Below are 57,219 nucleotides of genomic sequence, written 5' to 3' on the forward strand. Positions count from 1 at the left end.
CGGGGGCTGAGATCTTACCAGATTATTTGGCCGTTACTCCTGGTGGCGGTTTTGTCAATTGCTGTCAATGTGGCTGTCAGCTTCATTAGGAGCCCGGAAGTCCAATCGTTCATTTCATCAACTGTCATGCATGCTGTTTCGGCCAACGCTCTTTCCTATGTTGTCGGGATGGGTCTTTTGACTGATCTGCTGTCGTGGATGGCGGTTGGTGGGCCGTTTTCCGCAAACCCGACCTTTACCGATCCGGCTGAGCTGGCTAATTTAAATCATGCGCTCAAAACCGGGTCGGCTTTCAACGTTCCGTTCCAGTATACCGACGTTACCCTGTTTCATAGCTTTGCCAATTTCGGTGGTAATGGTGCGGTTCTGGCAATGATTATAGCGATTTTGATTTTTTCCAAACGGCGGCGTTTCTTGACTGTGTCTAGGTGGTCCATTTTTCCAGCCCTGTTTAATAATAATTACGCGATGATGCTGGGGATTCCGATTGTCTATAATCCAGTATTTCTAATCCCATTTTTGTTGGCACCGCTGGTTAATATGATTGTTGCCGCCGTTTTTTTAGCGCTTAAATGGATTCCAGCCGCCGTGTATCCTGTGCCGGCTGGTGCGCCGGGGCCTTTGATTGGCTTTTTAGGGACCAACGGCAATTGGCTGGCATTAATCCTTGGTGCGTTTTTGATCTTAATTGATGTGTTGATTTATATGCCATTTGTCAAACTGTATGATCGACTTGATCAAAATAGGGGTGAGCAATGATGAAACGAACCGTTAAAATCTGGCTGTGGGCCATCTTTGGAGGATTGCTGTCGATCGTCTTGATAGTTGCCTCACTCCAATGGTCTAACCAAAACGTCAGTGAGTTAACGCGACATCATAATTCGCAATTGTCCCCGGTTATTATGATCCCAGGGAGTTCAGCCACTGAGAATCGTTTTGATGGGCTGGTCAGCGAAATTAACCGCCATCGAGAAAATCCGCATAGTTTGTTGAAGGTCAAGATTATGAACAATGACAAACTTCACTTTACTGGTCGAATCAGACCTGGTGACAATGAGCCAGTCATTGTGGTTGGCTTTCAAAACAACAAGGATGGCTATAGCAATATTAAGCAGCAGGCACGCCAGTTTAACGTGATTTTTCATACCTTGGTCAGCAGACTCGATTTTAATAATTTTAAAGCGGTCGGGCATTCTAATGGTGGTTTAATTTACACCGTCTTTTTGGAAAACTATTTTTCACAATATTCAAATGACGTTCGGATGACCAAACTGATGACGATTGGGTCGCCATTTAACTTCAATGAACGATCGATTGATAATAAAACGCAAATGTTATCTGATTTCATCAAGAATAGACGCAAGCTTCCCAATAATTTGACGGTTTATTCAGTCGCCGGAACCGAGAACTACACTTCTGATGGGTTGGTGCCACTGGTGAGCGTTGCCGCCGGCAGGTACGTCTTTCAGGGGGAGGTTGCCCACTTTACGACCATCACGGTTTCTGGGTCGAATGCCGAACACTCTGATTTACCAGAGAATAAACAGATTGTTGACTTGATTAATCGATATATTCTCCACTCCAAAAAGGTTCCAAGGGTGCGACAAAATGAACCGCGGTTAAACTGAGCGTCTCCGAAAGCGTCTGTTAAGCCAGGCCCAGCTCTTATGAATGACAATTGCGGATGCCAAGGACAGTAACCATGTGCCGACATATACGACTAAAATGCCAAGGACGGGGCGCCGGTTCGTCAGTGCGTTGCCAAATCCCCACCAAAGCAGCTGATTCCAAAAGACGTTCGACAGGAAAGCCGGATAGGCATAATTCGCTAAGCGGTGGATTAAGTGAGTGATTGGGAGTTGGCGGGTGAGCTGGTAGCTGCCTAAAGCAGCAATCAGCCCAATCATACTCATATCATAGAGGGTCATTGACGGCTTGTAGTAGGGGGCGTTGGTCAGGTGAATGGGGAACCGAAAGGCAAATAATTCGGCGTTAGTCCAAATGAAGGCGGAAACGGCAATAACCGCCATCAACCACCATTTTTGAGAGAAGCGATGGATTTTTTGGTGGTACTGCCATGACAGCGTACCAATGACTGCGTACAACAAGAAGCTGACAAATATTCTGTCCAAAAGGTACCACTTGTTGGCATGTGGTCCGTGAAAGACTTGTTGGTCGTAGAAGATCAGCCAGATGAATTGGATCACCAAGGTTGCCAGCAGAACCAACTGTCCCCGGTGTTTGCTTTGCCCACACCAGCTGGCCAGCCACCAGAAAAACGGCATTAAAACGATGAATTGCAGCATCATCGAATTGTACCAGAGGTGTGGAGCTGCATTGCCATTGACGAATTGCCAAACAAAGCTGCCGATCGATTGGTAGTGACTCACTTGTTGGACATTCGGCATGATCAACAAATAAATGAACGTCCAAGCAATTGTGGGGATGAACAACGAATGCCACATTTGCAGGAGATAGCCCCGGTAGCTCAAATCAGTGTCGTGGGTGACCCGCATGGTTGTATACAAGATCCCGGTGATGAACGCCGGTGCCGTGAATTTGATTAGATTATAGCTGATACCAATGCCAATCTGGACATTGATGGTTGGATGGGTTTGAAGCCCTTGGGCCAAAATTGTTTGCAGCATGACAGCGGTACAGGCAAAGACTTTCAGATAGTCGCCGATGTCAGGCGTGCTGGGGGACTTGATTCCGTAATTCATGTTCTTAACTCCTTGAAGGATTGTTTACTACCAATATACCAAGTAAAAGTAAATTTAGAATAACAAAAAGAGGCTGGAAACAAATGAATGTTTCCAGTCTCTTTAAGTGATAGTTGATTGAATTGTTGTTATGTGTCTATGTGGTAGAAAGATTAATCGTCGGTATCGTCGTCTTCGTTAAAGTTAACAACGTGAGCAGAACCAACATAATTCCACCATGGTGCTTTGACAGTTTCAGTAATCACACCGCGGTTTTGAGCATCGATCATCTTGCCGTTACCAATGTATAAACCAACGTGAGAAATTGATGCTGCGCTCCAGCCGAAGAATACTAAATCACCTTTTTGCAGGTTCTTATATGAAACTTTCTGGCCGGCGTTATATTGTGCTTGAGCAGTGCGAGGAAGCGTAACACTGGCAGCCTTCTTGTAAACGTAACTGGTAAAACCGGAGCAGTCAAAGGCTGAAGGACCAGTTGCACCATAAACATATGGCTTGCCTAGATTTTGCTTAGCAACTTTATAAACTGCTGAATATGAGGCATCAGTGTCGGGAGCTTTTGATGCCTGAGCATCTTGGAAACCGGCGAATGACAATGTGAACAATGCGACTAAAGTTAGTAATATTTTTGTATGTAATTTCATTTTTTATCAACAACTCCCTATCAAATCTACAGTGATAATAATACCAATGAATTGTTGCAGAAGTGTAACAAACAATTTGCAATGCAGTTAAATGTCGTATGGCAGTTGAAACATTGGTAACTTAGATTGTGAATGAGCGCTTTCATAGACTGTTGCGAAAGCATTTGTAATTGAGCAAATAAAAACGGCGCCCAAGTTGAATTGGACGCCGTTTTTAAGAATCAGCGAAAATAAGTTGCTTAAATTTGTTTGAAGATGACGGTTTAGAATTGAAAATCTTAATCAATTTTTTATTTATTTTTCAAAAGATTATCTTTATTTGGTAAGGTGACGGCTAACTTGCCCATTGAAGTGACGATCATTGGCAGGATTAAATAATAGACACAAACGGTGTAGATCACAATTAGTGCCGTCTCAATCATTGCAAAGGAAGCGCCAAACGTGAGGCCGATCGCTAATGCAATGACGACCAGCAGGATATAGCGGACAATCTTGCCATAACTGGCCATGGTTGGTCGAAGCCATTCCAGAAGCGACAGTTCAGTGTATCTAAACGATAATCCCAAGGCAATAATCTGCCAGGCAGCAATTGCGGTGAGAATACTGATTGAAAGGATTGGCACCTGCCAGTCAAATTGATTGGTGCCAGTGACGTAATGCATCGTCAAATAGGTTAATTGAAAACCAGTGATTGAAGACATGATGAACGCAACAGTCCAATAAAGCGGCTGCAGGATGGCACGACTGACAGCAAAGACAGTTAAGAGAATGCCAATTATCACAATTGCCAAAAGCGTCATTAAATGATGATTGAGTTTGGATTGGTTGATTGATTGAGTAATCGGTTCGCCTGTAAAGGCAACCTGATCTGAAGAAAGCGGGGTTCCTCTCAACTGTAGATTAACTTGGTTTTCCAGCATCTTAACCTGATTCAGATTGGTTTTACTGGATGGGGCGCTTTTCATGACAACTTGGATGGTCGTTATCAACTTGTCTTGACTGGTGTAATTAAGCATTGTCTGCAGGAAGTCGGTATCAGCCAACTGGGCCTTGGTGATGTAATAGACATTGGCAGCACCGGATTTTTGTAACCCGTTTAAGTAGTCATAAATGTTGTTCAGCTGGTCAGTTGAGGAATTCACCTGAGAACTAACCTGCTTCAATTGCCTTTGAACTTGACTAATTTGTTGACTGTAACTTTGAAGATTGTTAGCACTGTTTTGGCCGTAGTTTTGAATGACGGATCCCTCAGCATTCAACTGGTTGATACCAGCCGAGACGCTTTGCAGTGACTGGTTCAATTCGTTGATTTTCTGCTGATACATGCGAACTCTGCGAGAGGCGCCTTGCTGGACAGTTACACTGGCATTTCCAGCGACGCTGTTGACTTGCGAGGCCAAACTCGAACTATCTTCAACAATTTGATTGCTCTTTTTGACCAAGTTCTGCATGGCCTTGACCTGCTGCTTGAGACCTGACAAATTCAGGTTGCTGCCGCTGGTTTGGATGCCGTTTGAAGCCTGAGAGAGCTGTCCCGTTGCCTGCTTAGCGTTCAAACCGATGGACTCAAGTTGATTGGAAACGTAATATTTCTCAATTGGCATGCCACTCGGCTGTGTCAAAGAATAAGCGGCACTGACACCTTTTGTATGCTGAAGCTTGGTGGTTAACTGGTCTAAATGCTGGAGATATTTTTCGTTATCTAACGGTCGATCATTCTTCAGGTAAATCGTGATTGGAGTTGCTTTTCCCTGCGTGAAATGAGCCTGGAGAACGTGGGCACCCTTAACCGCTTGATTTGTCTGGGTTAAGTTAGTCATTGGTGAAAAGTTCAAGCTGGTATGGTAAAAGTAAATAAATGGTAGGGTCAGATAAAGGACGACGAGAAAAGCGGCAATTGGCTGCCAAAGTGAAAAGTCGGTTGCCCGGTTCCAAAAGTGGGACTTCATGGCGCTTAAGGGTGCACTGGACGGCCAGAAGATACTTTCACCTAAAGCCGCCAGGAAAACGGCGTTGAGGGTTAGGACGGCTAACATTAAGACAACATACGTAATGCCAAGAACCCACAGTGACCTCAGTTGATCGTAGTTGATAAACCCACAGCAGGCGAAGATCATCGCCAAGGCACTCCCGACAATTGTGATTGGGAATCGCAGGTCAGAGATCGTCTGTTGCGTAGCGTAGCGTGCTTCTCGTTGGAGGGCCAGGACGCTTCTGAGCTTACGGTAAATGTAAATGTTCCAAATCGTGCCAATCACAACCGTGGCGATGCCAATTTCAAGTGGCGTGTATTGGGTGAAAGCAAAGTGAAAATGCTTTGCCAATGTGGTTGAGAGACTGAATGAAGTGGTGAATGCCGCAAAGAGGGTGATGAAAGAAATAATCGGAGCGAATAACGATCTGAAGTAGATCCCAACGATCAGCATTGACACGGCAAATAAAGTGATCAAGACAATGTTGGTGACTTGGGCGGTCTTTTGGTTATTGACGTCGCGAACAATTTCGGGGCTGGTAACGTAGGACTTCAAGCCATTGACCTGGACTTCTCCGACCAATTCGTTGGTGAGAACCCGCAGCGTACTGCTTTTAGCATCAATGTCCAACATCGCATTCTGAGTTGAGCCATCTTTTGACAGTAACTGCTGTCTGCCTGCGACATTGGTATTGACAGTCACGATCTTCTTAATACTATAAAATGATTGGTGCGCCTTCAGCTTATTTAACGTATTGTCAATCTTAGTCTGCTGTTGATGAGTAATCTTGCCGTGTGGATTCGTATAGACCACGTTAATGGTTGATGTCTTCGCAAGATTATAGCCCCAATCTTTTCGAAGCTGTTGGGCTTGTGCCGGCTGAGAGCCTTTAGAAAAGGTTGGCTGACTGTACGTCTGAAGCGTGTCGGTGACGTTTGGAGCGGTTATAATTGCAATAAATGTGATAATCAGCCATACTAACAGCGTGAATAGGCGATTTTTGTGTAATTTTGCGATAGTTTCCTTCATTGATTCGTCCCCTAAATATGTATGTGTGAAAAAGGCTCATATATTAAGAGTTTACCATTTTATAAGGCCTAGTGCGATACGTTTTAGGCGTTTTGTGTTATATTGAGAAAATTGTTGTGTAAATGAATCGGTGATTGATGGGAGGTTCGAAACGTGTGTACGAGTATTTTTCAAATTGGCCAAGAAGACGGCGCCCATGTATTGGCCAACGCTGGGGGCTTCCCCCGTTTTTGTCCCCCGTCACTATGGGTGGCATTCAGTATATGATGACAAACGTTACGTCACTAAGTATGCCACGCTGGGCTCTGGCCACCAGCACGCCAGGCGAATTGACATGTCAGATGGCGTTAATGAATTTGGCTTGGCTGTTCAAAAGCTAACGTTTACGAATGGCAGTCAGCTTGTTGAGACACCGGGTGAAGATAAAATTCATTTGGCACCGTTCGAGCTATCATTCTTTTTGCTGTCCAATTACCGATCGGTTGAAGATATTGAGGCACATGTTGAAGAAATTGAACTGATGGCTGACAAGTATAGCTTGATGAAGTATGGTCACAGTGAACTGCATTTTGCTGCCAGCGATCCGACTGGCCGCATCGTCGTGATTGAACCGGTGACGACGCCGATTGAAATGATTGAAAATCCACTGGGGGTCTTGACCAACAGCAATCACTTCGGCAGACAGATTGAGAAGTTGAACAAGTATCTGGACTTCACACCGGACTTTATGAATGGAACGGTTCCGCTCAATACACCACGGGTGACCACCGGTAACGTATCTGGCAAATCAATTCCCCCGGGTTCATACTCCCCGGGATCAAGATTCATTCGGGCAGCCTACTTAAAGGAAAGAATTGACGTCCCCGGAAACGAAAATGAAGCCGTTGATAACTGCTGGCATTTGTTGGATGCAGTTAATGTGCCAAAGAGTAAGGAACACCAGCCGACTTATTCCGTCTACCGGGCGGCCGTTTGTTGTGAAAGCCGCAACTACTACTATCAGCCATATCATGCCAAGTCGGTCGCCAAAGTTCAGCTGACCGATGAGCTGATCGAATTTAATGAAGTAAAATTTTTCAAAGTAGCTGACCAAATCAGCTTTAATGAGTTAAACTAATGTATTGAGGATATTAGCGGGGAGAAATGACGTTGCGAAAACAAGGCTGGCGGTTTACTGTCATATTATTACTGACGTTTGCGGTGTTGGCAGCCGGCGTTTCATTGCGCGGCCAGCTGAGTCACCGTCCGCAGCGAAGGTCTGTGCCGACATTGGTTCAAAAAAAGACCGATCATTTTTCGACCGAGCAAAAGCGAACCTTTATCAGCCGAGTAGGGGCGCCGGCTGTTAAGCTGTATTTGAAGAATCGCCAAGTACTGCCAAGCGTTGTCATTGCCCAGGCAATTCTGGAGTCTCAGTTTGGAACATCCGAACTGTCAACGCAAGCCAACAATTTATTTGGTATCAAAGGTCGGTACCACGGCCAATCGGTCCAGTTCTACACCCGAGAAGTTGAAAATGGCAAGTCAATCAAGGTCCTGGCCGAGTTTAGAAAGTATCCGAACTTGGCGGCTTCGATCGCTGACCACAACCAACTGGTGAGCGATAAGTTCATCAAAGCCAAAAACATCTTGAGTTACCGCAAATCAACCCACTTACTGCAGGAAAATGGGTACGCAACCGATCCTCACTACGCTGCCAAATTGAACCGCCTGATTGTCAAATATCAGCTAAGCCGTTATGATTTAAAAGCAATTAATGAACGTGTCTAAGAGGGTCAGGATTCTTTGAAGGCCGTTTAAATGAAAAATTTGTTGAGGTGAACGCCACATTGTTGAATTGGGTTTCTGATCTATACGGGCCATTTTTTGATCCCCATAATTGGGAAACGGTCATCACCAGCGGCAGTGACTGGTTAATCATTCTGTCGCTGGTAACGATTGAATGTTTGCTGTCAGTGGATAACGCGGTGGTTCTAGCCGCTCAGACCCAGGCACTGCCAACCAAAGTCCAGCGGGAAAAATCCCTGTTCTATGGCTTATGGGGTGCTTATTTATTCCGTTTCCTAATCATTGGAGCCGGGACTTACCTGATTCATTTTTGGGAAATTAAAGTTGTCGGCTCGCTGTACTTATTCTATCTGGTTTACCAGTTTTTCCGGAAAACCAAGATTGTTCGGACCAAGAAGCTGGCTGGCAGTAAACGGCACGGAGTTTCACTGTTTTGGTCGGTGGTTGCCCAAATTGAGTTCATGGATGTGGTCTTTTCAATCGATTCCGTCCTGGCATCCCTGGCAATTTCATCCAACCCGGTGATTGTCCTTCTGGGTGGGATGATCGGTATCCTCGCCATGCGGGGAGTTGCCGAAGTCATTATGAAGCTGATGGGGATTATCCCCGAGCTTCAGCCAATGGCGTACGTTTTAATTGGAATCATTGCCTTAAAACTGTTTCTGTCGATTCCGGCGATTGATATTGAAATTCCGGCCGCAATCTTTGGCGGCATCGTGATTGCGGCGGTCATCATTACTTTGATTATTCACTATGTCAGAAAAAAGCGGAGGACTAACGATGAGCACGGAGATAACGCCTGAAAATTTAGCGGCTGAAACCCATAATCCACTGACTGTAATTGATTTCTGGGCACCATGGTGTGGTCCCTGCAAGATTTTGGACCCGGTTTTGGCCGATTTAGAAATTAATTATGGCGACCAAATTCACTTTGGCAAGATGAACGTCGACGGTAACCAGGAAGTTGCTGAAAAGTATCACGTCCTGAGTGTGCCTAGCCTGGTCATTTTCAAGAATGGCAAAGCAGTCGAAAAGGTGAGCGGTGTCTATCCAAAAGAGAAATTACAAAAATATTTTGATCAAAAATTAGCAGAGGTTCAATCAGTTTGATGGGTATTCTACCGAAACGGCGGGATGCCTTTTTGTTTTGCCATTGGGGTTAGCTTGGCATTCAGGATGTCTAGTCCCTGAAGCGGGAAGTTGAATATTGGTGCGATGATTGCTGGCTTGCCGGGATCTGGGACCACTTGGCTTTCTTTAAGATTGGGTAGCATTTTTGCCAAGTCGACCTGGGTTAGATTGAGGGCTTTGCTGTAATACATGACTCGCTGAAAGACCAGGTTCTTAAACCATAGGTAGTAAACAATTCCAGCAGCGGCAACATACCAAAAGATCGTCCAAGTGATGCCAATTTTTTCTGGCGATAAAATATTAGTGAATAAAGCCAAGATAACAAAGGCACAGTATGTTAAAATGCTAATTATGGTTAGTTTAGATTTGGTTGACATAATTGACCAACTTTCATAACGAAATTTGTGATACCATTTAGATATAATTATAGACAAGTTGGAAAAATATAGATAGTGAGATGAAATTGTGAAATTTTCAGTAGAGACAATTGATCGCAAAGATTATGCGGCTGTACGAGGTATTATCGCAGATAGTTATCAAAATGACGGGCCAAACACAGACGGTGATGAGGTCGATATGGTCGATCGTCTGCGGGACAGCGAATCCTATAACGATCAATTTGAGGTCGTCGCAAAAGACCACAACCATCGAGTGATTGGCCACGCCATGATGGTGCCGGCGGAGGTTCGTTCTGCGACTGTCAAATTCCCAATCGTGTCCATCGTTGAAATTGGTGTTTTGCATGGTTATCGAAACGACGGCATTGGCCAAGAGATGGTAATTGAATTAGAAACCCGGGCTCGATTGGCGGGCTATCATGCCGTTAGTGCAATTGACCACTCTGATTTCTTCTTTAAAAACAACTATGTCCCTGCTGATAACTTCAACATTTTGCCAACCGTTGCGGTTGATTTCAATGACAATTTGATCAAACCATTATTTGACGGTGCTTTGTACCATAAGGGCGGCAAGATTTACTATCCTGAAGAATTCTTTGGGATTCGCAGCACGAATTATTAATTTAATCATGTAAGCCACATGAAGTAGTCAATTCCTCTGGGTGTCAGAAAGCCGGTGGGAGATGCGAACCGGTCAGGACGGATTGACAAAATACCGTGGCGATTTTAACGGATAATAACTAGAGCCGATATCATCTAGTGAGTGAGCTGTGTAATGACAGCTAAACTGGGTGGTACCACGCTGAAGCGTCCCTTAGTCTATTTTTGACTAGGGGACGCTTTTTATATGGAGGAGTAAATGAAATGGAAAATGATGTCAAAGAACCAACAATTAGTTTAACCGAAGGTATTATCGTATTGTTGATGATGCTTATGATCATGGGTTTCAGCGTGATTAAACTGCAAATTTCGCCGCAAATTCCAATCTTGTTTGTGATTCTGCTATTAATTGCCTGGGCCAAAGTTCGTCGCTTTTCCTGGAACGCTGTCAATCAAGGAATCATTAACGGAATCTCGACCGGCATTATCCCAATGTTTATTTTTATTTTAATTGGTGCATTGATTAGTTCATGGATCGCTGCAGGCGTGATTCCGTCACTGATGGTCTATGGTTTTCATTTAATTAGTGCCGAATGGTTCCTGCCGTCTGTTTTTGTGGTTTGTACAATTGTCGGAACCGCAATTGGCAGCGCCTTTACGGTCGTTTCAACGATTGGAATTGCCTTTTTGGGTATGGGTTTGACGATGGGAATTAATCCGGCCATGATTGCCGGAGCTGTTATCTCTGGCGCAATTTTTGGTGATAAAACCTCTCCGTTATCAGATTCAACAAATTTGGCCTCAGCCGTGGTTGGGGCGGACTTGTTCGACCATATTCGAAACTTGATGTGGTCGACAATCCCCGCCTTTTTCACGTCATTAATTGTGTTCTTTTTGATCGGTCGTACCCACGCCCAACTCAATCCGGCCTCAATTGACCGAACTATTAACGTGTTGACTAATCATTTCAGTATCTCACTGTGGACATTTATTCCAATTGTCTTGATGTTTATCTGTGCCTGGCAAAAAATTCCGGCCATTCCAACCCTATTCATCAATATTTTGGTGGCCGTTTTTATGCAATACATTGAAGAGCCGAAAACAAAAGTTCAAACAGTGGTGAACACGTTGACCAACGGCTACGTGTCGCACACGGGTAATAAAAGCGTCGATCAATTACTAACTCGAGGCGGAATTGCCAGCATGATGACGACCATTGCCTTGATTATTTCAGCGCTTGCTTTGGGTGGTTTTCTCATGAAATTTGGTGTAATTGACGCTGTGATGGGGCCACTGTCGCGTAAGCTGCAGTCAAATGGCTCACTCATTTTAGCTGTTATTTTAAGTGGCGTCGGTGTCAATATCTTTGTGGGTGAACAATACTTGTCAGTCATCTTGCCTGGAAATGCCTTCAAATCAACCTTTGACAAAGCAAAATTAGCGCCGGTTGCTTTGAGTCGGGCCCTTGAGGATGGCGGAACAGTGATTAATTACTTGATTCCGTGGGGGGTCGCAGGTGTTTTTGCGGCTAATACGCTTCAAGTGTCGACGATTTCTTATCTGCCATTTGCTGTTTTTAGTCTTTCTTCACCAATTTTTTCAATCATTAGTGGCTTTACCGGCATCGGACTGAAACATTTGAAAGCACGTGAAAACGATTAGTATTGCTACTTTAACAACGTTTTACCTAGAAGATCATATTTTTTAATTTGACAAACATTACCCGCTCGTTACATTAGTTACGTCAATCCCATTTTTCTTAATACGCGTGATATTGGATGGTAACTTCGTAACTATACACTATGTATTGTTGATCGATGAGGTCGACAAAAATTCTAGACACAGATATAGGAGTGTGTAATTTTGAAAAAAGTATTATCTATGATCTTCGCTACTTCAGCTGCAGCTATTGGTTTATTCTTCGCAGGATCCGCATATGCTTCAGCAAGCACAATAGTTACAGTTAAGTCAGGCGACACCGTATGGGGAATCTCACAACAGTACAATTCCTCAGTTAAGGCTATCGAGAGCGCAAACAATCTTCAGGATGCAAACGTCATTCAAGTTGGTCAGCAATTAACAATTCCTTCAGCTGACGCCACATCAAATACTCAAGGTAGCGCACATGCAGCAACCGCAACGACTCAACAGACTCAGAGTTACAGCCAACCAGCTCAAACTCAAACGAACCAAGCACAGACTAGCCAAGCATCAACTTCAACTAGCACTGCTACCAGCGGTTCAGTTGCTCAACAAGCAGCTCAATTGATGGAACAAAAGACTGGTGTTTCAGCATCAACTTGGATGGCCATCAGTTACCGTGAATCAAGAAACAACCCATCAGCACAAAACCCAAGCTCAACTGCTCATGGTTTGTACCAATCACTTTACACAACAAGTAATGACTGGCGCGAACAAGTAAATGATGCAGCACGGATTTACCATTCACAAGGAATGGGTGCATGGGCATTAAACTAGAGCGCGACAAGACCCGGTTAGGGCCCACCAAGTAGGCTAGGCCGTTTGCATTCGGCCGTCGGAACATAAGCGAAAGCATCCAATGATGAACGGTCTTTGTTCATCGTTGGATGTTTTTGTTTATGTGGCGGGGCCCTGGGTCGTCGGAGCGTATTTTAAAAGCTGAAGGGAGCTCGGAAGAGCATAACAAACGCGACAGAGCGTGACGAGCCCCGGGGTGATCCCGGAGCATAAGGGAAGCCGGTCAATGATGAACTTGTTCATCGTTGGCCGGCTTTTCTTATGCAGTAGGGATCAGGGTCGTCGGAACGCGTTTCCACTAGATAGCAGTCGTGAGTAGCCACAATGGCGAACTTGTTCGTTTGTTGAGGCTTTTCTTATACAATAGGGATCAGGGGCGTCGCAACGCGCTTTCAATACGTAAAAAGGCATCCGCATCAAGCGAATACCTTGGCATACAAGTAATCAACCTCGTACCAACAACTCAATCTGACCCTTCTGGGGGGCAAAATTGATGCCGACAAGCGGCTCCCTTAAAATCTTGCCATACTCATCCAAAACATCGGCTGGCAAGGGGGTATGGGCTTTGAGAGATGCAACCACGTCACCGGCGTCGTGAGCTTCAGACAAGTCGATGAATAAATTGACTTTGTTGACCACGTCACGAAAAAGGTCGGTTAAAATCCCGTTCGGTTTCCCGTCAACATCGGTGATCACGACCTGTGATGAATCAAATGCTAAATGGTTAAAGCGTACCATCTGTAAAACGTCAAACAGGTTATCCATTGACAACAAGTCCCTTCATGATGATCCATTTAATATTAGTGTAGCCGTTTGCATCTTCAAAAGGCAAGTATTATATCGCTCTCTACTAGAATATTGTGCAAAAAAAGTGCCCTGAGCCAGCTGTTCAGCTGTTTCAAGGCACTTTAATGATTAACATAAATGGGGGTTAATCACCATTCATGATCGAGTTTTTAACAATCACGTAATCAACTTTGGTAATATCATTCAGTTTACGGCCGCCGGCGTAAGAAATCGACGACTGCAGGTCCTGCTCCATTTCATTCAAAGTATCTGAAATGTGTCCACGATAAGGAACTAACATTTGTCGACCCTCAACGTTGCGGTAGGCACCCTTTTGGCGTTCAGATGCTGAACCCCAGTATTGCTTGTATTTCTTACCGTCAATGCTGATCAGGTTACCAGGGGTTTCTTCATGACCGGCAAATAATGAACCAATCATGACCATCGAAGCGCCAAAACGAACGGACTTGGCAATATCGCCGTTGTAACGAATCCCACCATCAGCGATCATTGGTTTTCTGGCGGCTTTTGAGCACAAACGCAGGGCAGCTAACTGCCAGCCGCCAGTCCCAAAGCCAGTTTTGAGCTTGGTGATACATGCCTTACCAGGACCGACACCAATCTTGGTAGCGTCAGCACCGGCGTTTTCAATTTCGCGAACAGCTTCAGGAGTTCCCAGGTTTCCGGCAATCAAGAAACTATCTGGTAATTGTTCCTTGATGTAGTGAATCATCTGGATAACGTAGTCTGAATGACCATGAGCAACGTCAATCGTGATATATTCAGGCTTTTCGTTGTCGGCAACCAGCTGGTCGATGAATTCATATTCCTCAGGCTTGATACCAACACTGATAGAAGCATAAAGGTCTTTTGAGTGCATCATCTTGATGAAGCCTTCACGTTTTTCGGGCTGGAATCTGTGCATGATGTAGAAGTAACCGTTTTGGGCGAGCCAAACGGCCAGGTCATCATCGATAACCGTTTCCATGTTAGCTGGAACAACGGGAATCTTAAATGTCTTGGGGCCAAATTTTACTGAAGTGTCAGCGTCACTCCGACTCTTAATGATGTTCTTGTTGGGGATGAGTTGAATATCTTCGTAATCAAATACTTCCATGATTTTACCTCCGAGGTTTTAGGACAGCTTCTTTAAGTGGGATTTTGTGATTGATTCGACATTTGAGGACAGCTCCTCCAGGCAGGAATCTCCATGTAAGCACCTCAGAGACAAATTCCAAAACCGCGAATTTCTCTCTGAGGAGACTTACACTGCGATTCCTAACCGCCTGGCTCCGCTCACTGTTTCTTTACCACACCTTCTCCACCACATTCGTCTGCTCTCTGTCAGGACCAACTGAAAAGGTTGCATAAGGGACGCCGACTGCTTTTTGGACGTGGTTCAAATAATTCTGCGCATTGGTTGGCAGTTCATCAAATGTCTTACATTTGGTAATGTCTTCATCCCATCCCGGCAGTTCGTCGTATACGGGTTTGCAGGCATCGAGTTCTTTTAAAGTGGCAGGGTAGTGGTCAATCTTCTTGCCATTTAGTTCGTAGGCAACACAGATCTTCAATGTTTTAATACCAGTTAAAATATCTAAACAATTCAGAGCTAAATGAGTATAGCCGCTGACTCTGGCGGAGTGGCGGAGAACCACACTATCAAACCAGCCGATTCGACGAGGGCGCTTCGTCACAACCCCATATTCATGGCCGACTTCACGGATGTGATCCCCAATCTCATCATGCAATTCGGTTGGGAAAGGGCCTTCACCGACTCGTGACGTGTAGGCCTTGCAGACGCCGATCACGTGATCGATTCGGTTGGGACCAACGCCGGTTCCGACAGCTGCACCGCCGGCACTTGGGTTTGATGAGGTGACGAATGGATAAGTGCCGTGGTCAACGTCTAACATGACCCCTTGGGCACCCTCGAACAGAACATTTTTATCATCGTCAAGTGCGTTGTTAATAATATAGGAAGCATCAACAACGTATGGCCGAATTCGATCGGCATATTCGTTATATTCATTGAAGATTGGTTCAAATTCTAATGGTTCATGGTCATAGATTTTAGTGAGTAATTCGTTCTTAACTTGTAGATTGCTTCGAAGTTTTTCTTCAAAGATCTCCTTATCAAGCAAATCGGCAATTCGAATGCCAATTCTCTCGTATTTGTCCATATAAGCAGGGCCGATTCCCTTATTGGTTGTCCCAATCTTAGAATCTTTCTTCTGCTCTTGAAGACCATCGAAGAGAATGTGGTAGGGCATGATGACTTGAGCACGGTTTGAAATTCTCAAATTATCGGTACTGATCCCATCCTTTTTCAAATTGTCCATTTCGTTGATCAAGGATTTGGGGTTAACGACAACACCGTTACCAATCACACTGTACTTTTCCTGATCAAAGATACCTGATGGGATAAGTTGTAAATGATAGCTGTTGCCGTTAAATACAATGGTGTGGCCGGCATTGTCGCCGCCTTGATAGCGGGCAATAATATCAGCACTTTGGCCGAAGAAATCGGTGATTTTACCTTTCCCTTCGTCGCCCCATTGACTTCCAACAATCACAATAGATGACATATGAACACCTCTAAATTTTATTGCCAGGAATCTACCCAGCATTTTTAATAATACCAACTTGCATTCCATTAATCAACCAAAAGGTTAATAATTTTCACAAGTAAAACGTTTAATATTCGACTTTCAAACCGAATACGAACGAAAGGTAATTATTATTCTCATAATATAGTCAAAAAGTGAACAATATGGTATTATTATCCTGTCATTATTTAGTAGAAAGGACTCGTTATGATAGATAGATATTCTTTACCTGAAATGAGTAACATCTGGTCACTGCAAAATCAATATGCTTCCTGGCTTAAAGTTGAGATTGCCATTGATGAAGCCTGGTCCAAGCTGGGGAAGATCCCCGCTGAGGACGTTGAAAAGATCAAAAAGAACGCCAAATTTGATGTCGATGGGATCGCCGAAATTGAGGCGGTCACGCATCACGATATCGTCGCCTTCACCCGTGACGTGTCTAAGTCACTTGGCCCTGAGAAGAAATGGATCCACTATGGTGTCACGAGTACCGACGTGGTTGATACTGCCTGGGGTGTTCGAATCAAGCAGGCTAACGAAATTATTCGAAAAGATATTGATGCCTTTATTGATGTCATTGCCAAACAAGCAAAAAAATACAAAGATACGGTTATGATTGGCCGGACCCACGGTGTTCAAGCAGAGCCAACTACTTTTGGCCTCAAGCTTGCCCGCTGGTATTCAGAAATGAACCGGAACAAACGTCGCTTTGAGACTGCTTCTAAAGAATTGGAAGCCGGCCAAATTTCGGGTGCTGTTGGAACCTTCGCCAATGTGCCGCCATTTGTTGAACAGTACGTCTGTGACTCGCTTGGGCTGCGGGCACAGGAAATCACCAGCCAAATTTTGCCCCGTGATCTGCATGCCGATTACATTTCAACGTTAGCGTTGATTGCGACGAGTTTGGAAGAATTTGCCACTGAAATTCGGGGACTGCAACGTTCTGAGATTCATGAAGTCGAAGAACATTTTGACGCCGGTCAAAAGGGATCTTCTGCCATGCCGCATAAGAAGAATCCAATTGGATCTGAAAACATCTGTGGCTTGGCACGAGTTGCTCGTGGTCACATGGTAACGGCCTATGAAGATGTTGCCCTATGGCACGAACGTGATATTTCCCATTCATCCGCAGAACGGATCATTATTCCGGACACTTTGACGCTACTAGACTATATGTTGCACCGCTTCACCAGAATTTTGGATCGACTGACGGTCTTCCCAGAACGCATGAAGAGCAACATGGGTCTGACCTATGGTTTGATTTATAGCCAACGGGTCATGTTGAAGTTAATCGATGCCGGGATGACGCGTGAGCAGGCGTATGATCTGGTTCAGCCGCTAACCAAACAGTCATGGGATAAGGGAATTCAGTTCCGAGATTTGGTTGAGGGTGATAAGAAGATTACCGATGCGTTGAGTGAAGACCAAATCAACGATGCGTTCGATTACCATTATCATATTCGCCACGTGGGTGAGATATTTGCCCGGGTCGGTTTGGAATAGGCTTTTACTTCAATAGAGTTAATTTTTAGGGATTCACAATTAATTAAAGCCAGAGTGGGACGCAAGAGGCTGGACCAAAAATAATTATCGTCCCACCCGTACTTTATTATTTCGAATGTTCTATAGCAGAAACGTGCAAATTAAAACAGTTTCCAGCCATATAAGCCAGCCATCTAAATATCCAAACCCGGGATATTCAGATGGCTGGCTTATATTCTGGAAACTAACCGCTTTAATTCAGAAGCACGTTTGTTAGGTTATTTTGTGCTCCCTTCGGCCTTTAAAATGCGCTCCGACGGCCGGGGGAACCCCTGCCTAGCCTACTTGGCGACGACCCAGCCGCTAACTTCTAAGGGTACTTTGATTAAAGTCCCAAACCCAGGGACTTTAATCAAAGTACCCTTAGAAACCGCGACTCCCGGGTCTCGTCGCTCTCTTACGTTGTGTTATGATTTGAAAAATAGTGCAACAATTTGACCACTTGTACACGACTAATGACCGCTTACGCAAAACCGGTTTACGTCGGGCGATTGGTGTAGTTAAATTAAGCATGTATTGGGGAGAGGTGTTTTGATGAAAGTCCGGGTTGAAATTGATGATAGCTTGACCGACAAAGAGATTGTCATTAAGGCACCCAAGTATGATGCTGAAGTTGCCCAATTGTACGACGCCATTTCACGGCAGTCTGCCAAGGTTCAATCGCTGGTCTTTTACAAAGGCGACAGTGAGTACTATTTGAGCCTGGACGATGTGCTCTTTTTTGAAACGGTTGATCGTCAGGTTCACGCCCACACGGTAGCCAACGAGTACGCTATCCATCACCGGCTTTATGAGCTGGAAATGATGTTAACGGGGCAGTTCATGCGGATCTCGAAGTCAGCAATTATTAATCTTGGCAACGTCTTTTCCCTGACACGTTCAGTTTCAAGTGTCGTGGTGAAATTTAAGAATTCCAGCAAGCAGGTCTACGTATCGCGCAGATACTATAAGCCGCTCAAGGACAGGCTGGAGAGAAGAGGGTAATGAAATGTCTACAATGAATAAGCATCGATGGGTTGCCGGAATCGTGTTTCTGGCGGCCGCAATTGCGTGGCTCGCCGTTGGGATGGGCTGGCTTAACTTTCAAATTAGTGCCTTCACTTTGATTATGACCGTGATTTTAGCGATTGTTTTATTGACGTCGCTGGTTGATCTAAGTATTGTTGGCAGTGTTTTTTCAGTGGCATTTCTGGCAATGCTGTACGCCGGCCCACTGGGGATTACCAAATTGGTCCCGTGGACGATTCTTGGCATTGCGCTGCTAGTGACAATTGGGCTGTCAATTATTTTTCACCCACATCGCAGTTGGTATCACTGGGATTGGCGGTCTAATCGAAATTTTTCTGATGACTGGGATGATGATTACATTGACACATCGGACCAGTCAACGACCGTGATCGAGGCAACCATGGGAGACACAGTGCGCTACGTTGAGTCTGATGACTTTAAGCGGGCGACCATTCATGCCTCAATGTCTGGGGTCAAAGCCTATTTTGATAAGGCTGTAATTACCGGCGAATCGGCGACAATTCACATTGATGATTATATGTCTGGAATCAAGCTGTTCGTCCCCCGTGATTGGCAAATCATTAACAACATTGATCCGGCAATGGGGACCGTTCAAGTATTTGATAACCATTCACCACACGAAGGCCCACGGGTTTACTTGACTGGTAAGGTTAATCTGGGTGGGTTGGAAGTCTATTACTTGTAACGAGGATCTCCGACAAAACCTTTAAAAGCGGAATCTTATATGTACGGCCTCATTAAATAACGCCATCATTCCTGGTCGGGATGGTGGCGTTATTTGTTTGAACCTGGGATCAAATGCTTCTGGTCCTGGTGTCACTTTTATTCAATTAAGGTAAAAAGACTAAGCGGTTGTCGCCGTAGTCATGCCATTTCTCAGCGATTTGGCTGAGTGGGAAGGTGGTCACCGGGACGGCAATTTTGCCATCCGTGATCATTTTTAATAATGCTGGCATGTCATCGCCCAGGTTGGCAGCCGTAAACGACCCAAAGCCACTCCCAATTAAACGGAAATCTATGCTTCTAAACAGACTGCCCTTTAAAGGTGAACTCTGGCCGGCCATCGAACCGATTTGAATCCAGGTTAAGGTGTGTTGTGGATCTTGGCGTTGGGAAATCATATCGGCAATCGTGGTGGCGGCAATATCGCCCCAAAGGTAGTCTAAAACCACATCAATGTCGCCGATCTTTGCCAGATCTGCTTTCAGTTGATCATCATTATCAGTTAACTTAATCGTTGAGGTGACCCCAAACTGGTCGAGCTTGGCCAATTTTTCGGGATTACGGCCCACACCGATGACTTCACTGGCGCCAAAGCTGATGCTGATGGGAATGGCGAGTTGGCCTGAAGCACCCGTCGCCCCCAACACTAAGACGCGCTTACCGCGGAGGTTGTCTGCTCCCAGTCGTTCTTTAATTGCCATAAAGGATGACATTCCTGGATTGGCTGTAGCGGCGACGATGGCGGGGTCAAAGGTATTGTCGATCGGAAACAACGCGCGTCGATTGACAACGGCCTTTTCTGCCAACGTTCCATAGATGTTATTGCTGCTATTGAAGTAAAAGTGTTCGCCGTCAGGAGTCTCTCCAACGGCATCTACGCCGGGAATAATCGGCAAAGTGCTGGCAGCTGAATAGTGGGTGCCGTTCGCTCTGGATCGGGCCAGCTGGCTAACCGCCGCGGCTAACACATGGAGTTCAACTTCGCCATCTTTAACTTCTGGATCTGGGAAGTCACCATATTCGGGACCCTTGGTAAAATCGTTAATAATTGCTGCTTTCATATGCGTGCGACTCCTTACATTTTGAATGTTTGATTTGTGAGATTGGTGCTGGTTCTCAATTCGATATTATGATGGATGAAGACGGCAAAAATTGCAACGATGTTGACGGTTGGGTTCAAACAAAATTAGTTAAGATCTTTTATTGTATTTATTTTCACATGCGGTAAAGTGGACCTAAGGGGGAAGAATTCATGAATAGATATTGGTATTTGAAGGTATTGCTTATTTTAGCATGTGTTAGTTTTTACATGGGGTTACAAGCAAGTACTGCTTCCGCAAACAGAGGTACATATTCCACCACGCCAACGACATTACGTGGGACGTGGTATTACAATGATCAAAAGGGATGGTATACGAAAATTAGCGTGACCAAAACAACTGTTTCTCAAATGAATCAACGCGCAGGATTGGTTGTGTCGCTAAAAAGTCATCGAGTGAAGCTGATCAAGCCAAATAAATATGGCTATTGGCAGATCAAGGTAAAGGGGTATCGCCCAATTGTCCTGAAGTCGGCAGCACAAGACGGGCAGCCTGCAATTAAGGGTAGATTTGCGGGCAAAGTATTTTCGACTGGCACGCCAGTATATGCCTATCATTATTTGCCAAATAAGTTAGCCAAGGATTACTGGACAAGTATTCCTGATGAGTTCTTAGGTTCATGGGCAACACACAAGAACACTAGCAGCAAGTGGCGTGAGTACAAGCTCAGCTTCAAAAAGTCTGCTATGGAAACAACTGTCCGCCAGTACCCGGGGGTCTTTCTCGGTGCCATTATGCTTGGAACAGTCCGTGACCCAGTGGATCCAACTAAATCCAGCTTAATTTTTTCGAAGTTTGAGAATCAACAAAAGATTTATTGGGGATGTGGTCTTCGAAATTCAAAATATTTGCCAGGATATGACAGTCGAATCTTTATTCGGCATATAAGGCATGAACACCAGAATGCGATTAAAGCATACGGCATTTCTCAGTATTTCTATAAAACCAAATAATGTTTTTGGAATAATAAAGTCTAATTGAACGCAGAACGTACCCGGCTGTCGATTAGACTTTTTTGTCTAGATTTCCCCATGACGCCCGGTATCCAAAAAGCGGACAGTACTGCCAACAACTTCGTAAATCAGCAACCAACTTCCCTTAATAAATAGCGCGCGCTGTGGCTTTCTGCTTTTGATGACGTGATCATCATTCTTTTCTGCGACTGGCTGGCCGCTTAGGAGCTGGTCTTCGATCGCCTTGAAGTCGGCCTCTGTGTACCGACTGGCCCGGATCATATTTTGATAATGCTTTTTGAATCTTGATTGATACTTCGCCTGGAATTTTGCCATTGAGCTGCTCCCTCCCATATTCATTACTGTTAATTATAGCGTTCCCAGATAATTTGAGCACAGAAAAAAGGCCCAGCGGGGGAGCCGGGCCTTTCAGTTCAATATTCTGAGAAGAATATGAATATGATGATTTGGACAACAAATCAATGGGGGGATTGATTTGCTGCTCAATGTTATTGGGGGTGAGTAGAAATAAATCTCGTTTATCTCTTGCTCATGGTTATAATATACCTGATAAATATAAAAAAAGTTGGACGAAAGTGTGAACTTTTTGTGAATTTTACCAAACTAATCTTAGCGGACAAAAAAGGCTGCGGTGAAAGTTGATGACTTTCGCAACAGTCCTTTTACACCTTAATCTTTTTTTGAGGGGGAGATAAGGTTTAAATCAAAATTGATTTGATCATTTCTGACAAATATGAGGTGAAGAGAAGCCTTAACTTCTATTCATAAACAGCATACAGGAAAAGTTTAACCAAAGTATGAATAAATTGTGAAGATTTTGTGAATTTTGAAGCCCAATTGAATGCCGGGCACAAAAAAAGATAAGACACGGGGATGTCTTACCTCAAGTTACCTATATTCTAGAGGAAGAATATGAACACAAAAGTAATAAATTAAAGGGGGATTTAATTTATTGCCACATAAAATGACGTATCACTTTATGTTTATGCTTTTAGTATATAGAATGATTGTGATTAAAGTTTGAAAAAAGTGTGAAGATTTTGTGAACTTTTCGGTATTTGACCACAATCTGTCAGATAAATTCGGTTAGAATTAAAATTAACCGTAGGAAACTGCGAAATGAGGAGGACTTTCAATGAGCTTTATGGCTAAACGGTTAATCAGGAAGTTTAGGACCGAAAACTACAAAAAGAGTGTCGCCCACAGCTTCCTGAAGCCAAATCAGAAGATCAATATTTTCCAGCAAAACGCAAATCAATACAAAATTCGTCCGGTTAAAAATGGTCAATTGGTTACTTTTCAATCAATTGAAAAGCCGACGAGTCAAATTCTGTATTTTCATGGCGGCGCATTCACAGTGCCGATGAATCAGGATCAGCTGGAAATGATTACCAAAATTGCGACCGAATCAAATAGTTTGATCCAAGTGGCTGACTTTCCGCTTCTTCCAAAGCATTCCGCTGATGAAATTTTACAATTTGCTCAGGCTGCATTTGACACGGTGATCGAGTCCGAACTGCCGACTTTTATTGTCGCCGACTCGGCGGGGGCCAAGATTGCCCTACAGCTGCTGGTGAATAACCCGGGGAAGGTAGCTGGCAGCAGCTTCATTTCGCCGTGGTTGGACACCAAGTTGGCCAGTCCGTCAATTGCCAAGCGGGCTGACAATGATATTTTATTAGACCTTCCCACCTTACAGAAGATCGGCCGCTGGTTTGATGAAGGCGCGACCCCCGAAAAGTGGGTTGATTTCACCGACTCTAATCAGTTACAGGAAGTTGGTGCAATTCAGATCTTTTACGGTGCAAACGAAATGCTGGTCCCCTGTGATCTTCAATTCATTGGCGCCTTACAGCATGCAGAAGGTGCTCATCCAGAAGTGACGGCATTTAAGGACGGCTACCATGACTACACGCTCTGGTTCAAATTGCCCGAAACAAAAAAGACCCTTAAACGAATTGCGGCATTCATTAAAGATCAACGTGGTGCTTAAGTTTGGGGAACGCGTGGGTGTCGGACTATTTCATCATTGAACCCTGGAACAATAAGGCAAAAATAGTCCCAAACCCAATCGCATAAAGTTTTCCAGTAAAAAAGTAGGACGCTGAAATGATGACCACCGGTGGAATGTAGCTTAGCCACTGGGATAAAACAGCGCTGCCATGGATGTATTTGAAGCGGATGATGTAAGCCAGGTCATCGTTGGGATGCATAATGAGATTGGCTCGAGCATACATGGATACCGCCATCGCAACACAGTAGAGGCCAATAATATCTAAGAGGAGGCGGACATAAAAGTCCATTCCTGGAACTCCCAGCGAGTTAAAGATGAAAGTAAATAACGCTACCAGGTAGCTGAACGGCACAGTGTACAGTAAGTTGGAGAAAAAGCGGCGCCGGTCAAACGAGCCAAGCAATAACTGATTGCTTAAGGTCACAATGATTCCGTAACCAAACAGTGTGGTTCCAAGCGGGATATTGACCCATTTAGAGAGATTAACGGCTGATCCCGTCCAGACCGCGCTTCCCAGGTTGGAGGAAATTGCCAGGGCATTTCCAGCCGAGTTGATAATAATTGACAGCCCCAGATAATAGAGGCGCTGTTTGAAGTCTTTCATTTTAGCCATTAGGTCTTCGAATTCTCCTTCAATTAATCATGAATTCCATTGTATAATATTTGCTTTGGTTTGAACATCTTTACTAAAAGCGTTCGGGTCAAATTGATACAGTTCTTTCACAAATCGTGTTAATATTCACGGTAGAGGAGGCGGTCTTGTGGAACGAGAATATTCGGAAGTAGAAGCTGAGAAGCATTTCGAAAATAATCGTCTGTGGTTTAGGCGATTCCAAACAACCCGCTCATTTCGAAAATTAACCCAACCGGAAAGAGCAGCAGCCAAATATATTACCCAGGCATTTGTTGGTTTAGCCTATAAATATCAATTACGAAGTCCGAGGCAATATTCTGCAAAGTCGGTTAAGGAAGTTGTCATGGATTTATTCCCAGAAAAAATTGCAGCAACAAACGTTTTTTTCACGTCCGTCATCCCAGTGATGCATCGTTATTTTGTCTTCTTGGGTGTCCAACACAAAATTAGCAATGCGAAGACGTTAATCAGGGCACTGGAGAGCATTAAAGTGCGGAAGCTACTGGACAATCATCGAGATTCCAGTAATTGGGATTCTCACAAGAAGCTGGGAATGCAAGTCTTGATGGGGTATCAGCCTGATGTTGATTCAAAAAAAGTAACGGCTTACGAGGAAGATTTCAATATGGGAGTTCCGCTGAGATTCTGCTTTGACTTCAGCGTGAACCGGGCACCGAAGAATATTATTTTGCTGACCGAAAAGTTAAGAAAGAAATTCGAAAATGTGATGTATGAGAACAACAAGTAGAGCGCGACGAGCCCCGATTAGGACCCGGAGCATAAGCGAGAAACTCCCAGGATGAACGGGTTATGTTCATCCTGGGAGTTTCTTGTTTATGCAGTAGGGTTCTGGGGCGTCGGAGCGTATTTTCGAGGCCGAAGGGAGCGGTAAATAAGATAAGTGCTCAGACCACAGTAACATCAATCGAATTGAACAGGGGGGATGAGCGGATTATGTTCATCCTGGGAGTTTCTTGTTTATGCAGTAGGGTCCTGGGGCGTCGGAGCGTATCTTAAAGGCCGAAGGGAGCGGTAAATAAGATAAGTGCTCAGACCACAGTAACATCAATCGAATTGAACAGGGGGGATGAGCGGATTATGTTCATCCTGGGAGTTTCTTGTTTATGCAGTAGGGTCCTGGGGCGTCGTCCACAGGACTAGGCAGGCTTTCAGCCGGCGGTCGGAGCGCATCTTCAAGGCCGAAGAGAACACTAAGCACAACAAGCACCTGGGCTTCAGGAAAAAATGATCGACCAACCTAAGAAGACCAACTTAATTTGCCTACAAACATATGTCGGTCTATCCTACAATTAATTATCAATGTTAGGGGATGTAGAGAATCAAAAAAATACTCATTACCATCGTGTCCATCGTTGGATTAATTGGTTCATACTGTTTGTGGACAGCCGTCACTTTCGATGAACATGCTGAGGACTACATAGAAAGGGATATTAACCATCTCATTCACGCTCATCGGTACCAGGAATTAAGAAAGATAAGCAACGCAGCAGCATACAAATGGCTTAAAAAAACAAATCACGTGAAACTAACATTTGCTACTGACGATCAAGGAAGTGGAAACTTAGGCTATTATGCAGCAAAGATTAATGGCCGGTATGACTTCTTTGTCACTTTCAAGGTGAAGTCATTGATCCCAAGCCGGTTCAGCTTAATCCGGATAACCTACTATCCTTCCTACCATCAGCATTGATTCAATCTGTTAAACAAAAAAGCCCCCGCAGCCAACCAGCCACAGAGCGCTAAAAAATCTACCAAAAAACTAATTTAAAATCTGAACCCGTTCAATACTCCCCAACTTAACCACCGTCACACCCTTAGCGGGACGCTCGATGAAAGCCTGATCGTCGTTGACTGCAGCGACACTTCCTGTCAGCGTGCCGTCATGGGTCTGGATGTGCAATAACTTCTTGTTTTTGTATGCATTCATCAATTCATTTGAAATTTCTTTTGTCGCAATAGTCAACATTGTCACCTCTTATGATAAAATTAATTATAGTTCACAATTCTGCTGGATGTAAACAATTTTTCTCACAAGCATAAGCTTAAGAATAATTTATTAACATTTTTTTGCATTTAGCGCTAAAGTGGATATATAGGTAAGTGAAAGGGGTATTGAAATGACTGAACGCCAAATGATTCAAGAAATTTTAAATACCGTTGATGTGATTTATAGTTTTGTCAACACCGACGATGACAAGAAGGAATATGAAATCGTAATTAACCGCCAAGACGGAGATAATCGTCCGCTCGAGAACGTTAATAAAGAAATCAAACATTACTTCACTGATGCCAGCTTTAGTTACGATGAAGAGCTCAATGACAACGGTGACGATATTCATGTTCAAGTAAAACGTTAATTGGTCTAGTTGCATATTGCTTCACAAAAAGTGATTGAAACAGCAATTTGAATTGTAATGCACGTTATGGTATAGTTCATAATGTGCTTTTTTAATATAAATAAAAGACCATATATCAATTTTTCATTCAAGTTACCAAAAAAATTTAGTGGAATATGTAATCGCTTTCTAGTGTTTGGAGGGAATCTAATGTTAACTGACACACCAAAATATGTTTTATCAATTGATCAAGGGACCACTTCAACCCGGGCAATGATTTTTGACCATAGCGGTCGAAAAGTGATTGAAGCTTCAAAGCCCGTTAAGCAGGCAATCCCACATAATGGCTGGGTTGAGACCGATCCTAATGAGATTTGGACATCGGTTTTAAATGTGATTTCTTCTGCGTTCATTGATGCCGGCATCCATCCCGAAGATATTGAGGGAATTGGAATCGTTAATCAACGTGAGACCACCCTTATTTGGGACAAGGAGAGCGGTGAACCGATTTATAATGCAATTGGCTGGCAGTCTAAGCAAACCGCCGCTTTGGCCCGAAAATTAAAGAATGACGGCTATTCAGGGATGATTCACAAGAAGACCGGCTTGATTATTGACTCATACTTCTCAGCAACCAAGGTCCGCTGGATTTTGGATCACATTGATGGCGCTCAAGAGCGGGCTGAAAAGGGTGAGTTGATGTTTGGGACGGTTGATACTTGGCTGGTTTGGAAGCTTTCCGGGGGTGAGTATCACGTTACCGACTATTCAAATGCCAGTCGTACCATGCTCTTCAATATTCACACGCTGCAATGGGACGATGACATTTTAAAATTACTTAACATTCCAAAGACGATGCTGCCAGAGGTTAAGACTTCCAGTGAACTTTATGGCACAACGAAGAATTACCAGTTTTATGGCATTGAAGTGCCGATTGCCGGGATTGCCGGTGACCAGTCGGCTGCTTTGATTGGTCAGCTGGCTTTTGAACCCGGCATGATCAAAAACACCTATGGTGATGGTGCCTTCATCATGATGAATACTGGATCCAAGCCTGAGATTTCTGATGACAACTTGCTGACAACTATCGCTTATAATTTCGACGGCAAAGTAACCTACGCACTGGAAGGGTCAATTTTTGCTGCTGGAACTGCCCTATCCTGGCTGGCAGATAGTCTGCAATTAATTGACAACGTTCCTGAATCCCGCCAAGCGGCCATGAATTCTGAAGATGACGATGAAGTCTATGTTGTCCCCGCATTTAACGGGTTAGGGGCACCATACTGGGAACAAGATGTTCGCGGGGCAGTCTTTGGCTTAACCCGTGGAACCACCAAGGATGATTTTGTAAAGGCCACCTTGCAGTCAATTACTTATGGCACTAAGGACATCATTCAGACGATGGAAAAAGATACCAGCATGCACATTCCAGAATTGATGGCCGATGGCGGGGCTTCGCGGAATAGTTACTTGATGCAATTCCAAGCTGATATTTTAAATATACCAATCCAACGAGCCGCTGACGAAAACACCACTGCTTTTGGTGCTGCGATTTTGGCTGGATTGGCGGTCGGTTTCTGGAAAGATATCGATGAAATCAAAAGTCTCCAAGAACCTGGGCGCACTTTCACACCGAAGATGGAAGATTCCCGCAGACAAAAGCTGTATCGCGGCTGGCAAGCTGCGGTGCAGGCTACTCGGGGATACCGTGTTAAAATTTAGATTAGTGTGGGAAAATAAGCGGTTAGCTTCCAGAGTATAAGGGGGATTATCCGAATATCCAGGGCTTGGATATTTGGATAATCCCCCTTATACGGCCGGAAGCTGCTTATTTTTCCACTATTCTGTTAGGGAACATTGAGAGAATACCGAGTAGGATGCGGTCTTCCAAGTAGGAAAGGCATTACACGGCCGGCATTGACACAAGTTCCAGCAATATAGAAGGAGGAGGCTGTTGGCAAAACTAGCATTTTGTCAGCAGCTTCCTCCTATTTCTACTTTGCGTTATTCATTCTTATCCTTTGGCTCTTTCCAATAATTGGCATCACTGAGAAGTTCCTTAGACCGATCATCCGCGGGAACAAAGCCGATATTGAACAGGTGCTTGAAGTACATCATATTATAAATCAGCATCCAGATAATTCCCAGGCCATATGAGCCAACGGAATAGGCAACTTGAAACGGTTGGCCCATTCCAAGTGAGAGGGCCATTCCGGCAATAATTTCTACTCCGGCCATACACAGTAGGTTATACCAGTCTGATCGAAAAATTGGCACCCAGAGGTTGAATAATAGGGCGGTGAATGACGGACCAACCTTGGCGATTCGAATCTGGCCGCTTTCTTTGTTCACAACGGTCGCAAAGTTCGGTGGAATCGGCAGTCCAGTTGGATTGTTGGGATCATTTTGGTTATTGTCATCATTATTGCCATTACCAAATGGGTTTTGCATGGGGAGCCTCCTTTCGAACTAATGGTTACTTTTTCTTGAATTTAACAACACATTCACAACGGGAGGTTTGCGGCATTAAATCCACGGATTGGATATATTCAACGTTATATTTCTCTGTCAATTTGATGAGATCTTGTGCCAAGGTCGATGGGTTACAGGAGATATACACAAATTTCTTCGGTACGATATCTAAAATGGTATCAATCAGCGAATCTGCCAAGCCGGTGCGGGGCGGATCGACGATTAATGCAGTTGGTGTCCATCCGCCGTCGATCCACTCAGGCAGCAGTTCTTCGGCTTCACCGACCTCATATAAACAGTTAAAGATGCCGTTTCGAACCGAATTAGCATTGGCATTCTGAACGGCTTCAGCAATTGTATCCATCCCACGGACCTCGCGAACCTGTTTAGCCACTGACAGGCCGATGGTGCCGACACCTGAATAGGCATCAACCAATTTTTCGTTGCCCTTGAGATCCAGTGCCTTGAAAGCTTCATCGTAAAGCACTGAAGTCATTTCGGGATTGGCTTGAAGGAATGCTCGAGCGGATAAATCGAATTTTAGGTCGTTAAGCACCTCGGTAATGGTCTCACGGCCAGCCAGGTGGATCATCTCATCGCCCCAAATAAGTGAGGTTCGCCCCGGATTGACGTTTTGCATGACTGAAACGACTTCCGGTAATTCAGCCTTGATGCGTTCCAATAGCTGATGCTTTTTGAGTAGTTTCTTGCTTTGAGTGATGAAAGTGACTTGGACTTGGTCAGTCGCAATGGCTGCTCGAACAACGACCGTTTTGATGATGCCGGCGTTTTTCTCCTCGTCATACGCGGGGATCCCCAGTTCATCAATCATCGTTACAATCGCCCGCATGACTTTCATCGTCAGTGGATATTGCAATGCCGAGGTTTTAAGGTCGACCACATCATGGCTGCGGGCTTTGTACAAACCAGCGATGGTGTTGCCAGCCTCGTCATGGCGGATCTGGAAGGTGGCTTTATTGCGATAGTGAGTCGGATCATCCATGCCGATGGTTGGCAGCAGTTTGAATCTGCGGTAGCCGGTGGGTTGATACTTCTCCAGCGATTGACGGACAACGTCGCGCTTGAATTCCAGTTGTTTGGGGTAAGCTAAATTTTCCAACTCAAAACCGCCGACGTCATTTGCGTAGTCGTCGACTGGCTGGATTCGATCCTTGCTCTTGGTCAAAATTTCGACAAGTTTGGCGCGGATAAAGTTATTCAAATCGTTGGTGACTTCAACGACCACCTTTTCAGTTGGCAGCGCACCGGGAACGAAGACCAGCTTGCGTTCATAGTAGCCGATCCCTTCACCGTTGATTCCCATCCGTTTAATTTCAATTGTTAATTGTTCACCTTCATTAACGTGAACCGTATTATTATCGTTATACATTGAACCGTCCTTAATATTCTTAGTTACTAGTATGATAGCACATCACGGGTGTTGTTCGCATGTGAAGCAAGCGGGACGAGGTGTTTTATTAAAAAATTAAGAGTGGGACTTAAAGTGGTTAGTTTCCAGAATATAAGCAAGCAATCCGAATATCCCGGGTTTGGATATTTGGATTGCTTGCTTATATGGCCGGAAACTGCTTTAAGTCCCACGTTTTCTGTTATGGAATATTCGAAATAATAAAGTGCGGGTGAAACGATAAGCATTTTTGTTCCAGCCCCTTAAATGAGGGATGTTCATCGCACCGGCTCACCAGGTTGCGGTGTCGGGATCAGTTGCCAGTCCGGCCTGACCGTGGAAACCATCGATCGTTTTCATATCGGTATTTGATAAATTGAAGTCAAAAATATCAGCATTTTCCTTAATGTACTTCTCGTGGACTGATTTTGGCAGCGGTAGGAATCCATGCTGCAGTGACCAGCGGAGAACGACTTGGGCAGGTGTCTTATCATATTTTCGACCGATCGTGACTAATTCCGGAATCTTGAAAATTGCCCCGGTGCCAAGGGGACTGTAGGCTTCGGTCAAAATATCGTGGTCATCGTTATATTCGACCACCGCCGGCTGCATGTCCGACGGGTTGATGAACATCTGGTTAACCATTGGTTTGACCTTGGCTGTTTCCAACAAGGCGTTCAAATGTTTCGGCCGGAAATTCGAGACCCCGATTGCCTTGGCGGCCCCGGCTGCATAAAATTCTTCCATTGCCCGCCAGGATTCAGCGTTAGCTTCTTGCCAATTCTGTCTGAAATCAATTGGATTTGGCCAATGAATCAAGTAGAGATTGACATAGTCCAGCCCTAATTTTTCCAAAGAACGGCCAAAAGCCTGCTTCGTTTTCTCGTAACCGTGGTCGGCATTCCGGAGCTTGGTCGTGACGAATAAATCTTCACGGGGAACGCCACTATCCTTGATGGCTTGGCCAACACTTTCTTCGTTGCCGTAAGCTGCAGCAGTGTCGATGTGGCGGTAGCCGGCGTTCAGTGCAGCTAAAACTGCATGGTAGGCTTCGTCGCCGTCAGCTGATTGCCAGGTACCAAAGCCGACTTGTGGGATCTTAACCCCGTTATATAAGGTATACGTATCTGTTAATGACATGGTTTGACCTCCTAGTGATCTATTTAATGCCATTCTATAAAAATTAAATATGAAGTACAAAGAATTTATCCATTGATGAATGCTCACCGTTGTTTAGGGGATGGCCCAGGTCTGTGAACCCATAGTCTGTATACAGGTGAATGGCTTCTTTCAAGGCATGGTGGGTTTCCAGATAGACGACCCGGTAGCCGGCTCCCTTAGCAAAGCCGACGGCAGTGTCCAACAATCGGTAGCTGAGGTGGTGGCCGCGCGCCGATTCGGTCAAATATAACTTCTGTAATTCAGCCACCCGATTGGCGTGATCAAATTCGGCAATTCCATTGCCACCCAGGATGTGACCTGTGTCATCAACAGCGACAAAATATTCGCGGTCGTTCTTTTGGGCATAGAAGCTGCTTAAATGGTCAAGTTCCTTATCAAAATACGCGGTGCCTGGAATATCAAGTCCGTAAGATTTTAAAATTGTACGAATAATTTTTGCCAACTCGAAGTCATCCTGTTCTTTAATTGGCCGGATCTTCACCATTCTATCAACTCCTGTCTTTAATGTTTGATTAGCATATTACCACTTTTAGAATTGCTGAGTAAAGCCCATGTGAACGCTTTATCGTGATATACTGGAACTAATTTGGAACAAGTTCGGGAGGGATCACTATGGATCAAAGAGTTGCGATTGTGACGGGCGCTTCATCAGGAATCGGCATGCAGATTGCCAAGAACCTCTATCGAAACGGCATGGAAGTCTATGCTCTGGCACGAAGAGTATATGCAATGAACGAGTTGGATGATTTGGGAATTCACACGATGCACTTGGACGTAGTCGACCACGATGAAATCGATCGGGTTGTTAGTGAAATTGTTGCCAAAACCGGCCGGATTGATGCCTTAGTCAATAATGCCGGCATCGGGTCGTTTGGCTCGGTTGAAGAGGTCACCTTGACAGAAGGTGAGTACGAATTTAAAGTCAACGTCTTTGGCTTAGTCAAAATGATTCAAGCGGTCCTGCCGATTATGCGAAAGCAGCATAGCGGCCGAATTATCAATATGTCATCGATGGCCGGTAAGATTGGCAACATGCTATTAGGCAGTTGGTATATTGGGTCCAAATTTGCCATTGAAGGGATGAGTGATTCCCTGCGGCAAGAACTCAAGCCATTTGGCATTGATGTGGCGGTCGTCGAACCTGGCGCCATTCAGTCCGAATGGAAGGATGGCGCAATGGATCGAATGATGGATGCGTCCGGGACTGGTCCGTATGCGAACCTCGCCAGACGATCGGCAGCCTTCTTTGCGGTTTCCTACAAGTTTGCGTCAGCACCAAGAGTGGTTGCCAGAGCGGTCGATCGCGCCGTCTTTTCAAGGAGACCAAAGATTCGGTATGCGATTGGAACGGGCGCCAAACCGGCAATGTTAATGAAACATTTCCTGCCGGATAAGTGTCTGGATGCATTCTTTGAGGCGTTGAATAAGTACGCGCAGCAGATGGTCAACAGAGAAACCGGTCAGAACAGATAGTAATTGACCGCCTTAATTAAATAAAGTACCATGAATGTAGAAGCACTAGGGGAACTGCTAGGTAGCAGCTGAGACCGACCTATTCCAGGCCGAAACCCTTTGAACCTGTCAGCTAGGACTGGGGTAGGGAAGCAGAGTGCAATTAGGGGCGGTTAGTGATCGGAATCCAAGGGACTTTGGACGGAAATCGAGTAGATTTTCGGCCGAAGTGCCTTGGATGCAGGTCACTGCCCCTGGGAGTACGTTTCAGCCAGAGTGCGACGAGACCCGGGTTGACCCCGGAGTGTAAGGCGGAAATTTAAAGGATGAACGAGTTTTGTTCATCGTTTGAACTTTTTGCCTTACACGGTAGGGGTCAGGGTCGTCGCCAAGTAGGCTAGGCAGGCTTTCAGCCGGCCGTCGGAGCACGTTTCCGCTAGATAGCAGCAAAACGCATGCGCATCCAGCAGAAACACGACCAAACCCAACCAAACCCAACCAACCATCCGGAGCTGCAGACACCAAGTGTCTCAGCTCCTATTTTTGTCAATAAGCGAAAACAACAAAGGAGAACAACCAAATGAAAATCGATTTATTAGATACATTACGAAAGAAGAACCCAATTGCCTTCAACATTTCCAACTTTGTGACCGTCCAAGATGTTGCAAACGGAATTAATGCTTTGGGCGCATCACCTATCATGTCTGAAGAAAAGAATGAGGCCGAGCCAATGGTTCAAATGGCCGACTCAGTGACGGTCAACCTAGGCGCGTTTACCGAGGGTCAATTGGAACAGATTAGCGCAGTAACGACATTTGCCAACCAGTACAAGAAACCCATCGTCATTGATCCGGTAGCGGTTGGTGCAGTTGACTATCGAAAGGAACGCTGCAACGAATTGCTTGACCAAATCGATGTGGCGGTCATTAGGGGCAATGCCGGTGAAATAGCTGCTTTAGCCGATGTGGAATGGAATGCCAAGGGAATTGACGCCGGAGAAGGAAACGGTGACCTGGAAGAAATTGCCAAGAAATTAGCAAAGAAACGTAACTGTGTCGTGGTCGAAAGTGGCAAAACGGATATCATTACGGATGGCGAGGCGGTTGTCCGAATTTACAATGAGACTGATTTATTCAAGCTGCACGTGGGTTCTGGAGACATGTTATCCAGTACCATCGGCTGTTTCTGTGGCGTTGAGCACGACTATTTTGAAGCTGCTCAAACTGCCACGGCGGTCTTTGACGTTGCCGGTGAAGTCGTTGCCAAATCAATGGCAACACCACTGGCCGGTTCATTTGGTGTTCAATTGATTGATGAACTTCATTTGATTGATATCAAGACCGTTGAGAAGTTTGCTAATTTTGATTAAGAAAAGAGTGCGACGAGACCCGGGTTGGCCCCGGAGTGTAAGGCGGAAATTTAAAGGATGAACGTTTTTTGTTCATCGTTTAAATTTTTGACTTACACGGTAGGGGTCAGGGTCGTCGCCAAGTAGGCTAGGCAGGCTTTCAGTCGGCCGTCGAAGCACGTTTCAACAAAGTAGCATATATGCAGACATTTCGAATAAGTATGATTAAGAAAGGCAGGACTCAAACAAATGGTTAACGAAACAGTTCAAACTTTAACAATCGCTGGTACTGACAGCGGTGGCGGTGCCGGCGTTATGGCCGACATCAAAACGATGCAGATGCGCCACGTTTTCTCGGCAGCAGTGATTGTGGCTGTCACGGCCCAAAATACGATTGGCGTTCAGGACTTCATGCCAATTCCGAAAAAGTTGATTGACGAACAGTTTGCCTCGGTTGCCGATGATTTGAAAATTCGCGCTTGTAAGACGGGGATGCTGGCTGACGTGGCGACTGTTGAAGCGGTCGTTGAAAATTTAAAAAAGTACGATTTGGGTACCCTGACCGTTGACCCGGTGATGGTTGCCAAAGGTGGCGCCCACTTGCTTTCTGAAGATGCGATTAAGACGGTGCGTGAGCAGTTGCTGCCACTGGCGGATATTTTGACGCCCAACTTGCCTGAAGCTGAGGAACTGACTGGCTTGAAGATTGCCAATAAGGATCAAATGATCGATGCTGCCAAGAAACTACAGGATCTGGGAGTCAAAAACGTCCTGATCAAGGGCGGCCATCAGACCGAGTCCAAGGAGTCAGCTGACTTCATCCTCCTTGAAAGCGGCAAATCATTCTGGGTTAGTTCACCACGAATCGACACGGTCCGGACCCATGGCACCGGCGACACACTTTCTTCGTGCATTACCGCAGAAATTGCCAAAGGAGCTGATGTCGAAACGGCGATTCGGATTGGTAAGAAGTATGTTCAAGCTACCATCGCCAACGGCATTCAAGTCGGCCATGGTCATGGACCGCTAAACCACTGGGCGACCTTTGAAGGGGACGGTGAGTGATATGGGGATGCAATTTGAACCAGGGATGCTGCGTTCATACTTCATTGCTGGCACCCAAGACGTGAAGGACAAAGCAAAGACGCTTCAAGAAATTGCCAAACAAGCAATGGAAGCCGGCATCACGGCCTTCCAGTACCGAGAAAAGGGTCCCGGTTCCTTATCAGGCACAAAGCGAGATGAGATGGCCGCAGACTTACGGGAGATGTGCAGTGATTACGAGATTCCCTTTATCGTCGATGATGACGTTGATTTGGCAATTAAAACCAATGCGGACGGCATTCACGTCGGCCAAAAGGATGAGCGGGTGACCAAGGTAATTGAATCAGTCGGGCAGTCAATGTTTGTCGGCTTGTCGTGTGACACCACGGAGCAGGTCAATATCGCCAATCAGATTACCGGTATCAGTTATCTAGGTAGCGGCCCGGTCTTTCCTACCGGCTCCAAAGCTGATGCCGACCCGGTAATTGGTGTTGATGGACTGGCAAAATTAGTAAAGGCCAGTCAATTGCCAGTGGTTGCGATTGGCGGCATTACTGAAGAAAACATTGTTGAGCTTCCACGAACTGGAGTCGCTGGGGTTTCGGTCATTTCCATGATTGCGCAAAGTGACGATATTTTTAGAACGGTTAAGGTGATGAACGAGACCTTTGAAAAGTAAAAAGTGTCAACCATCAGTTGAATTTTAAAAATTAAGCGGATCAAGCAATCCGTTTCCATTCCGGGATTGCTTGATCCGCTTACGTAATAATTCAGGTTATAATGAATGGCCAGCTACTCCATATTAACCCCCTCAACATTTGCCCGTGGCAGGTGGTTGACTTCACCGGTCATGGTCTTCATCACGTCGGTATTATTGCGGGTATAATAGGTCACTTGATACGGTCCTGAACCGCCAACTTTTCCCTTGTAGGTTTCTAAGACCGGTTGGGTAAATCCAGCAACGTCCTCATTGGTGACCCGAGCTAAATTGATGTCGCTAGTGTTGGGCGTTCCGAAGGCTTTCCAACTGGTCGTTGAGGTCGGGCCAAAGACAAAGTAGCTGCCTGACCGTTCGTAAGAAGTCTGGTCGGAATGAATGCTGACGCTATGTTTACCAAAAGTGATGTCTGAGCGGTTGCCATACCAGGTTCCACGAAATGCTTCGGCAACTTCACTGGGATTCGAGGCAGAAGCGTCTTGTCGATGGTGAGAGACAACCCCGGAAACACCAATTGTTGTCACAAAAATCAGGGTTAATATAATCGTCATTGTCGTTTTTTTCATGATTACCGGCTCCCCAAATCGTTCTGATTTATCAACAACTTCAGGGTACCGCAGGCATGTAAATTAAGTGTAAAGATTGGGTATCAAATATGTACAAAATTGAGATGAACCGGATATTACCCGCAAGTTACAATTATTAGGTTTGGATAAAATCCATGCATAAAACTTGTGATTTTGCTTGAAAGCCGTTTTAATAGAGTATGTACACGTTTTAATTTTCAAATAATTTAATTGGGGTGAGATTGCATGAAGGGACATTTTAAGTTAGCCCTCGCGGCTGCATTTGTATTTGCATCCGCTGGAATTTTCGGCATGGCGGCACCAACTGCCAGCGCTGACGTAATTGCCAATCCTGGTTCAGCAGGGACAATTCCGCAAGTTAATTCTGGGAATGTACTAAAAGACTACGATGAGAATTCACTCAACGTGGTTAATAACTCAACGCCACAGGGGAATGTCAGCAAAAAGTATACTAAGTATTCACTGGATCCAACTGGGTACAACTATGGTAATTCGTACAATACAATTGCTGGTAGTTCACAGACCAATACGTTTAAAACCAAGTTTTTCTTACCAGACGGTTTTAACGTTTCCAACTTTCAACATGGTAACTTCCAAAGTGTGACCCTCGATGGTGATGGGAACATTTACTTTATTGAATCCAACGGAACCAATACGAACCAAGGGGCGATCGTTAAATTCAATATGGCCAAGCTTCAGCAGTTAGGCGTCGGCTCTGATGTCTTACTATTGTGGCGGGCATTCGATTACTTTAACCCATACACCACTGATGGGCAGGCTCATAACGATGAGTACAACCAAGTTAATGCCCAATTGCAGGGTGCATTCGACAAGGTTCAAACATTGACGACGACGTTGAATCAGAATAAATCCTGGCAGAACAACCAGAATAATTACATGAAGAACGCCCAAAAGTGGTACTACAGCTGGAAGAACAAGAAAGCTAAGTACCAAAAGATTGCCAAATCTTACCGTTACTCATATAACACCCGAGCAAAGGCTAAGCAGACTGTCAAGACAGCGACTACTAAAATGGCTCGCTGGATGAAGTCTTACAAGATGCACAAGGCTAAGATTGCCAAGTATAATACCAAGATTAGCGGCATTCAGTCACAAATTGATACTTATCAGGGTCAAATCGATGATGCCAAGGCACAAAACCCTGACATGTTCAAATACGTCGACATTGCCCAAACAGCGCAGTTGTCACCAGAAGTTGATATTGGTCACGGACAAACTTTGTCCTACAACCCACAGAACAAGCACATCTACTTGGCTGAAGACAATACGTTGACTGATCTTGCATCACGGGATGATAACAACACGGTTCTTGAAATGGATCCAAACACGTTGAAACCAATCCGTGAATACAACTTCAAGATGTTCCACGGCGATTCTGCCAACCTTCAGTTACACACACTGGCATTTGATAAGAACGGGAATGCTTATTGGGGCCGTAAGTTGAACGGCGGCTATATGTTCTTCTATGGTCGGCTTGACGAAAACGGCGTCAGCTTCCAGGCTTCCTCATCAATGGTCGGCAAGCGTGGCGGAACCACCAACCAAGGTGTGGCTGTCAACCCGGCTAATAACCGCTTGTACTTTGTTTCCGATGATATTTTGACCTCTGTGCCAACATCGGGCGTTCAAAACGGCAACTTCTCGGCGGATGATATTCACTATCAAGCCTTTAATTCAGGGCGAGAATTTGAAAGCTTGGCATTTGACCAAGATGGTTACGGCTACTTATTGGCATTGTGGCCACCTGAGTTGATGCAGTCAACTGATCCATTGAATTAATTGAATTGAGTTTCACCAAATCACAGCAAATTTTTGAATTTGCTGTGATTTTTTTGTGAGCTTAAATGCTTGTGAAAGTAAGGCTTCTCTTAGTCACTTATTTTTTTGTTCGTTGACGATTCCATAACAATATAGTTAGACTGATTATGTAATTTAAATGAGGTGGGGCATGACATGAATCCAGTCATCATATTTGTGCATCCACCATTGAATTGTTGGCTGAGGGGTTATTCACCAATGCATTTATTGTTATAGGAGGGGGATTCTATGAAATTAATTAGGTTTAATAAGGAGTGGCAAAAGTGGCTATTAGTCGTTGGACTGTGGCTGCTTTCTGCTCTGTTTGTAACTGGAACACCGGCTGCCGGTGCTCAAACGATTGATCGCTCGGCGACTATTCCGGCGATTCAAAATACATTATCGAAGGCGGTTAGTGATCAAAATCAAGCGGTGCCTAATCAACCAGATGCGACCGCAGATTCGGGGCAGCACTCGTCAAACGTCAACTTAACCAACAGTACAGTTGAGTTTGACCCGGCGATCATCACCGATCCAACTACCCAAAACAATTTTTACCCAAGCCAGACCATTAATTTGATGGCGTTGATTGAAGCTCAAGGTACTGGAAAGGATTATGTTAATGGAAATGTCAAAATTTTTCTCAGTAAAGACATCTTTGAACCCATCAGTGCAAGTGACGTATCGTCCAGTGATTTTCTGAGAAGTCCGGCAACAATTTCCGAGACAGATACTGATTATGTAATTAATCTTCCGGTTGGAACCGTTCCAAGCGGGGCACACATTGGCATTCCATTTTTGGCGACGCTCAAACCTGGCAAAGTCCACGATGACAAGACTTATCAGATTCCCAGCAAGTACTATGATTCAGATAATACACTGTTGTTCGAGACAGACAAATTTGCGGTTCATGCGCTAACTAATCCGCCGACGACATCTGGACCGGGAGTACGTACATCGCTGGATGAGTCTCACTGGGATAATGCAAACAAACTCAAGTCGGCTCAGAAAATTAGTGTTAATGGCAATGGCTATTATAATAATATCAATTCGTACACCTATAATAGCCAAACTGAGCCGGGAGACTATACCTTCACTGTTCAACTGCCAACAGGGGACACAGTTCCTGATGGTGGCAGCGGGGCCTGGACTTACCATCCTGAGACGCATCAGCTCACCCAAAATGTCACGATTGACACCAGTTCAGGGCAGTCATCCAATGCGGCTTTAGGAAGCTTTGATTTAACGATTCCAGCAGGATATGCTGCTGGAGATGTGCTGGATCTGCCGATGACCGTAACGGGACCAAATGGCAAGGTATCAGTAACCAGTAATCAGGTTGAAGTTGACAAGTATCAGACGCCACCAACGCCAACAACTTATTTCAGCATAGATGGTTCGAAACGCATTCTGTTTGGCACTGGGACTTGGAATTCAGATGTTAATAAAATTTCAACGGATACACCCGTCATATCAACGATCGCACCATTATCATCGATGACAGTTGGTAAATATGGTGACGATAATAATGTTGATTCTGCAGCTTTAGCCAGCGTGACCGATACGCCGCAATTTGATTATCCAATCACACAAGTTGCCTTCAATGATACGACTTCGTTGAGTGCCGACATCAAGCAGAAACTTGATCAGAATAAAGTCGAAGGGGTATACAACGACAATGGTACGGATAAGACTGTTAACCTGGGAACCGTTTCGTTTGGTAGCCCATTAAAACTTAAGCAAGCAGACCAGCGTCAGTATTCAAGTATTAAAATAACGTTTACTTCGCCAGTTCAAATGAGCCAAGCAGACGCCGGCCGCTTTTCACTCAATATCACCGGTCACCTGACTCAAGCAACCATTGATGCATTCAAAGCCAGCCAAAGTTCTTCTCAAGATTATTATAATTATATGTCCGCAAGTTTTTTTCCAGCGGGTTCATCTGTATACACGGGAACAACTTCAAGCAGTGATTATATTAGACTGACCAAGGACATTCCAAGTGTTGGTTTAGGTAATAGCGGATTAACACTTAGCGGTCAAAATGGGACGCAGATGCTTGGTGGAAAGCCGTTGTTGGCTAATCTGCAGGTTTCTGCTTATAATAATGGGAATGATAAGATTCTTCCTCAAAATGGGAAGCTGGTCTATTTGGTTCCAGATGGGGTTTCATTAGACTCAACCGATACTGCCGACATTAAGAATCTGAAAAACTTGACTGTCCAAGAAAACTATGCCGGTTCTGGCAAGACTGCCATCATCGGTGAGATTACTAATGCAACAGACTTTGGGACTAGTAATGGATGGATAAACTATCAAATTCCACTAACGGCAGATGCATCCGTCTATTCTGGCTCATATAATGTCGAGTCGTTCTTTGTCTTCACCAATAATAATGGCAAAGTTGGCAATAAGACAGACCTCAGTGTTGATGGAGACGCCGCTGGGACACCTGACAAATATGGACTGTATGCTTCCACTAATAACTCAAAAGGTATTATTTCAGATAAGGCCTCATTTACCTACTTGCCAGACCGGAAGTTGGTAAATGCTAATAAGGTTAAGGTGTTGAACCCCGAAACGAATCAGTGGAGTGAACCGGTTTCGGATACGGGGAACAATGCGTTTACGAATGATAAAATTGAATATGTCGATTCATTGAAGAATGATGGCCTATCGCCATATCAATATCTTGATGTGATTGGTGTTTTACCGCACCCAAATGATGTCAAAATTAATGGCGGTCGTGGTTCTAACATTTCCATTCACCTCACTGGACCGATCAATCTTGATAATGATGGGTACACAGTTTCTTATTCCACGGCTACTCCAAGCACAGATTTAATTAAAAACTACGATGCAAAATTTGAAACTACCGAATCAGATTGGTCCAAGGTCACGATGATCCGGATTAAATCAAAGGCAGGCACCGTGGGAATTGGTGACTTGATCAACTTCACTTACCCAGCCCAGGTACCAAACATTAACAAAGATGATCCCGACGCCAAAAAAGCACAGGGAATCAATACCTTCATTGTGCGAACCAGCGATAATGATGTGAACTTGTTGGAGTCCACACCAGCAACGGTTCACGCCAAGCAGCCATACGTGCCGGTTACCCTTCAATTCTGGACGAAGGATCAAGATGGGACTGAACACCAGATTGCTGACGCAAAGACCTTTGACGATCAAAAAATTGGCAGTACCTTTACCAAAAATGCCGCTGATTATCCGATTGATCATTACATTCCTGTAGATAGTCAGGATCACTCTGTTAAAGTTAGCCGTGATGCCAACCAGAACGTGCTCAAGCTTTGGTACAAGGCCAAGCCGAATGACGCCACGGTCAATGGCGTGTTTAAATTCCAGGATACTTCAGGCGCCACTCTTGCTAAAGATGTTGATTTTAGTGGAACAAGTGGGTATCGATATGACGTTACAATTCTCAAAGCTGTTAAAGCTGCTCAAAAGACCATTTTAGGTCAGGGCTACCACTTATCAGCTACCGTTGGCGATCCTCAAGGCATCTTTGCATTAGGCAAGCCGGTGGCGGTTATTTATAAATACGAGAAGTCAGTGACACCGCCTAATCCCAACCCAAAGCCGGAACCTAAGCCAACGCCAACGCCGACACCCAATCCAACGCCACAGCCTAATCCAACGCCGACGCCCAAGCCCAACGAGCCGATTGCAGCGAAGAACGAAGCCGTATACGCGCTCAAGAAGGTTTATCTCTATCAAAAGCCAACCTTCAAGAAATCACAACGAAAAGCCGGCTACATTTCTAAGCCACGAGTTTATCGGCCGATGTTTGTCGTAACTGGTTATGCCCGCTCGACGAATGGGGTTCTGCGTTATAAGTTGAGGGATGTCAACTACCTGACTAAGAATCGTCGTAAGACCGGTTATATTACGGCAAGATGGGCATACATTCGGCCAGTGTACTATCAAAGCAAACACAAGACACTGACAGTGATTAACCCCCGTGGGGTCAACGAATATCGCGCTGCCGACTTGTCCGGCAAAGTCCGTAACTTTAAGCAGGGGCAGGTTCTCCACGTGAAGAAATTTGTCCACCACAACTTAACCACCCGCTATGTATTGACGAATGGCCACTACATTACTGGGAACCGAAAACTGGTTCAAATGGGCAGGAAGTCATTCCCTAAAGCCGTTAAGGCAAAGACTGCAATTAATCGTTATACAACGGTCAACTTAACCCACAAGAACAAACACTATCGGAAGGGTAAGGTCTTTAAAGTCCGCGCCATTAACTACTCGCATGCTAACAGTGTGACTCATCACGGCACCATGCGGTACAAAGTGATCGGTGACTACATTACCGCTAACCGGCACTTTGTGAAAGTCGTAAAATAGTGTCAAATCAAAAAAATCCGCGAACGGAAAAGTTCGTGGATTTTTATTATGGCACAGATGTTTTGATGTTCAATATCAATTGATTAATCAAAAGAAATACCAGTCAGCCAGGTAGAGACCCACGAGACTGGTCAACGCAAAGACAATCACCAGTGACCAAATAATATTGCTTGCCAGGTTGTGATGATTCTTACGGGCAAAGCCGATTTCTAGTAATGCAATCACGGCTAGACCAAGGATGACTTTCAAACTGCCCAGGACGGGGTCACGAGGAACCCGGTAAAGCGCCAGCATAAAGCCGGAAATCAAAATTGGAATGTACAAGACTCGCGTGATCATCATGAAAATCATTGAAAGTTTATCTTTGAATGTAAATGCCAAAATCGTTGTAATCATGAGTCCGATCCATGAAATAAGGTGCATGTTCATATAAAGCAACCGATTACCTCCTCAAATAGATTTCTATTTTAGTATAGTAGTTTCCAGTCAAAAAGAAAAAGTAATTTCTTGATAAGAGTATGCAAATAGGCTATTTTTTAGGTAGTTACAACAATCGAAATGAGGGGGGGCTGTCATCATGGACGGGCTGAGTTATACCCAGGAATTTGTGCTATGTGTGTTGAACCAAAAGCCAAAGATTAGTGCTTTTAAAGACCGCAAAGTGGCCGCATGTTTAATGTTATCGGAAATTGTTGAACTGTTGCGGGCGGGGGCGATGGAATTGACACCCGCCAATCGAATGGTGGTGGCTCAAGTGACCAAGGCACCGACGAATTATTTGGTTCCGATCACCGAGGACATCAAGAAGCGCCAGCCGCAATCGGTCAATAATTATGTCCGTGATGCGGTTCTGTCGGTCCGCAAGCGTCGGGTGACTAAGATTGCTGAGGTAATGTGTGACGATTTGGTTAAAGCCGGCTATTTGGAAGTTGACGGCAAGACCTATTACGATAATCAAACCTTGACGGATCGAATTTTGACCCAGCTGTATCAAGATGCTGTCGCCAAAAAAGAACCGTCAGAGAAAAACTCGATGTTGGCAATCCTACTGGTCAATTCAGGCTTGGTCTACCAAATTTTTCCAAAGCAGGAAGCCGAAACAATTGAGTTGCGCCTCAAAGAAGTCATGAAGTCGGATCAGTACCATTTGATTTCGGATGTGATCAAACGGATTAATAAAGACTTAGCTAGTATTATTGATGCGGTAAGAGCGTGACGAGGCCGGGAGCTGCGGTTTCTCTCAAAAAGTTAATCAAACTACTCAAAAAGGCTGAGATAAAACTAATCAAGTTTTATCTCAGCCATCTTCTTGCTGTCATATCGTTATTTAGTTAGATACTGTGCCTGCAGTGCGTTTAAGGCCGTGACATAAGTCATCGTCGGCAGCTTTCCAGCCTTAAAATCGGCGAGTTTGTCAGCATCAATTGCCATTGCCTTAAAAGCATCGGCTTCAGAAACGCCGGCACTGTCCCTTACACCAGCGATCCGTTTCAACAGTTCATCGGGTGAGAGACTCAGAAGGTACAGACGTTTAATCTGTGTCAACGTCTGTCGATAAGCACTTTCGGGTGCAGTCCCAGCATAGTAGGCTTTGGTTTCGTCGGGGTCAAATTCCACGATATTGAATAGGTAATCGTCCGCCAAGTGTAGTTTTTCTTGATATGACTTGATTTCAGCCAGCATTTCGTTAATTGTCATGATTCAACTCCATTGCATTTATTTCGATCTTTCTCATATATGATATGACAAATCAACGAAGAATTCTAATCGAATTAGTATTTTGCGGCGAGATCAGCGTACTCCTGGGTGGTTAATGCCATGATTGAACCATGACGTTTCTTGAGCTGACCGAAGTCGTCTTCTCGGGCAACTTCCCAATCGGCAGGATTGCGACTGGTCAAATCAGTCGTCAAAATTGGCAGGTAGCCACGGCCATTGTCAAATTGGTCGACGTAGAGGCACCATTTTTGCTGATCAGCCAGCCAAACGATTTCGGGGCCTTCCACCGTATCGCCTTTAATGCCCAGGTTCAGATCTTGAAGAGCGGCGACGTGATCCCAGTTGCCGTCAAGTGATGCTGACTTTTCGATCGGAATGGTGCCGTCAAGTGATGCGCGGATAAATTGGTCACCGGCCTTGACCATCGTCATGTCAATTAAATCCTGATTGTGGTTCTTAGCGGTGGCATAAGTGACAGTTGGGTCGAAGTGCTCAAAGTCCTTGGTGTAAGCTCGCCAGATTTCCATTTTGTGGGTTTGTGGGTTAGGGGATGACCAGAAGACAAAGTAAGCCTTTTTGGACGGATCATAAATTGCTCCCGGTGCCCAAACACAGCCGATGTTGTCGTCGACCATCCGAATCGTACGGGGAGCGGACCAGTTAAGCAAATCAGCCGAATCCCAGAAAATTAAATCTTTAGACCCGCTGCTGGTCGCTTTCGCCTGACCCCCTGCTCACCGATTGTCGACGTTAAGACTGGTTGTTGATTGTTGAGGTCGGTCCAGTGAAGACCATCTTTACTTAACGCAAAGTAAAGTTGTTCAGCGGCTGGGCTGTCCTCGGTTCCAGTGAAAAATAGGAAGAGATAGCCGCCGTTTGTGAGTTGATTTTTCAATTAGAGATGCTCCTTTTTAACGTTTTTTAGTAAAACATGTCATTGTCAATAATATAGCGCTTACAGCTTGGGATGTAAATGCAAATTCATTTCGTCGTAAATTATGTAAATCCATTCCGGGGTATGATACGATAAAAGTGTCACATATTCGAATAAATATAAGGTGGTAAATAAATTGGCAGAAAATAATAGTTGGCAGTTAATGGGTGTTCGTCTTGATGGCTTAGATTTTGACCGGAGTAACTTTAATCCGCAAAAGGGTCCGCAGATCAACGCTGAAACCCGCTTGGCATTACCCAATGATCCTGCAGATAAGTCGACCATGAGTGTCGTCCAGGTTGTCTCAACCTTTAAGCTATACGATGATGAATTGGCCAAGTCCTACTTCACCGCAACCATTGCCGGTGTTTACCAAGTTCCCGGCAGCTTAACTGATAATGATGCCATTCAAAAGACAATTGATGACGATAAGAACCTGCGCGATAGTTTTGCTCAGCCGGTAGTTGATTACTTGATTGCAACCTTAGCCGACTTAAGCTTGAAGGCCTTTGGCTCACCAACAATTTTGAGACGTGAACAGTTGATTGATACCTTGTTTGGTCAAAAACAGGACTAAAATGACATTCGCTTGCCTTGACGCAATAATTGGGCCAAGGCTTTTTTATTGTCCTTGTGGGCATCTCACGGTATTCATAACCAGAGAACTTCGTTAGAATATATCAATAAGTTAATCTCGAGCAGCATGAATTGGAGGACGATATGAGCTACTTAGAGCTTCATAACATTAAAAAATCGTATTACCTTGCGAATCAGGAATTCCCGGTTCTGACCGGAATTGACCTCTCTTTTAATCAGGGAGAGTTTGTTTCGATTGTCGGTGAATCTGGTGGCGGCAAGACAACTTTGATGAACATCATCGGTGGCTTGGATAGTAATTATGCCGGCGACGTTGTTTTGAACGGTAAATCACTGCGGCATGACACCGCCAAACAGTTGGATGCCTATCGCCGGCAGACAATTGGCTTTATTTTTCAAAACTTTGATCTGATCAGTCACCTAACCGTTTTTAATAACGTCATGGTGTCACTGCAGATGACCAAGCTTAGCCATAAGCAGCAAGAAGCCCGTGCCCGTCAGCTGCTTGAGCAGGTTGGTTTAAAAGACCATATGAAAAAGTACCCCAACCAGTTATCGGGCGGTCAAAAACAGCGAGTCGCAATTGCTCGAGCCTTGGCAAGCGACCCTGAGATTATCATTGCAGATGAGCCAACTGGGGCTTTGGATAGTCAAAACACCCAGGAAATTTTGGCATTGCTTGATCAAATTGCCAAAGACGGCAAGTTAGTGATCACCGTCACCCACTCGGAGACCGTGGCTAATCACGGGACACGAATTGTCCGGTTGGCCGATGGGAAAATCAGTGAAGATACGACGTTGAAGCCTGGCTACGAGAAAGCCCAAGCCAATGAGCTGGCAACCCACACTTTGAGATTTGGCGCCACCTTAAAAATGGCTTTGGAAAATATGCGCTATAACCTCAAACGAAATCTACTGATTGTCTTTGGTGCCGCGATTGGTATCTTCAGCGTGATTGTCATGCTGGGATTGGGCAATGGGGTTCAGGGATACATCAACCATGAAATTTATTCACAGGTGAACCCCAACGCCGTCCAAGTGACGCAAAATGTCCCGATAAATTCCGACGTTGACATGGACAAGATTAGTATGAAGGCCAGTGATCGCAGTCGACTGGCGGCCATCAAGAATGTCCAAAGTGTTGATGACGGCTACTTCGTCCAAGGCGGAACCCAGTTGAGAATGGGCAAAAAGACCGCTTCAATTTCCTTTATGCAGACCCACAATCCGACCATGCTGGCCAAAAGTATTTCTAAAGGCCAGGCACCCAAGAACGGCGAGATTATGCTGACTAAGGAGTATGCGCAGAAACTGAACAAAAAGCACCCGAATGCCCTGATTGGCAAGAAGGTGACCTTCTATCAGAATACGTTAAATGACAAAAAGCGACCGGTGATGTTGAGTAAGACACTCACCGTGAGCGGGATTGCCAAGGCCAGCACTGGCGCAACGTCAATTACCTACGATACGATGAAGGCGTTGTACAAATCAAAGGGGATTAAGATTCAGCCGAACTTTGTGACCGTTGAAATTAAGGGTGATGTGAAGAACGTCAAACCGGTTGAAAACAAGATTAAGGCCTTCAAGAATGATAAGAAAAAGGCTGCTTACCAGATTACCGGTGTCGGCGGTTTCGTCGATACCTTAAACACTTACATCACCTTGGCAGTGAACGTTCTGGCAACTATTGCCGGCATCTCGCTGTTGGTATCTGCCATCATGATCATCGTGGTCCTCTACATCAGTGTGTCGGAGCGAACCAAGGAAATTGGAATTCTGCGTGCCTTGGGATCTTCGAAGGGAAGTATTCGAAACCTGTTCTTCTCTGAAGCCTTCTTCATTGGCCTGTTCTCGTCAGCTCTGGCAATTGCGTTGGCAGAATTACTGCAAGTGGTGGCTAATAACATCGCTCAACGAGGGATCAACTATTCAATCATGCAGATCACCCCGGGAAATGTGATTTTTGGTTTTGTCGTCGCCATCGTCATTTCCTTGTTGGCAGCGTTAGCCCCAGCGGCCTCAGCTGCTCGATTGGATCCAATTGAGAGTTTGAGTTACGAATAATCACTTAATTTAGAAGTTCAGTAAGCCCTCTCGTAAATAAAACGTGGGGGCTTTTTCGTATATCTTAAATGTGTTGATCAAACCAAGTCCATGTTATAATTGCGTTATAACCTGGGAAGGGAGGAGTTCGAATGGCTAAAGTGAAGGTTCGAAAAATCGGTAATTCACTTGGAGTTCTTTTGCCTAAGGAAAGCGGGGTTCAAGAGGGCGACGAGCTGGAGTACACCCATGAGGGGGAGAAGATTATTTTAGATACCCAAGAAGCACAAAACGCAAGGGTTAGAGAAATCGTTGAAAATAGCTTTAAAGATTTTGAAACTGGAAATGTCTTGACTGAAGATGATATGGTTCGCATCTTTGGTAAATATGGTTGGCATAAATGATGGATCAATATGAATTGTCATTTTCAACAGATTTTGAACGAAGTCTGAAACAGACAATTGCAAGCTGGGAAAGCATTGGGATTGATGCTGACAAAATTCGAAGTTTTGTATCGGATATTAATGCCGCAGTGGCTTCGTTAAAGCAACTTCCCAACCGGTTCGCATACGTTCATGGAAAATATCATATCCCGATCCCGACTAGACAAATTATGATTGGGGATCATTACGCTATCTTGTATCGTGTGAAGAAAACGATACAAATAGTTGAAATCGGTCCTATTTTCAATTTAAAGCAGATGAACTTGACATTTTAGATTCTCCTGATGGGTCAACACTTATAGGGCAGCGTTAATAGACGCTGTCCTTTTATCGTGGCATTGACAACCAATCAATTCGGTATACAATACTACATAAATAGTATTGAAAACTACCTAAATATCAAAGGAGACTCAAAATGTCCGAAAAGATTGCTATTCTTGCTGATTCCGGTTCTGATGTGCCGAAAGAATTACTCAAGCAATACAATAATATTGAAGTTGCCCCAATGCTGGTGATTATGGCTGGCGAGGAGTACCGTGATAATGTTGATATTACCCCGGAACAGTTTTATGCCCGGCTGGGTGAAGCCGACCAGTTTCCCAAGACCGCTGCGCCCACTCAAGGAAGTGTTGAGGCCCACGTTGCCAGTTTGAAGGAACGTGGTTTCAACCGAATTATCGGGATTACCGTTTCCGCACACCTCTCGACAACGTTTGGCATTTTTACGAATGTCGCCCGGGAAAACGCCGACATCAAGATGGAAGTCATTAATACCAGAAATATCGGAATTGGTAGTGGCCTGTTTGCCGTCTACGCTGAAGAAATGATCGATAGCGGTCAGACGTTTGACGAAACCATTCAGTTCCTCAAACAGTCAGTTGAAGACAGCCGGACATTTTTCTACATTCCCAGCCTGAAATATTTGCGGGCAGGCGGTCGAATTGGCCGGGTCGCTGGGTTGATTGGCTCGGTGCTCAACATCAAGCCAGTGATCGCAACCGATTCGGAAGGAATCTATTTTCCTGTGGCTAAGGCCCGTTCTGAGCAAAAAGCCATCTCGAAAATGGTCAAGCTGGTGGCTGATGTGATTGCCAGCCATAAAAGCGTTCGAGTGGGGGTCGCCAACGGAGCCGACGTCCCGTTGCAGGAAAAAGTCTTTGACCGCTTGCACTCGGCCTTCCCGCAACTTAAAATATATCGAGGAAGCATTTCGCCTGCGTTGGGTGTCCACACCGGTCCCGGTTTGGTTGGGATTGGGGTTCAAGTAGGCGAAGGCAAGTAAAGAAGGAGGGGTTCGATGCCAAAAACGACCACCGAGCTTCAGATTAAATTACCGATGTGGGATGAGTTGCCGGCATTTTCGCTGCATTTAGACCAGCTGCTGGACCTGACCAATGAGTACCTGCAGCCAATTATTGGTGAGCAAATTACCAAGACGATGCTCCATAATTATTTCAAGGCCAAGATTCTCGTGCCGCCGGTGAAAAAGAAGTATCAGCGGACCCAGCTGGCCGGAGCGATTGTGGTGGGACTGTTGAAGAACATTTTTTCGCTCAACGAGGTCAAGGCTGGGCTCATGTCGATTCTGGGAAATGGCACCCCAAAGACCGGCTATAACAATTTTGTGGTGATGTTTAACGAGCAGGCTGCCAAGGCGGGCAAGGAATTGTCGGATCCCACCAGCTTGGAATTGACTTCGGCTAGCCAACCGACTTTGATGCAGTATGATGCCGTTCAGTCGATTTTGTTTTGGCTGTCGGCGAAGAATCGGCTGCAGGAATTGATGAAGCAACAAGATCGTGATGGCGCTTAGGCGTTTGTCACGGTTTTTATGACCCCATCTGCAGAAAAAATCTTTATCGTTTCGGAAATCTTTGCCGTCAAGTATACTTGATCTATGAAGTGTATGTTTCTGGAAAAGATCTTGAAGGTGGGTGGATGGCCGAAGATCATCGTACGTTTGACAACTTGGGTAATCGAATTGAGAACCAAGGCTTGAAGTTAGAAAATCAGTTAACTAAGTTTGATGGGAAGATGGATCTAACTAATGAAAGGATTGATGGCCTAAATAACCAAGTCGAACAAGTATCGGCAAAGATGGAGAAGCTTCAAACAGCCATTTACACGGCAATTTTGATTCCGTTGTTATTAACCCTGCTGACGGTTCTGCTGACCGCATTTTTAAAATAGTGAATACAAAACGGACTTGAAGCCATCACAGCTTCAAGTCCTTTCCATCTCTATTTACTTAATTCGCAATAATACCAACCCATGATCGGCAATTGTCCAGATGACCGGCATGTGCTGAATGGCGGCGGGGAACTGACTCCAGTGGCCTTCCGGACTCTTTAATTTGTCGGTTAATGCCTGATCGGCTGGCGTCAGTTGCAGGTGCTTTGCGTCAACGTTGTCAATCGTGTAAAGCATGTACAAGTCAAACTCATTCTTGGGGATATTAGTCTGGCCAGTTGCCGGATCGTACTGGTAGGTCCCCGGTTCCACCTCCACGTCAAACTGCGGGGTGGCCCCTTCGTACAAGTGGGGTTCTTCCAGCGCATGCTGCTTCATGGGATCCTGGTCGCCGCTAATCAGGCTGAAACAGACTAGAGCCATTCCAAAACAGCCGATTGCGATGATAAATAAGAAACCATAAGTTTGCATGATCAATCCCCCCCATGTTCATTAGTCCTTAATTATAGAATAATTCGACCCCGGATAGGTAGCATTCCTTCCAGAAATGAGTGGGACCGCCGGCTGCCAAACTGATGGTTGTATTCCCACCCAAAATCGCTATAATCAAAACTGTAAACCAAATAATAAGTGGTCTGGGGTGCCCCAACGGCTGAGATGATACCCATGGAACCTGATACAGTTAGGACTGTCGCAGGAAGACCGATCTAAATGTTTTAATGATGGAAAAATACCAGTCATCAAACACACAAAGATCAGGGGGTCTAGTCGTCCCTGATCTTTTTTGTCGTCAGCACCCCGCCACGACAGGAGGAACTATCATGTCATTATCCCAAGATATTTTGTTTGAAGCTCAACCTTACCTGATTGCCAACGAGAAACACCCCTTTGTCCAGGGAATTATCAAAGGTCAATTATCACCCGATCAGTTGCGCTACTACGATGAGCAGGACATTGCCTTTGAGTACAATGAAGTCGCTGTCATCAACGCACTGATCAATTACAGTACGACCACTGACCAGGTCTTGCTGTTCCACAAGCGCCAGGACATGCAGCTGCACATGCTGGATGACTGGCTCAAACGGGAACCGAAATCGATGCCCCACGACTGGGAATCACTGAAGCAAACGCCCATTCAGCCGATTAATCAGATGTACCGCCAACACATGGCAGCCACGATTCAGACTCACAGCGTCCTGCAGATTTTGCCGTCGTTTGCCGCAGGAGAATGGATGTACGTCGAACTGGGGAAGTTTGTTGCGACCCAGATCAGGGTCAAGGAAGAGCCGTTTCAAAGTTTCCTTTCGATGAGTGGGGATGACTTCTTGGGCCCTAAAGGCTACATTCAGCAATTCTTTGACATCATCGATCACGAGGCCGAATCGGCCAGCCCGCGTGAGCAGGAGCAAGCAAAGCAGACATTTTTGAAGAGCTGCCTGTTGGAGTGGTATTTCTGGGACGCTGCTTATAAGCAGATTACTTGGGATGATTGGAAGAAAAATGCGTTAGGTGGCAAGGACGGTGTGAAGTTGTCGTGAAGAAGATAAATAGCTTGACGGGATGTGTGAATCGAATATAATATTTGCAAGAAATGGGTATTACGCAATAAAAAGAGGCGACTTCATTGGCATTGGATATGAAAAATAAGACGATTTCTACGAGAGTTAACGAAAAAATAGCAAAGAAAGCAAAGCAAAATTTAGCTGATGTCGGAATCACAGTTTCAGAATATCTTCGATTGGCACTGATCTCAGCAGCAGAAGATGGTGTGAGTGATTTGTTGAACTCTCCAGAAGCAATGCAAGCGAAATTTGAAGCTGAACATGGTCAGACCATCAGCATTGGCAGCGTTGAAGATTACAAACGGTGGTCGGAGAGTTTATGATTCAATTTCAAATTAAAGTAACCGGGTAAATCATGCGTGTTAAAATGATTGCTCTTAAATCGTTTAAATCATAAAAATGAGCTGTATCTCCTAATTGTGGTTGGAGGTACAGCTCATTTTTGGCTGAGGGTGAGTGCTATTAAGTTGGCTCGGAATACAGAAGCCTCAATGTTACTTGGACAAATGTCTTCTACAAGCCAGGTACGCTATCCGTTGACATGTCCTGCAAAACTCGGCATAAACGCACTACTAATCGTCTCAACGTCAACGTTTTGTCCTGGCTGTGGTGCGGCAACAAATTGGTTATTGCCGATATAAATGGCAACGTGGTGAGTGGCACCTGCATCGCCCCAGAATAACAGGTCACCTGGCTGAGCTTCGGAAACGGCCTCCTTAGTGACGTGGCTTTCCTGAGTCACGGTATAGTGCCCAAGGCTGATCCCGGCGGCCTTTTGATAGACATAGTCGGTTAGCCCTGAGCAGTCCATGCCTTGGAGTGATTCACCGCCCCAGACGTAGGGGATATTTTGAGTTGCCAGCTGTTTAGCCAAACTGACCACGGCATCAGCTTTAGAATCATTACTGTTGACCGTTGCCTTTGGTGTGCCGGCATTTGGATTGTAGTAATTGGTGCTGCTTTGTTGATTATCCGTTGGGTTGGTATTTTGATAAGTATCTGCGTTGGCAGTTGTGACCGCGCCGCCCATGATGGCACCGGCAGCCGCAAAGCTTAAAATAAGTTTCGTGAATTTCAATGAAGACACCTCGTTTATATATTTGGTAGGCTCATCATAAGCCGGCAACTTTTCAGGGAAGTTACAGAAGTTTTGGGATCTATTAACGAAAGATGTCAGATTGAAATCGACTTCAAGATTTGGTTGCGAAAGGTTAAAGAATTTTATTGCAACGTTGACTTTGCCGGTTGAAGTCTGATGGAAGGAACGGAAACAGTCACCATATTTTATAAAATTTACTATATTATTTATATTTTTCTCTAAATTAGTAAAAACCTCAGCAAAAGTGTTGATTATCAGTAAGAAAACGCTTACACTATAAAATAAATTTGATTAGTCACTATACTTTTAACAAAGAGGGAAATATCATGGAAAAAAGTAGGTTCAAAGTACTCGCAGAAACGGGCATCATGTCACGGCCGGCGACCCGGCTAGTCATGGCTGCCCAGGAATATAAGGCGGACGTTACACTCACATACAATGGCCGGACGGTAAATTTAAAATCGATCATGGGCGTGATGTCGCTTGGCATTCCCCAAAATAGTTACGTCGAAATTGCGGCTGAGGGTGAGGATGAAAAAGAAGCCATGGCTGGCATCGACGCTTATCTGGAAAAGGCTGGGGTGGTTAAGAAAGTTGCCCTCGATGCGGATATCTAACGGATGATACTCAGTAAGGTGTGGTCAAATGACTGCACCTTTTTTGTGGGATGTCACTGAAGAAGCTAATCCTGCCCAATCTTTAGATTAAATTGATATAATGAAGACATCTTATTCAGTGAAAAGAGTGGTTATATTGAGGGGAAAAATTTTATCATTTTTACGTTGAGCGGCCTGCTCATGGTCGGCAGTGGTCTGGTGTTTAATCGGGCCTCCGCCAAATCAGCGCCTAAGCAGACTGTCGTCAACGTTGCATTTAAGTCGACCGATCCAACGCAGCTAACCGACTTTGTCTACAATACTGTTGATTCGACCAGTGCTGATTATCATCAGTATCTGACGCCGACAGCTTTTGCGGCCAAATTCGGCCAACCAGATAGTTACGTTCAGTCGCTGAAAGCTTACCTGGACAACTATCATGTTCAAACGACGATTTATCCGGGCAATCTGGCAGCCAAAGTTACTGGAACGCCGGCCAATGTCCAAAAGGCTTTCAATGCAAAGTACGTCGCAGCTAAAAAAGGCAGTCAGATTACCACGGCTTACAAGTTGCCCGGTAGTCTATCATCTCAAATCGTGGCGGTGATTGGCCTGTATGCAACCAAACCAAAGCCGAAGACTACCAAGAAACCAAATGCCAAGGCAAAGAAGACAACCACCCACAAGCAAGCTGCGATTAACCAGGCAGTCTCAACTGGATTGTCGACAACTGACCAGAAGCCAGACACGGCGCTGAGTGGTAACGCATTTTCCAAGAAATATGGCGTTGCGAAGTTTGCCAACGCCTATCAACTTAATGATTTATATAGTAAGGGTCTTTAAGGAGCTGGTCAGCGGATTGGCATCATCAATGCCAGTGACGTTCGTGACAGCGACCTGACGACCTATTGGCAGCAGGCCGGCGTTAACAACGACCTTAGCCGGATTCGGCATCTGTATACGGTTGATACCAAACAGCAGGCCCAAGCCGCTTTGAATAAAATTATCTCTGCCGGTCAAATGGAAGCTACTTTGGATGTCGAATCGGCTTCAGCGATCGCACCGAAAGCCGGTATTGACCTGTATACTGCCGATACGACCGGTTCAAAGACGACCTTACCATCTTCGTTCTATACGAACTTTATGACGGCGATTTCCAACAACTATGATCAGCAGCTAACGTCCAGCATGGCACCGGGAGCTGAAGTGGCGGCTGACTGGTCTGATAAGAGTGCGACGATTAATCAATACAACGATGCCTTCAATCTGCTGCTGGAACAGGCGGCCGCCCAAGGCATCACCGTCTTCCAAGTTTCTGGTGACCGCGGTCCCTGGGCAGTCTCCAGCGCCAAAGAAAATCATTTGACGTCAACGTCGCCTTATCAAGTCATCGTTGGTGGCACCACGCTGCCTTATCAAAAGGTGATTGAAGCCAAAGTGGTGACTGTCGAAAAAGAACGGGCATGGGGTGATACGTATTCATCACCGGAAAAAGATACCAAGTACAGTAGCTTCAGTGGCGGTGGCGGCGGCTTTTCAGCGTTAAATCCAACTCCCCGCTATCAGTTGGGCCTCCCTGGTGTCAACACGTTTAGAGCCATCAATTACTTGACCTTCAAGAACGGCAAGTACAGCTTGACCAAGGATCCCCAAGTGATCACCGGAACAGGTAATTCTCGTAACCTGCCGGATGTGGCGGGAAATGCGGATGCGCAAAACGGTTACGCCTCATTTGTCTCTGGTAACAAGATCACCCTCAACGCTAAGACTCATAAGCCGGTGATGACGCCGACCCAGATGTGGGTGGTCGATGGTGGAACCAGCTTCACGACGCCACAAATGGCTGCCGCTAATGCGGTTATCAATAGCGGCCTCAAGACACAATTCGGATTTTGGAACCCGCAGATTTACAAATTCGCGCAAGAAGCCGACAGTCCCTTTAACGTTTTGGATGATGCTGAGAACAACGATAATCTGTATTACACCGGTCAACCGGGGATGCTGTACAATCAGGCGACTGGGCTGGGATCGATTAATTTTGAGAAGCTGTTTGGCAAGTTTAGTCAAAACCAGGGTTAGGACCACTGGCATCAGTGGGGTAATGGAACACTGCGCTATCAATCATGTTATGAGTGAATTTCAGTTTAGATAATTAAATCCCCCAGGTAGCCTGACAATTGGTTCATCGGGCTGCCTGAGGGATTTTAATTTGAGTAGATTGTCAGTCAACTGAAAATATCAGCCACCTTGTTAGCGCCTTCAAATTGTTGTAACATTTAGCTTGAAAGCATCAAATCTTTAGGAATATGGGATGAGAATATGGCAGACAATCAGCACCAAAGTAATAAAGTCAGTCGCGAGAACCTCAGCGACTTCGTTCCCGCACTTACTAAGATGATCAGTGATTCGGACGGGAACTTTTCCATCTTCGACTGGGGTAAGGGCGAAATTATCGGCATCGTTCAGCACCACCAGGATTACCCGGATCGGGAACTGGAAGACGTCCTTAATGAAGGCATTCCAAGTGGCTTGGGCTACGACTATCAACCGGTGGACGAGAGTCACTTCCAAGTGGCAGGCAACGACCGCCGGCTGGTGAAAGGCGTCGTGGCGTCAAGAAACGTGGCGGTTCTGATTTCACCAGAGATTCCAGAGAACATCTTGGATTACCTGAAGGTTGATATGCTCAATACCTTGGGAGTGCCGGGGCTGCATTATGAGTATCCGGATGAATTCTAGATGACAGTACACTGAAAGTATTCAGATATCAGAATGATTAACCATAAAGGCTGATGACGGCTCCTCACGATCGAGGGGCCGTCATCAGCCTTGTTCATTTAGTCAATAATCACCGGCACCTTTCCCATCGCCGCCAACACCTTTACCAAATCAGGATAAGACAGTAAAATCGTCGCGGTATTGACATTCGGATGCGCAGAGATTTGCGGTATCTCCTGCAATGCCCGGTTAATCAACACTTTCACCTGGTTATCCTTGTCGTGGACCAGTGCCAGTGGGGTAACCATTCCGGAGACCACGCCGAGCACTGATTCCAATTCTTTTTCACTGGCGAATTC

At 45.1% G+C, this 57,219-nt stretch carries 57 protein-coding genes, 2 pseudogenes and 1 riboswitch (2 of these 60 running past the window's edge); of the genes and pseudogenes, 37 read left to right on the top strand and 22 right to left on the bottom strand.

The window, feature by feature from the left end; genetic code table 11:
* Window positions 1-759, top strand: partial view of a PTS transporter subunit EIIC gene (locus tag LPKJCM_RS04305; RefSeq protein WP_057962535.1) — the 3' portion only. Its footprint begins 474 nt before the window's first position; the window shows 759 of its 1,233 coding nt (coding positions 475-1,233); its start codon lies beyond the left edge, outside the window; it ends in the stop codon at window positions 757-759.
* Complete coding sequence (locus tag LPKJCM_RS04310) at window positions 759-1,628, top strand: alpha/beta hydrolase (RefSeq protein WP_087069553.1); 870 nt, start codon at window positions 759-761, stop codon at window positions 1,626-1,628. Before LPKJCM_RS04305 ends, LPKJCM_RS04310 begins: the two co-directional genes overlap by 1 nt.
* On the opposite strand, the gene LPKJCM_RS04315 is transcribed toward LPKJCM_RS04310, so the two are convergent.
* From LPKJCM_RS04315 to LPKJCM_RS04325, 3 genes are all read right to left on the bottom strand, one after another.
* A complete protein-coding gene (locus LPKJCM_RS04315) occupies window positions 1,620-2,723 on the bottom strand; it encodes an acyltransferase (protein WP_057962533.1) in 1,104 nt (367 codons plus the stop codon). The two genes, LPKJCM_RS04310 and LPKJCM_RS04315, sit on opposite strands and share 9 nt — an antisense overlap.
* Window positions 2,724-2,875: 152 nt before the next feature.
* Window positions 2,876-3,367 carry a C40 family peptidase gene (locus tag LPKJCM_RS04320; RefSeq protein WP_057962532.1) on the bottom strand — a complete coding sequence of 164 codons (492 nt, stop codon included), beginning with the start codon at window positions 3,365-3,367 and terminating at the stop codon, window positions 2,876-2,878.
* 290 nt (window positions 3,368-3,657) lie between these two features.
* Entirely contained in the window at window positions 3,658-6,369 is a 2,712-nt protein-coding gene (locus LPKJCM_RS04325) for an MMPL family transporter (protein ID WP_057962531.1), read from the bottom strand.
* Window positions 6,370-6,522: 153 nt separating this feature from the next.
* Between LPKJCM_RS04325 and LPKJCM_RS04330 the strand changes: the two are divergent.
* From LPKJCM_RS04330 to trxA, 4 genes and pseudogenes are all read left to right on the top strand, one after another.
* A pseudogene (locus LPKJCM_RS04330) lies at window positions 6,523-7,486 on the top strand (linear amide C-N hydrolase).
* A 32-nt stretch (window positions 7,487-7,518) separates the two neighbouring features.
* The gene (locus tag LPKJCM_RS04335) at window positions 7,519-8,139 is read left to right on the top strand and encodes a glycoside hydrolase family 73 protein (RefSeq protein WP_057962530.1); all 621 of its coding nucleotides are present in this window, start codon (window positions 7,519-7,521) and stop codon (window positions 8,137-8,139) included.
* 62 nt (window positions 8,140-8,201) lie between these two features.
* Complete coding sequence (locus LPKJCM_RS04340) at window positions 8,202-8,960, top strand: TerC family protein (RefSeq protein ID WP_087069561.1); 759 nt, start codon at window positions 8,202-8,204, stop codon at window positions 8,958-8,960.
* Complete coding sequence (gene trxA / locus LPKJCM_RS04345; protein ID WP_057962528.1) at window positions 8,938-9,267, top strand: thioredoxin; 330 nt, start codon at window positions 8,938-8,940, stop codon at window positions 9,265-9,267. Before LPKJCM_RS04340 ends, trxA begins: the two co-directional genes overlap by 23 nt.
* An 8-nt stretch (window positions 9,268-9,275) precedes the next feature.
* Here the strand turns inward: trxA and LPKJCM_RS04350 are convergent, their stop codons facing one another.
* Window positions 9,276-9,665, bottom strand: a complete 390-nt coding sequence (locus LPKJCM_RS04350) for a hypothetical protein (RefSeq protein WP_057962527.1) — start codon at window positions 9,663-9,665, stop codon at window positions 9,276-9,278.
* Window positions 9,666-9,753: 88 nt separating this feature from the next.
* Here LPKJCM_RS04350 and LPKJCM_RS04355 point away from each other — a divergent pair, with 88 nt between their 5' ends.
* The 3 genes from LPKJCM_RS04355 (at window position 9,754) to LPKJCM_RS04365 (ending at window position 12,764) form a co-directional block, all read left to right on the top strand.
* The gene (locus LPKJCM_RS04355) at window positions 9,754-10,308 is read left to right on the top strand and encodes a GNAT family N-acetyltransferase (RefSeq protein ID WP_057962526.1); all 555 of its coding nucleotides are present in this window, start codon (window positions 9,754-9,756) and stop codon (window positions 10,306-10,308) included.
* Window positions 10,309-10,550: 242 nt separating this feature from the next.
* Window positions 10,551-11,948, top strand: a complete 1,398-nt coding sequence (gene nhaC / locus LPKJCM_RS04360; protein ID WP_057962525.1) for a Na+/H+ antiporter NhaC — start codon at window positions 10,551-10,553, stop codon at window positions 11,946-11,948.
* 201 nt (window positions 11,949-12,149) lie between these two features.
* Complete coding sequence (locus LPKJCM_RS04365) at window positions 12,150-12,764, top strand: LysM peptidoglycan-binding domain-containing protein (RefSeq protein ID WP_057962524.1); 615 nt, start codon at window positions 12,150-12,152, stop codon at window positions 12,762-12,764.
* Window positions 12,765-13,229: 465 nt separating this feature from the next.
* Here the strand turns inward: LPKJCM_RS04365 and LPKJCM_RS04370 are convergent, their stop codons facing one another.
* The 3 genes from LPKJCM_RS04370 to LPKJCM_RS04385 all read right to left on the bottom strand — a co-directional run bounded on the left by LPKJCM_RS04370 (window position 13,230) and on the right by LPKJCM_RS04385 (window position 16,159).
* On the bottom strand, window positions 13,230-13,550 hold the full coding sequence (locus LPKJCM_RS04370; protein WP_057962581.1) for a hypothetical protein: 321 nt from the start codon (window positions 13,548-13,550) through the stop codon (window positions 13,230-13,232).
* Window positions 13,551-13,716: 166 nt separating this feature from the next.
* Window positions 13,717-14,688 carry a GMP reductase gene (locus LPKJCM_RS04375; protein ID WP_057962523.1) on the bottom strand — a complete coding sequence of 324 codons (972 nt, stop codon included), beginning with the start codon at window positions 14,686-14,688 and terminating at the stop codon, window positions 13,717-13,719.
* 190 nt (window positions 14,689-14,878) lie between these two features.
* Complete coding sequence (locus LPKJCM_RS04385; protein ID WP_057962522.1) at window positions 14,879-16,159, bottom strand: adenylosuccinate synthase; 1,281 nt, start codon at window positions 16,157-16,159, stop codon at window positions 14,879-14,881.
* Window positions 16,160-16,387: 228 nt separating this feature from the next.
* Between LPKJCM_RS04385 and purB the strand changes: the two genes are divergently transcribed.
* From purB to LPKJCM_RS04400, 3 genes are all read left to right on the top strand, one after another.
* Window positions 16,388-17,683, top strand: coding sequence for an adenylosuccinate lyase (purB, locus tag LPKJCM_RS04390; protein ID WP_057962521.1), 1,296 nt, complete (start codon window positions 16,388-16,390; stop codon window positions 17,681-17,683).
* Window positions 17,684-18,256: 573 nt separating this feature from the next.
* Window positions 18,257-18,706 carry a LytTR family DNA-binding domain-containing protein gene (locus tag LPKJCM_RS04395; RefSeq protein ID WP_057962520.1) on the top strand — a complete coding sequence of 150 codons (450 nt, stop codon included), beginning with the start codon at window positions 18,257-18,259 and terminating at the stop codon, window positions 18,704-18,706.
* A gap of 4 nt (window positions 18,707-18,710) precedes the next feature.
* Window positions 18,711-19,436 carry a LiaF transmembrane domain-containing protein gene (locus LPKJCM_RS04400; protein ID WP_057962519.1) on the top strand — a complete coding sequence of 242 codons (726 nt, stop codon included), beginning with the start codon at window positions 18,711-18,713 and terminating at the stop codon, window positions 19,434-19,436.
* A 145-nt stretch (window positions 19,437-19,581) separates the two neighbouring features.
* On the opposite strand, the gene LPKJCM_RS04405 is transcribed toward LPKJCM_RS04400, so the two are convergent.
* A complete protein-coding gene (locus tag LPKJCM_RS04405) occupies window positions 19,582-20,535 on the bottom strand; it encodes an MDR/zinc-dependent alcohol dehydrogenase-like family protein (RefSeq protein WP_057962518.1) in 954 nt (317 codons plus the stop codon).
* 191 nt (window positions 20,536-20,726) lie between these two features.
* Between LPKJCM_RS04405 and LPKJCM_RS04410 the strand changes: the two genes are divergently transcribed.
* Window positions 20,727-21,527: a hypothetical protein gene (locus LPKJCM_RS04410; RefSeq protein WP_057962517.1), complete on the top strand. Its 801-nt coding sequence runs from the start codon at window positions 20,727-20,729 to the stop codon at window positions 21,525-21,527.
* 66 nt (window positions 21,528-21,593) lie between these two features.
* Here the strand turns inward: LPKJCM_RS04410 and LPKJCM_RS04415 are convergent, their stop codons facing one another.
* Window positions 21,594-21,863, bottom strand: a complete 270-nt coding sequence (locus LPKJCM_RS04415; RefSeq protein WP_057962516.1) for a type II toxin-antitoxin system mRNA interferase toxin, RelE/StbE family — start codon at window positions 21,861-21,863, stop codon at window positions 21,594-21,596.
* Between the two features lie 820 nt (window positions 21,864-22,683).
* Between LPKJCM_RS04415 and LPKJCM_RS04420 the strand changes: the two genes are divergently transcribed.
* Entirely contained in the window at window positions 22,684-23,541 is an 858-nt protein-coding gene (locus LPKJCM_RS04420; RefSeq protein WP_057962515.1) for an alpha/beta hydrolase, read from the top strand.
* Between the two features lie 25 nt (window positions 23,542-23,566).
* On the opposite strand, the gene LPKJCM_RS04425 is transcribed toward LPKJCM_RS04420, so the two are convergent.
* Entirely contained in the window at window positions 23,567-24,175 is a 609-nt protein-coding gene (locus LPKJCM_RS04425; protein WP_057962514.1) for a DUF6198 family protein, read from the bottom strand.
* Between the two features lie 148 nt (window positions 24,176-24,323).
* On the opposite strand from LPKJCM_RS04425, the gene LPKJCM_RS04430 reads away from it, so the two are divergent.
* The gene (locus tag LPKJCM_RS04430) at window positions 24,324-24,944 is read left to right on the top strand and encodes a hypothetical protein (RefSeq protein ID WP_057962513.1); all 621 of its coding nucleotides are present in this window, start codon (window positions 24,324-24,326) and stop codon (window positions 24,942-24,944) included.
* Between the two features lie 1,032 nt (window positions 24,945-25,976).
* Here the strand turns inward: LPKJCM_RS04430 and LPKJCM_RS04440 are convergent.
* A complete protein-coding gene (locus tag LPKJCM_RS04440) occupies window positions 25,977-26,183 on the bottom strand; it encodes a hypothetical protein (protein WP_057962511.1) in 207 nt (68 codons plus the stop codon).
* A gap of 151 nt (window positions 26,184-26,334) precedes the next feature.
* Between LPKJCM_RS04440 and LPKJCM_RS04445 the strand changes: the two genes are divergently transcribed.
* Window positions 26,335-26,574: a hypothetical protein gene (locus tag LPKJCM_RS04445; RefSeq protein ID WP_057962510.1), complete on the top strand. Its 240-nt coding sequence runs from the start codon at window positions 26,335-26,337 to the stop codon at window positions 26,572-26,574.
* Window positions 26,575-26,763: 189 nt separating this feature from the next.
* Window positions 26,764-28,275, top strand: coding sequence for a glycerol kinase GlpK (glpK, locus tag LPKJCM_RS04450; RefSeq protein ID WP_057962509.1), 1,512 nt, complete (start codon window positions 26,764-26,766; stop codon window positions 28,273-28,275).
* 282 nt (window positions 28,276-28,557) lie between these two features.
* Here the strand turns inward: glpK and LPKJCM_RS04455 are convergent, their stop codons facing one another.
* The 4 genes from LPKJCM_RS04455 to LPKJCM_RS04470 form a co-directional block, all read right to left on the bottom strand.
* Window positions 28,558-29,004, bottom strand: coding sequence for a hypothetical protein (locus tag LPKJCM_RS04455; RefSeq protein ID WP_057962508.1), 447 nt, complete (start codon window positions 29,002-29,004; stop codon window positions 28,558-28,560).
* Window positions 29,005-29,029: 25 nt separating this feature from the next.
* Window positions 29,030-30,415 (bottom strand): 23S rRNA (uracil(1939)-C(5))-methyltransferase RlmD, encoded by a 1,386-nt coding sequence (gene rlmD, locus LPKJCM_RS04460; protein ID WP_057962507.1) that lies wholly within the window; start codon window positions 30,413-30,415, stop codon window positions 29,030-29,032.
* Between the two features lie 309 nt (window positions 30,416-30,724).
* Complete coding sequence (locus LPKJCM_RS04465) at window positions 30,725-31,573, bottom strand: aldo/keto reductase (protein ID WP_057962506.1); 849 nt, start codon at window positions 31,571-31,573, stop codon at window positions 30,725-30,727.
* 43 nt (window positions 31,574-31,616) lie between these two features.
* A complete protein-coding gene (locus LPKJCM_RS04470) occupies window positions 31,617-32,099 on the bottom strand; it encodes a GNAT family N-acetyltransferase (RefSeq protein WP_057962505.1) in 483 nt (160 codons plus the stop codon).
* A 128-nt stretch (window positions 32,100-32,227) separates the two neighbouring features.
* On the opposite strand from LPKJCM_RS04470, the gene LPKJCM_RS04475 reads away from it, so the two are divergent.
* From LPKJCM_RS04475 to thiE, 4 genes are all read left to right on the top strand, one after another.
* Complete coding sequence (locus LPKJCM_RS04475; RefSeq protein ID WP_057962504.1) at window positions 32,228-33,088, top strand: oxidoreductase; 861 nt, start codon at window positions 32,228-32,230, stop codon at window positions 33,086-33,088.
* A gap of 559 nt (window positions 33,089-33,647) precedes the next feature.
* Complete coding sequence (gene thiM / locus LPKJCM_RS04480; protein WP_057962503.1) at window positions 33,648-34,436, top strand: hydroxyethylthiazole kinase; 789 nt, start codon at window positions 33,648-33,650, stop codon at window positions 34,434-34,436.
* Between the two features lie 228 nt (window positions 34,437-34,664).
* Window positions 34,665-35,480, top strand: coding sequence for a bifunctional hydroxymethylpyrimidine kinase/phosphomethylpyrimidine kinase (gene thiD / locus LPKJCM_RS04485; RefSeq protein WP_057962502.1), 816 nt, complete (start codon window positions 34,665-34,667; stop codon window positions 35,478-35,480).
* Between the two features lies 1 nt (window position 35,481).
* Window positions 35,482-36,138 carry a thiamine phosphate synthase gene (thiE, locus tag LPKJCM_RS04490; RefSeq protein WP_057962501.1) on the top strand — a complete coding sequence of 219 codons (657 nt, stop codon included), beginning with the start codon at window positions 35,482-35,484 and terminating at the stop codon, window positions 36,136-36,138.
* A gap of 113 nt (window positions 36,139-36,251) precedes the next feature.
* On the opposite strand, the gene LPKJCM_RS04495 is transcribed toward thiE, so the two are convergent.
* Window positions 36,252-36,743, bottom strand: coding sequence for a hypothetical protein (locus tag LPKJCM_RS04495; protein ID WP_057962500.1), 492 nt, complete (start codon window positions 36,741-36,743; stop codon window positions 36,252-36,254).
* A 246-nt stretch (window positions 36,744-36,989) separates the two neighbouring features.
* Between LPKJCM_RS04495 and LPKJCM_RS04500 the strand changes: the two genes are divergently transcribed.
* Window positions 36,990-38,564, top strand: a complete 1,575-nt coding sequence (locus LPKJCM_RS04500; RefSeq protein ID WP_057962499.1) for a hypothetical protein — start codon at window positions 36,990-36,992, stop codon at window positions 38,562-38,564.
* Between the two features lie 267 nt (window positions 38,565-38,831).
* Complete coding sequence (locus LPKJCM_RS13465) at window positions 38,832-42,959, top strand: DUF5776 domain-containing protein (RefSeq protein WP_057962498.1); 4,128 nt, start codon at window positions 38,832-38,834, stop codon at window positions 42,957-42,959.
* 87 nt (window positions 42,960-43,046) lie between these two features.
* Here LPKJCM_RS13465 and LPKJCM_RS04510 read toward each other — a convergent pair whose 3' ends face one another.
* Window positions 43,047-43,388 carry a YisL family protein gene (locus LPKJCM_RS04510; RefSeq protein ID WP_225364122.1) on the bottom strand — a complete coding sequence of 114 codons (342 nt, stop codon included), beginning with the start codon at window positions 43,386-43,388 and terminating at the stop codon, window positions 43,047-43,049.
* Between the two features lie 148 nt (window positions 43,389-43,536).
* Here LPKJCM_RS04510 and LPKJCM_RS04515 point away from each other — a divergent pair, with 148 nt between their 5' ends.
* Window positions 43,537-44,175 (top strand): GPP34 family phosphoprotein, encoded by a 639-nt coding sequence (locus tag LPKJCM_RS04515; RefSeq protein ID WP_057962496.1) that lies wholly within the window; start codon window positions 43,537-43,539, stop codon window positions 44,173-44,175.
* Window positions 44,176-44,282: 107 nt separating this feature from the next.
* On the opposite strand, the gene LPKJCM_RS04520 is transcribed toward LPKJCM_RS04515, so the two are convergent.
* Both LPKJCM_RS04520 and LPKJCM_RS04525 read right to left on the bottom strand, forming a co-directional pair.
* Window positions 44,283-44,657 carry a hypothetical protein gene (locus LPKJCM_RS04520; RefSeq protein WP_057962495.1) on the bottom strand — a complete coding sequence of 125 codons (375 nt, stop codon included), beginning with the start codon at window positions 44,655-44,657 and terminating at the stop codon, window positions 44,283-44,285.
* Window positions 44,658-44,731: 74 nt separating this feature from the next.
* Window positions 44,732-45,573, bottom strand: a pseudogene (locus LPKJCM_RS04525) (glycoside hydrolase family 43 protein).
* 175 nt (window positions 45,574-45,748) lie between these two features.
* Between LPKJCM_RS04525 and LPKJCM_RS04530 the strand changes: the two are divergent.
* The 7 genes from LPKJCM_RS04530 (at window position 45,749) to LPKJCM_RS04560 (ending at window position 50,885) form a co-directional block, all read left to right on the top strand.
* Window positions 45,749-46,189 carry a hypothetical protein gene (locus LPKJCM_RS04530; RefSeq protein ID WP_057962494.1) on the top strand — a complete coding sequence of 147 codons (441 nt, stop codon included), beginning with the start codon at window positions 45,749-45,751 and terminating at the stop codon, window positions 46,187-46,189.
* A 143-nt stretch (window positions 46,190-46,332) separates the two neighbouring features.
* Window positions 46,333-48,273, top strand: coding sequence for an ABC transporter ATP-binding protein/permease (locus LPKJCM_RS04535; RefSeq protein ID WP_057962493.1), 1,941 nt, complete (start codon window positions 46,333-46,335; stop codon window positions 48,271-48,273).
* A 131-nt stretch (window positions 48,274-48,404) separates the two neighbouring features.
* Window positions 48,405-48,656 carry an AbrB/MazE/SpoVT family DNA-binding domain-containing protein gene (locus LPKJCM_RS04540; RefSeq protein WP_057962492.1) on the top strand — a complete coding sequence of 84 codons (252 nt, stop codon included), beginning with the start codon at window positions 48,405-48,407 and terminating at the stop codon, window positions 48,654-48,656.
* Entirely contained in the window at window positions 48,653-48,970 is a 318-nt protein-coding gene (locus LPKJCM_RS04545; RefSeq protein WP_225364117.1) for a plasmid stabilization protein, read from the top strand. The genes LPKJCM_RS04540 and LPKJCM_RS04545 overlap by 4 nt, the downstream gene beginning before the upstream one ends.
* Before the next feature lie 140 nt (window positions 48,971-49,110).
* Window positions 49,111-49,977 (top strand): DegV family protein, encoded by an 867-nt coding sequence (locus LPKJCM_RS04550; protein ID WP_057962491.1) that lies wholly within the window; start codon window positions 49,111-49,113, stop codon window positions 49,975-49,977.
* Between the two features lie 15 nt (window positions 49,978-49,992).
* A complete protein-coding gene (locus LPKJCM_RS04555; RefSeq protein WP_057962490.1) occupies window positions 49,993-50,508 on the top strand; it encodes a DUF1836 domain-containing protein in 516 nt (171 codons plus the stop codon).
* Window positions 50,509-50,633: 125 nt separating this feature from the next.
* Window positions 50,634-50,885: a hypothetical protein gene (locus LPKJCM_RS04560; protein ID WP_057962489.1), complete on the top strand. Its 252-nt coding sequence runs from the start codon at window positions 50,634-50,636 to the stop codon at window positions 50,883-50,885.
* 54 nt (window positions 50,886-50,939) lie between these two features.
* Here LPKJCM_RS04560 and LPKJCM_RS04565 read toward each other — a convergent pair whose 3' ends face one another.
* Window positions 50,940-51,356, bottom strand: coding sequence for a hypothetical protein (locus tag LPKJCM_RS04565; RefSeq protein WP_057962488.1), 417 nt, complete (start codon window positions 51,354-51,356; stop codon window positions 50,940-50,942).
* A 155-nt stretch (window positions 51,357-51,511) separates the two neighbouring features.
* Window positions 51,512-51,602, top strand: a riboswitch (TPP riboswitch).
* Between the two features lie 104 nt (window positions 51,603-51,706).
* Between LPKJCM_RS04565 and LPKJCM_RS04570 the strand changes: the two genes are divergently transcribed.
* Window positions 51,707-52,423, top strand: a complete 717-nt coding sequence (locus LPKJCM_RS04570) for a TenA family protein (RefSeq protein ID WP_057962487.1) — start codon at window positions 51,707-51,709, stop codon at window positions 52,421-52,423.
* 86 nt (window positions 52,424-52,509) lie between these two features.
* The gene (locus LPKJCM_RS04575) at window positions 52,510-52,770 is read left to right on the top strand and encodes a type II toxin-antitoxin system RelB/DinJ family antitoxin (protein ID WP_225364118.1); all 261 of its coding nucleotides are present in this window, start codon (window positions 52,510-52,512) and stop codon (window positions 52,768-52,770) included.
* A 206-nt stretch (window positions 52,771-52,976) separates the two neighbouring features.
* Here the strand turns inward: LPKJCM_RS04575 and LPKJCM_RS04580 are convergent, their stop codons facing one another.
* The gene (locus tag LPKJCM_RS04580) at window positions 52,977-53,525 is read right to left on the bottom strand and encodes a C40 family peptidase (RefSeq protein ID WP_057962486.1); all 549 of its coding nucleotides are present in this window, start codon (window positions 53,523-53,525) and stop codon (window positions 52,977-52,979) included.
* Window positions 53,526-53,872: 347 nt separating this feature from the next.
* Between LPKJCM_RS04580 and LPKJCM_RS04585 the strand changes: the two genes are divergently transcribed.
* The 4 genes from LPKJCM_RS04585 (at window position 53,873) to LPKJCM_RS04595 (ending at window position 56,881) form a co-directional block, all read left to right on the top strand.
* Window positions 53,873-54,163 carry a phosphocarrier protein HPr gene (locus tag LPKJCM_RS04585; protein WP_057962485.1) on the top strand — a complete coding sequence of 97 codons (291 nt, stop codon included), beginning with the start codon at window positions 53,873-53,875 and terminating at the stop codon, window positions 54,161-54,163.
* 180 nt (window positions 54,164-54,343) lie between these two features.
* Window positions 54,344-54,985 carry a protease pro-enzyme activation domain-containing protein gene (locus LPKJCM_RS13885; RefSeq protein ID WP_338068352.1) on the top strand — a complete coding sequence of 214 codons (642 nt, stop codon included), beginning with the start codon at window positions 54,344-54,346 and terminating at the stop codon, window positions 54,983-54,985.
* Between the two features lie 150 nt (window positions 54,986-55,135).
* Entirely contained in the window at window positions 55,136-56,221 is a 1,086-nt protein-coding gene (locus LPKJCM_RS13890; protein WP_338068353.1) for a S8/S53 family peptidase, read from the top strand.
* A 240-nt stretch (window positions 56,222-56,461) separates the two neighbouring features.
* Window positions 56,462-56,881: a hypothetical protein gene (locus LPKJCM_RS04595; RefSeq protein WP_057962484.1), complete on the top strand. Its 420-nt coding sequence runs from the start codon at window positions 56,462-56,464 to the stop codon at window positions 56,879-56,881.
* Between the two features lie 98 nt (window positions 56,882-56,979).
* Here the strand turns inward: LPKJCM_RS04595 and LPKJCM_RS04600 are convergent, their stop codons facing one another.
* Window positions 56,980-57,219: the 3' portion of a YbaK/EbsC family protein gene (locus LPKJCM_RS04600; RefSeq protein ID WP_057962483.1), read on the bottom strand. It continues 246 nt past the right edge of the window; the window shows 240 of its 486 coding nt (coding positions 247-486); its start codon lies beyond the right edge, outside the window; the stop codon is at window positions 56,980-56,982.

This window comes from Lentilactobacillus parakefiri (genome assembly GCF_002157585.1).
GTDB classification, from domain to species: Bacteria; Bacillota; Bacilli; order Lactobacillales; family Lactobacillaceae; genus Lentilactobacillus; species Lentilactobacillus parakefiri.

Bases quoted from the DNA above. Each gene is read 5' to 3' on its own strand.
- LPKJCM_RS04310 (WP_087069553.1), top strand. From the start codon at position 759: ATGAAACGAACCGTTAAAATCTGGCTGTGGGCCATCTTTGGAGGATTG.
- LPKJCM_RS04315 (WP_057962533.1), bottom strand. From the start codon at position 2,723: ATGAATTACGGAATCAAGTCCCCCAGCACGCCTGACATCGGCGACTAT.
- LPKJCM_RS04320 (WP_057962532.1), bottom strand. From the start codon at position 3,367: ATGAAATTACATACAAAAATATTACTAACTTTAGTCGCATTGTTCACA.
- LPKJCM_RS04325 (WP_057962531.1), bottom strand. From the start codon at position 6,369: ATGAAGGAAACTATCGCAAAATTACACAAAAATCGCCTATTCACGCTG.
- trxA (WP_057962528.1), top strand. From the start codon at position 8,938: ATGAGCACGGAGATAACGCCTGAAAATTTAGCGGCTGAAACCCATAAT.
- LPKJCM_RS04350 (WP_057962527.1), bottom strand. From the start codon at position 9,665: ATGTCAACCAAATCTAAACTAACCATAATTAGCATTTTAACATACTGT.
- nhaC (WP_057962525.1), top strand. From the start codon at position 10,551: ATGGAAAATGATGTCAAAGAACCAACAATTAGTTTAACCGAAGGTATT.
- LPKJCM_RS04370 (WP_057962581.1), bottom strand. From the start codon at position 13,550: ATGGATAACCTGTTTGACGTTTTACAGATGGTACGCTTTAACCATTTA.
- LPKJCM_RS04375 (WP_057962523.1), bottom strand. From the start codon at position 14,688: ATGGAAGTATTTGATTACGAAGATATTCAACTCATCCCCAACAAGAAC.
- LPKJCM_RS04385 (WP_057962522.1), bottom strand. From the start codon at position 16,159: ATGTCATCTATTGTGATTGTTGGAAGTCAATGGGGCGACGAAGGGAAA.
- purB (WP_057962521.1), top strand. From the start codon at position 16,388: ATGATAGATAGATATTCTTTACCTGAAATGAGTAACATCTGGTCACTG.
- LPKJCM_RS04395 (WP_057962520.1), top strand. From the start codon at position 18,257: ATGAAAGTCCGGGTTGAAATTGATGATAGCTTGACCGACAAAGAGATT.
- LPKJCM_RS04400 (WP_057962519.1), top strand. From the start codon at position 18,711: ATGTCTACAATGAATAAGCATCGATGGGTTGCCGGAATCGTGTTTCTG.
- LPKJCM_RS04405 (WP_057962518.1), bottom strand. From the start codon at position 20,535: ATGAAAGCAGCAATTATTAACGATTTTACCAAGGGTCCCGAATATGGT.
- LPKJCM_RS04410 (WP_057962517.1), top strand. From the start codon at position 20,727: ATGAATAGATATTGGTATTTGAAGGTATTGCTTATTTTAGCATGTGTT.
- LPKJCM_RS04415 (WP_057962516.1), bottom strand. From the start codon at position 21,863: ATGGCAAAATTCCAGGCGAAGTATCAATCAAGATTCAAAAAGCATTAT.
- LPKJCM_RS04420 (WP_057962515.1), top strand. From the start codon at position 22,684: ATGAGCTTTATGGCTAAACGGTTAATCAGGAAGTTTAGGACCGAAAAC.
- LPKJCM_RS04425 (WP_057962514.1), bottom strand. From the start codon at position 24,175: ATGGCTAAAATGAAAGACTTCAAACAGCGCCTCTATTATCTGGGGCTG.
- LPKJCM_RS04440 (WP_057962511.1), bottom strand. From the start codon at position 26,183: ATGTTGACTATTGCGACAAAAGAAATTTCAAATGAATTGATGAATGCA.
- LPKJCM_RS04445 (WP_057962510.1), top strand. From the start codon at position 26,335: ATGACTGAACGCCAAATGATTCAAGAAATTTTAAATACCGTTGATGTG.
- glpK (WP_057962509.1), top strand. From the start codon at position 26,764: ATGTTAACTGACACACCAAAATATGTTTTATCAATTGATCAAGGGACC.
- LPKJCM_RS04455 (WP_057962508.1), bottom strand. From the start codon at position 29,004: ATGCAAAACCCATTTGGTAATGGCAATAATGATGACAATAACCAAAAT.
- rlmD (WP_057962507.1), bottom strand. From the start codon at position 30,415: ATGTATAACGATAATAATACGGTTCACGTTAATGAAGGTGAACAATTA.
- LPKJCM_RS04465 (WP_057962506.1), bottom strand. From the start codon at position 31,573: ATGTCATTAACAGATACGTATACCTTATATAACGGGGTTAAGATCCCA.
- LPKJCM_RS04470 (WP_057962505.1), bottom strand. From the start codon at position 32,099: ATGGTGAAGATCCGGCCAATTAAAGAACAGGATGACTTCGAGTTGGCA.
- LPKJCM_RS04475 (WP_057962504.1), top strand. From the start codon at position 32,228: ATGGATCAAAGAGTTGCGATTGTGACGGGCGCTTCATCAGGAATCGGC.
- thiM (WP_057962503.1), top strand. From the start codon at position 33,648: ATGAAAATCGATTTATTAGATACATTACGAAAGAAGAACCCAATTGCC.
- thiD (WP_057962502.1), top strand. From the start codon at position 34,665: ATGGTTAACGAAACAGTTCAAACTTTAACAATCGCTGGTACTGACAGC.
- thiE (WP_057962501.1), top strand. From the start codon at position 35,482: ATGGGGATGCAATTTGAACCAGGGATGCTGCGTTCATACTTCATTGCT.
- LPKJCM_RS04495 (WP_057962500.1), bottom strand. From the start codon at position 36,743: ATGAAAAAAACGACAATGACGATTATATTAACCCTGATTTTTGTGACA.
- LPKJCM_RS04500 (WP_057962499.1), top strand. From the start codon at position 36,990: ATGAAGGGACATTTTAAGTTAGCCCTCGCGGCTGCATTTGTATTTGCA.
- LPKJCM_RS13465 (WP_057962498.1), top strand. From the start codon at position 38,832: ATGAAATTAATTAGGTTTAATAAGGAGTGGCAAAAGTGGCTATTAGTC.
- LPKJCM_RS04510 (WP_225364122.1), bottom strand. From the start codon at position 43,388: ATGAACATGCACCTTATTTCATGGATCGGACTCATGATTACAACGATT.
- LPKJCM_RS04515 (WP_057962496.1), top strand. From the start codon at position 43,537: ATGGACGGGCTGAGTTATACCCAGGAATTTGTGCTATGTGTGTTGAAC.
- LPKJCM_RS04520 (WP_057962495.1), bottom strand. From the start codon at position 44,657: ATGACAATTAACGAAATGCTGGCTGAAATCAAGTCATATCAAGAAAAA.
- LPKJCM_RS04535 (WP_057962493.1), top strand. From the start codon at position 46,333: ATGAGCTACTTAGAGCTTCATAACATTAAAAAATCGTATTACCTTGCG.
- LPKJCM_RS04540 (WP_057962492.1), top strand. From the start codon at position 48,405: ATGGCTAAAGTGAAGGTTCGAAAAATCGGTAATTCACTTGGAGTTCTT.
- LPKJCM_RS04545 (WP_225364117.1), top strand. From the start codon at position 48,653: ATGATGGATCAATATGAATTGTCATTTTCAACAGATTTTGAACGAAGT.
- LPKJCM_RS04550 (WP_057962491.1), top strand. From the start codon at position 49,111: ATGTCCGAAAAGATTGCTATTCTTGCTGATTCCGGTTCTGATGTGCCG.
- LPKJCM_RS04555 (WP_057962490.1), top strand. From the start codon at position 49,993: ATGCCAAAAACGACCACCGAGCTTCAGATTAAATTACCGATGTGGGAT.
- LPKJCM_RS04560 (WP_057962489.1), top strand. From the start codon at position 50,634: ATGGCCGAAGATCATCGTACGTTTGACAACTTGGGTAATCGAATTGAG.
- LPKJCM_RS04565 (WP_057962488.1), bottom strand. From the start codon at position 51,356: ATGCAAACTTATGGTTTCTTATTTATCATCGCAATCGGCTGTTTTGGA.
- LPKJCM_RS04570 (WP_057962487.1), top strand. From the start codon at position 51,707: ATGTCATTATCCCAAGATATTTTGTTTGAAGCTCAACCTTACCTGATT.
- LPKJCM_RS04585 (WP_057962485.1), top strand. From the start codon at position 53,873: ATGGAAAAAAGTAGGTTCAAAGTACTCGCAGAAACGGGCATCATGTCA.
- LPKJCM_RS13885 (WP_338068352.1), top strand. From the start codon at position 54,344: ATGGTCGGCAGTGGTCTGGTGTTTAATCGGGCCTCCGCCAAATCAGCG.
- LPKJCM_RS04595 (WP_057962484.1), top strand. From the start codon at position 56,462: ATGGCAGACAATCAGCACCAAAGTAATAAAGTCAGTCGCGAGAACCTC.